The sequence below is a fragment of the Streptomyces sp. NPDC051219 genome (assembly GCF_040682335.1).
In the GTDB taxonomy this organism is placed as follows: domain Bacteria; phylum Actinomycetota; class Actinomycetes; order Streptomycetales; family Streptomycetaceae; genus Streptomyces.
In genome coordinates this window covers 1-54,766 of record NZ_JBFBAS010000038.1, presented here as the reverse complement: position 1 = coordinate 54,766, position 54,766 = coordinate 1, and the positions used below count along the sequence as shown (strand labels likewise).

The following is a 54,766-nucleotide window of genomic DNA, read 5'->3' as shown; positions in this document are numbered from 1 at the left end:
AACCTTCAGCATCGACATCCTCACTCCACCGATCAACCCTTAACTTCATGGCCTTGGCCTAAAGGCCGGGATTCCCTGCGAAGAACAAGGGATGGCGAAGGGCTCCCACGGCATGGGGGGAGTCGAAGGTCGCGATGCAGCAAGCCCGCGTCGCTTCCTTCTGCGCTCAGGCCGCAGAGCACCCGGGCTGGGGAACGTACGGACGCGTGAGGCTGTCCAGTCCCGTCATCGACGCGGTGCCGCTGACACGGGCTACCAACCAACTTTCCAAATTAATTTCTGCAAAAATACTTTTGGAAAGTCTCTGGTTCGCTCTACTGTCCCGTCATGGTCAGCGAAGAGCAGAAACGCGTACTCGATCCCGAGCAAGACGCAGCAGCCCTGAAGGCCCTCACGCACCCTCTGCGCATCCGGCTGCTCGGGATGCTGCGGCAGGACGGACCGGCCACCGCGAGTGAACTCGCGGTCAGCACCGGGGAGTCATCCGCTTCCACCAGCTATCACCTGCGGGTTCTGGCGAAGTACGCGTTCGTCGCCGAGGCCGAGCACCGTGACGGGCGGGAGCGCCGCTGGCAGGCCGTGCACTCCGTGACCTCCTGGAGCAACAAGGCAATGGAAGCCTCACCGGGCAGCCGCGCCTGGGTCAGCCTGTCGCGCAGGGCCCAGATCGAGCACCTGGAGGCATCTCTCGCCCGGCACGAGGCCGACATCGCCGACGGGAGGCTGGGCCAGGAGTGGGTGGAGCCGTCCGGAATCAACGACCTGATGCCCCGCCTGACCCCCGAATCGCTCACCGAACTCTGGGAGGTGCTCGACCGAAAGCTGGAGCAACTCACCACCCGTGACGCAGAAGATCCGCGCGCAGCGCAGGTCGTATTCCTCACCGTCGGGTTGCCCCTGGCACCGCGCGACCCCGGCGCCGAGGCGGACACCTCTGCCCCTGCAAGGACAGATGCCGAGGACGCGTCATGACCGAGCCGCTGGACATACGCACCGCACGCCGCCGCTACATCACGGTCTGCGTTCTGTTCTGGCTGCCATTGGGACTGACCATCGCTCCCCTGATCCTGCTGTTCACCGAGCGCGGCATGGCCATGGCGGCCATCGCGGGCTTCTTCGCCGCACACTCCCTCACCGCCGCCGCACTGGAACTACCGACCGGAGGACTGTCCGACGTCCTCGGACGCCGCGCTGTTCTGGCCGCCGCCGGCCTGCTGAACCTGACCGCCTTGGCCCTTGTAGGCCTGGGCACTGCTCCTTGGCTGCTCGGCCTCGGCATGGCCCTGATGGGCGCGGGCCGTGCCCTGTCCAGCGGACCGGCCGAAGCCTGGTACGTCGACACCGTCCACGCGGAATCCGGCCCCGACGCCGAACTCCGCACCGGCTTGGCCCACGGCTCCTCCGCGACATCCGCCGCGCTCGCCACGGGCACCCTGCTCGGCGGTGCCCTTCCCTGGCTGCTCGGACTCGGCCCTGACCTCGGCGCCCGACTCAGCGAGTCAACGTCCGAGCTGGTGCTGCCCCTTTCTGTTCCGATGCTGCTGGGCGCAGCGGTCGAGATCGCCTTCGTGCTGTATGTCCTGACCGCTCTGCGGGAGCCGCCCCGGCCGGCGGCCACCTTGCGCGATGTACTCCGAGGCATCCCGGCCACCGTCGTGGGCGGACTACGGCTGGGGGGCCGCGATGCTCTGGTCCGCCGGGTGTTCATCAGCGCAGGGGCCGTCGGCAGCGCCCTGGCCGCGATCGAACTGCTCACACCGGGCCGCGCCGCAGCTCTCACGGGCGCATCGGAGTCGGGGGCGGTGCTCTTCGCCGTACTCGCCTGCGCTGGATTCATCTGCGCGGGTATCGGCAGCCATCTCGCACCGCTGACCGCCCGGCTTGCGGGCAGTGGCGAGCGTGCGGTCATGGTGAGCCTCGGCGCGAGCGCGAGCGGCCTGCTTCTGCTCGGCGCCACCGCAGTGTTCACAGGAGTGGGTTCCATGGTCCTCGCGGCCATCGGATTCGGCCTGGTCTACCTTGGGCTCGGCGCGGCGGGGCCGAGTGAGAACGACCTCTTGCACCGCCGTGTCGCAAGTTCGGGCCGGGCCACCGCGCTGTCCGTCCAGTCTCTCGCTCTGCAACTGGTGGCAGCGCTCACCGGCTTGATCATTGGTGTCCTTCCGTCAGGCCCGCTGCCATGGCTGTCGGGAGGCACCGCGCTGCTGACAGGAGCCCTCCTGTGGATTCACCGCAGCGGGCCCACACCCCGACTCCGGCGGCCATGCCTCAGCCGCACACCGTGTCGCCCTCCCCGAGCACCTCCAGCTCCAACTCCCACCAGGAACATGTCGATCAGTAGCGCTGGGACCAACAACCCGGAGACCGCATAGCGGCAGTTTTCCGTTCAGGACAGCATGTTCGCGACCACACGGCTCGTTCGCGCGGCGCTCATCTGTCGACCGATTGATGAGCGAGATCGGTAAGCGGCGGGCGCTCGGCCGGATCAGCGCCGGATCATGCCCATAAAACGGTGTCAGAAAGTTGATTTACTCAAGAACTTGCGGAACACCCTTTTCTGTACGATCTGTCGGGTGCAGCCACCCCCCGGACGACGACACCGCCGATCTCCTCGCCCCCGTTCCGGCCGTACGGACCGGCGGCCTCGTGGCGACGACCGTTCCTCTGGACGGCCCTGTTCCGCCGCGACACGAAGGCGTAGGCGCCCCCCACTATGCGCCGGACCGCCCCGGAATGTGGCGGTCCCAATGGGCTCCTCGGCCCGCCCGCTCATGAGGTCCGCCGGTCCGGAATGAGCGGCGTCAGCCGCCGGCCACCGCGAGCCGGTTGGCCGGGCGGGCCAGGCCGTAGTGCTCGCGCAGGGTGCCGCCCGTGTACTCGGTGCGGAACAGGCCGCGCGCCTGGAGCAGCGGGACGACCTGGTCCACGAAGTGGTCGAGGCCGCCGGGGAGGTAGGGCGGCATGATGTTGAAGCCGTCGGCGGCCCTCTGGGTGAACCACTCCTGGAGCTGGTCCGCGATCTGCTCGGGGGTGCCGGCGAAGACCCGGTGGCCGCGGCCGCCGCCGAGGCGGGCGATGAGCTCGCGGATGGTGAGGTTCTCGCGGCGGGCCAGTTCGGCGACCAGGGTGAAGCGGGACTTGTTGCCGTTGATGTCCCGCTCCTCCGGCAGGTCGGGCAGCGGGCCGTCGAGCGGCAGGCCGGTGAGGTTGGTGCCCAGCATGCCGGAGAGCTGCTGGAGTCCGTACTCGGGCACCTGGAGCGCGGTGAGCTCGTCGTGCAGGGCGTGTGCCTCGGCCTCGGTGGACCCGATGACGGGGCAGATGCCGGGGAGGATCTTCAACTGGTCCGCGCTACGGCCGTACTTCGCGAGCCTGGACTTGAGGTCCTTGTAGAAGGTCTGGCCGTCCGCGAGCGTCTGCTGAGCGGTGAACACGGCTTCCGCGTACCGGGCGGCGAACTCCTTGCCGTCGTCGGAGGACCCGGCCTGGACCAGCAGCGGATAGCCCTGCGGAGGACGCTGGACGTTGAGCGGGCCCTGCACCCGGAAGTGCTCGCCGCGGTGGTCGATCGGCCGCACTTTGCCAACGTCGGCGTACACGCCGCGCTGCCGGTCGACGACCGGTGCGTCGTCCTGCCAGCTGTCCCAGAGCTTGGTGGCGACGTCGAGGAACTCGGCGGCGCGCTCGTAGCGCAGGGAGTGCTCGAGGTGCTGGTCGAGGCCGAAGTTACGGGCCTCCGCCTCGGTGCCCGAGGTCACGATGTTCCATCCGGCACGGCCGTTGCTGAGGTGGTCCAGCGAAGCGAACTTCCGGGCGACGTGGAACGGCTCGTTGAAGGTGGTGGAGACCGTCGCGATCAGGCCGATGTGCTCGGTCGCGGCGGCCAGCGCGGAAAGCAGGGTCAGCGGCTCGAATCCGCCCACCGCGTTGTAGCGGGCGTTGCCCCACAGGGTGAGGCCGTCGGCGAGGAAGAGGGAGTCGAGCTTGCCGCGCTCGGCGGTGCGCGCCAGCTCCTGGAAGTAGGCGAGGTCGGTGATCCGTTCGGGCTGGGTGCGCGGGTGGCGCCACGCGGCGTCGTGGTGGCCCGCGTTCATCAGGAAGGCGTTGAGATGGAACTGGCGTGGGGAGTCGGCAGACATGAGTGGTCCTCAGTTTCCGGTAGGAGTGCGCCAGGAGGTGAAGCGGCGTTCGAGGGCCACCAGAAGCTGGTTGAAGGCCACGCCGATGGCGGAGATGGTGATGATCCCGGCGTACATCTCCGGAATCGCGAAGTTGAACTGTGAGGCGTTGATGAGGTAGCCGAGCCCCGCTTTCGCGCCCACCATCTCGGCCGCGACCAGGACGAGGATGGCGACGGCACCGGCCAGCCGGATGCCGGTGAAGACGGTCGGCACGGAAGCCGGGAGGATCACCTTCTGGAAGATCCTCGGCGCGGGCATGTCCATCGACCTGGCCAGCCTGAGCAGGGTGGGATCGACGCTGCGGACCGCGCTGATGGTGTTGAGCAGGATCGGCCAGGTGCAGGCGTACAAAACGATCGTGATCTTCGAGGTCTCGCCGATGCCGAGCAGCAGGGTGAAGACGGGCAGCAGGGCGAGCGCGGCGGTGTTGCGGAACACCTCGAGCAGGGGCCCGAGCAGTCCGGCGAGCGGGCGGTACCAGCCGATCAGCAGTCCGAGCGGTATCGCGAGGGCGAGTGCCAGACCGAATCCTGCGAAGGAACGGCTCAGGCTCGCCCGGGCGTGTTCGGCCAGCTGCCCGTTGCCGGCCAGTTCCCACCAGACGACGGCGACTTCGGAGAAGGGAGGCAGGAAGGTCCGGTAGACGAGTCCGAGCCGGGGCGCCACCTCCCATACGGCGAGCAGCGCGGCGATCGCCGCGGTCCGGGTGAGTACGGTCAGCAGGATCCTGCCGGTCCGCCGGGTGGCGGCTCGCAGCACCGGGGCGGCTGCTGATCCGCCCGGCCGGGGCCCGCTCGGCCGGCCGGCCGCGCTCACCGCGACGGCCTCGGGGGCGACGACGGCGGTCTTCTCGGTGGTGATGCTCATGGGGATACGGCCTCCCTCTCCTGTTCCTGGGCCCGTGTGACCTCGTCCCGCAACAGGTTCCAGATCTGGTGGCGGTGGCGCGCGAACTCGGGGCTCGATCGCGCGTCGCTGTCGGCGGTCCTCGGACCCCGGTCGATGCGGACGACCTCTTTGATCCGGCCGGGCCGGGAGGTGACGACGGCGACCCGCCGGCCGAGGTGGACCGCCTCGTCGATGCCGTGGGTGATGAAGACGATGGTCTTGCCGGTGCGTTCCCAGATCCGCAGCAGCTCGTCCTGAAGGGATTCGCGCGTCTGGGCGTCGAGTGCGGCGAAGGGTTCGTCCATGAGGAGGACGTCCGGGTCGTAGGCGAGGCTGCGGGCGATGGCCACCCGCTGCCGCATCCCGCCGGAGAGTTCGTGCGGGTGGCGGTCCTCGAAGCCGCTCAGGCCGACGAGTTCGAGGTACTCCCTGGCCCGCTCGGCCCGCTTGCGGCGGGGAACGCCGGTGGCCTCCAGGCCGAACTCGACGTTGCCCTGCGCGGTGCGCCAGGGCAGCAACGCGTACTGCTGGAAGACGATGCCGCGGTCGAGACCGGGCCCGGTGACGGGCTTGCCGTCCAGCAGGATCTGTCCGCCGGTCGGCTCGGCGAGGCCGCCGAGAAGGTCGAGGAGGGTGGACTTGCCGCAGCCGCTGGGCCCGACGATGACGACGAACTCGCCTGCGGCGATGTCCAGGTCGATCCCCTCCAGGGCGACGACGTCCTGCTGCTGCCTGCCGCGTCCCGGGAAGGTCTTGCCCACTCCCCGGAAGCTGATCTTCGCAGTCACTGCCGTCAACTCCCCTGGCCGGCGCGGAAACCGTTGAACTCGTTGGTGTAGAGCGCGGACACCTTCACCTGGCCCTGCCTGATGTCGCCGCGCTCCGTCAGCCAGTCGGCCCAGACGGACAGCTCCTTGGGGTCGATCCGGCCGCCGGTTCCCGCGACACCGTAGGAGCGCCAGTACTTGAGTGCGGCGGGGCTCTCGTTCCGCTTGCGCTTGGCCACGATTTCGGTCATCCGGGCGACGACCTCCTCGCGCGGGGTGCTGCGTGACCACTCCAGCGCCTTCGCGACACCCGTGACGAAGGTGCGTACGGTCTGCGGGTTCTGCTCGATGAAGCGGTCGGTCAGCAGATACGTGCCGGCGCTGAAGGAACCGCGCAGATCGAAGTCGCTGAACAGCTTGCGCACTCCACCGGTCTCCAGTGCCTTGTCGCGCAGGATGCCGCCGAGAACGGCGACGTCTATCTGGCTTCGGCGCAGGGCCTGTTCGGTGTTGACCGGCGGGATGACGATCCGGTCGACCTTGGCGGCCTCGGTCCGCGTCAGTCCGTGCTTCTTGAGATAGATGTCGAGCATCGCTTCGTGGTGGGCGCCGAGGGTGTTCATCCCGACCTTCTTGCCGATGAGGTCGCGGGCCGCGCGGATGTCGCTCTTCTCCGCCACGTAGAAGCCGCTGTACGCGTCTTTGTCGGAGCCGTAGTAGCTGATGACGGCCTTGACGGAGGCCTGGCGGGCGGCGAGCTTGACCACGGCACCGTTGAAGGCGCCGCCGAAGTCGGTCTGACCGGAGGCGGCGGACCTGATGTCCTGCGGTCCGCTGATGGTGTCGCCGACCCATTCGAGCTTCAGGTCTTCCAGATGGCCGAGCGAGGCGGCGAGTTCGGGCGGCGTGACCTGGCCGGACGAGCCCTGGTAGCGGAGCACGTTGGTGTTCCGCGGGCCGCCATTGCCGCTTGCCGTGCCGCAGCCGGCGGCCAGCGCGGCCAGGCCGGAGAGCACGAGGAAGTTGCGTCGCGAAGTGGTGTGCACGGGATTTCCTTTGCTGACTGCGGGACCGGCCGCTAGCGGAGGGGTGTGGCGGACGCGCTGTCGGGGAGAGCCTGGATGAACTCGTCGACGACGTCGAACAGCCGGAGTTCGGCTTCGGGGCGCAGCTGCGCGCCACCGCCCGGCAGCCGTTCGACATGGCTGTCGAGGAGGAAAGAGCCGGCTACGACGTGCCGGGCGCCGAGCGCCGAGAGCACCGGGCGCAGTGCGTAGTCGATGGTGAGGACGTGCGCCGGGCTGCCGCCGGTGACCAGGGGCAGCACGGTCTTTCCGGCCAGTCCGGACTGCGGCAGCAGGTCGAGAAAGGCCTTGAGCAGGCCGGTGTAGGACGCCTTGAAAACGGGTGTGGCAACGATGAGCGCGTCCGCCGCGGCCACCGCGGCGGTGGCGGCGCGCAGGGCGGGGGTGTCCGAGTGTCCGGCGAGCAATTCGGCGGCGGGCAGCTCACGCACCTTCAGGTGGTCCGCGTCGAACCCGGTGACGGAGAGGCGTTGCACGGCGTGCTCTACCAGCAATTCGGTACGCGAATTCAGCGAAGGGCTTCCGGAGACAGCCAGGATGGAGGTCATGAGTCATTCCGTTTCGGGTACGGAGAGATACCTGAACAACCGGGCGGTCCGCGCACGGGGTATTCAGGGAAGGGCAGAGGAAGTCCCAGCCAGGGAATTCTCCAGTGGCTCGGCCACGGAAATGGCCTGTGCCTCGCGGGCAGCGGTCGCATCCGTCGCGGCGCACGGTGGGAACCAGAGGTTCAGCGCACCCCGCGCGCATCAGTACGCGGACGTGGGGCGGGAAAGGAGGTCAGCTGGGCGTGTTTCAGCGGCCGGCGGCACAAAGTGCGCTGGCGTGACGTCGAAGATCGACGTGCAGGCGCTCTACGAGAATGTCAGCTTGACTCACACCCGAGAGAATGGCAGCCGCTCTCGGCTCCGTCAATATTTGTGCGCACCGTCTCGCATCATGGATTTGTTACAGAATTCTTTCGCGGGATCATTTCACGGCCGCATCGACGATCCGGTCGACTGCCTGCGGCGTCATGGATCCGCAAGGGCGCCGAAGGCCCCGCCGGCATCGCCGCCGCCGCGCGGACGATGGCCCGTCCGGACGCACTCACCCGGCCCGGTGACACAACCGTGGCCACGCCGTGACAGCAAGGGGGAGCCGCTGCTGCACCATGGGCACAAGGAGGCCGATATGTCGTTCTACTACCACAAGCGCATCACCATCGTCCCGAAGCTGGTGCACCTGAATGTCAGCAGCCATGGCTGGTCAGTGACGTTCGGATCCCGCCGGGCCCATGTCACGCGGGACAGCCACGGACATCGCAGCGCTTCGGTGCGGCTGCCGGGCGGCTTCAGCTGGCGGCACCGTTCCCGCCGGCGCTGAACGCCTCAGCCATCGGACATCTCCGTCAGCTTGACGACGGTGTTCCAGTTGCGTGTGGTGGCGTCGATGCCCTTCAGCAGCGCGGGCCGGGCGAGCGCCTCGGCGAGTTTGGAGCGGCCGAGGCCCCCGGGGGTGTGCAGGTAGATGACCCGGTCGCCGAGCCGGAACTCCTCAGGAAGAAACACCGCCCGGTCCAGCGAGGCGAACCGCTCGGGGCCCGCCGGCGCCGACAAGAAGGTGGCGTGCAGCTGCTTGCCCTCCAGCGTGGCCGCGGGAAACGGACAGGCGTCTGCCACCGCGCGCAGATACTCTCCGCTGCGCACCAGGCAGGAGGCGCCGAAGCCGAAGTGGCCCTCGATGGATTTCTCCAGTCCGGCGGCCAGGGCGTCCGGGTCGTCGGACGGGCTGCTGAACACCGCGTTGCCGCTCTGCAGGTACGTCCGCACGTCCCCGTGCCCCAGCTCCGCCAGGAGCGTGCGCAGTTCCGCCATGGGGACCTTCTTGTGCCCGCCCACGTTGATGCCGCGCAGCAGTGCCACGTACGTCGTCATGAACAAACCATAGGACGGCCGCCGCGCCCCGTGGGGGCGGGCGCGGCGGCCGTCGGTCCGGTGCCGGAAGGTGCTACTCGATCACCTTCAGCAGCTTGTTGGGCGTGCCCGCGCTCGGGTTGGCGATCTTGTCCGCCGTGGCACCGGCGGTCAGCGCACCGGTCACCTGCGCCGGGGTCGCGTCCTGGTGGCTTCCGAGGTACACGGCGGCGGCGCCCACCACGTGCGGAGTCGCCATCGACGTACCGGAGATGGTCTTGGTGCCCTGGTCGCTGTCGTTCCAGGCGGACGTGATGTCGGAGCCGGGTGCGTAGATGTCCACGACCGAGCCGAAGTTGGAGAAGTCCGACTGCTTGTCGTCCTCGGTGCTGGAGGCCACGGTGATCGCCTCCTGAACCCGGGCAGGCGAGCCCTGCCCCGCGTCGCTCGACTCGTTGCCGGCCGCCACGCCGAAGGTCACACCCGAGGCGATGGCCTTGCGGACGGCCTCGTCGAGCGCCTCGTCGGCGCCTCCGCCCAGGCTCATGTTCGCGACCGACGGACCCTGGTGGTTCTTGGTCACCCAGTCGATGCCGGCGACGACCTGCTCGGTGGTACCCGAACCGCTGTCGTCGAGCACCCGGACCGCGACGATCTTCGCCTTCTTGGCGACTCCGTGCGACGCGCCGGCGATGGTGCCGGCGACATGCGTGCCGTGGCCGTTGCCGTCATCCGCGCTGTTGTCGTTGTCGACGGCGTCGAAGCCGTGTGCCGCCCGGCCCTCGAAGTCCTTGTGGCCGATCCGGACTCCGGTGTCGATGACGTACGCCGTGACACCCTCACCGGCGGCGTCGGGATAGGCGTACTTCTTGTCGCCCGCGGTGTCGGCCTGGTCGATGCGGTCGAGGCCCCAGGACGGCGGGTTGTCCTGGGTGGCGTTGATGGTGAACTTCTTGTTCTGGACGACCTTGCCGACGTGGGGGTCGGCGGCCAGCCGCTTCGCCTCGGTCGCGGAGAGACCGGAGGCGGAGAAGCCGTTGATGGCGGAGGAGTAGTTCCGCTTGAGCTCGCCGCCGTACTTCTTGGCGAGCCGGCTCTTGTCCGCCTTCTCGTCGAGGATGACGATGTAGCTTCCGCTGACCGCACCCTCCGCGCCGGCGCCGTACACGGTGCCCTCGGCGGGAGTCGCGGCTCCGGCGAGCGGGGAGATCAGGGCGGTGACGCCGGCTGCGGCCGCGACGGCCGATATCGCCGCGGTCAGCCGGATGTTGTTCGAGCGCTTGTGAGTTGCCATGAAGAGGGGTCTCCTCGTGTGCTGTGTGGGGGGTTCAAGCACTGCGGTGAGAGCCCCCGGAGACCGCAAGATTTCCAGGGGCTGGCTCGAAACCCTGACCGATTGACGCGAGCAGATCAAGGGCCTCCGGGAGACCACGACTTGTTCAACAAGGTTTCTCAATAGGAAGGCCTTCGGTCCTCCTCAGGATGCTCACAATTGCCCGGCCTCCTTTACGTGTAGGGGGCTTCCGTCCTCCTTGGTGGGGATGTCGCGACGCCATAAGGAGGAGACGGCGGTCCGACCGGTTCACCGGGCAGCAGGAGGAGACGCCCGGCCCCGGCGCCTAGCGTCGGAAGGGAGGAGGCGGCGCGGTGCCGCCACCGCTCACAGGGGGGCAGGCCCGTCATGGGGAAACAGGCAGGGGACACACCGCGGGGGATCGCCGCCCGGGCGGGCGGGTGGAGTGCCCGGCACCGCTGGGCGGCGGTCGGTATCTGGGTGCTGTTCGTCGTACTCGCCATGGGACTCGGCTCGGCGGCGGGCCGGGTCGACGTCAAGGACAGCGAGCAGTTGTCCGGCGAGGTCGGACAGGCCATGAAGATCATCGAGGATGCGGGGATCGAGGAACCGGCGGGCGAGACGGTCCTCGTGCAGGCGGCTGACTCGTCGACGAAGGCGACGGACCCGGAGTTCCGCGCCGCCGTCGCCGATGTGATGAAGGCGGTCGCGGACACGGGTGAGGCCACCGCCGTCACCTCTCCGTACGACACCAGGACCATTTCCCGGGACGGGCGTTCGGCGCTGGTGCAGTTCAACGTGCGCGGCGACCCGGAGACGGCGAGCGCGCGCATCGAGCCGGTGCTGAAGGCGGTGGCGAAGGTACAGGCCGAGCACAGGGGGGTGCTGATCGAGGAGATCGGCGGTGCCAGCATGAACAAGACCTTCGAGGACGCGTTCGGCGACGACTTCCAGAAGGCGGAGTTCTCTGCCGTCCCTGTCGCGTTCGGCATCCTCCTGATCGCCTTCGGCGCACTCGTCGCCGCGCTGCTGCCGGTCGCCCTGGCCCTCACCGCCATCATGGCGACGATGGGCCTGATGGCCGTCGTCAGCCACTCCATGCCGATGAGCGAGACCGCGAACTCCGTGATGCTGCTGGTGGGTCTGGCGGTCGGCGTCGACTACTGCCTCTTCTACCTGCGCCGCGAGCGCGAGGAGCGAGCCGCGGGCCACGACGGCCGGACCGCCATCGCCATCGCCGCCGCGACCAGCGGCCGCGCGATCCTGGTGTCCGGCATCACCGTGATCGTCGCGATGGGCGGCATGCTCTTCACCGGCCTCGCCGAGTTCGAGGCGATGGGCCTGGCCTCGTTGATGGTCGTCGCGGTGGCCATGGCCGGCTCGGTGACGGTCCTTCCGGCGCTGCTCTCGCTGCTGGGCGAGCGGGTGGAGAAGGGCCGTGTGCCGTTCCTCAACCGCATCAAGCGCGGCAGCAGCAACGGCAGCGGGGAAAGCCGCTTCTGGCGCGCCGTGCTCGGCGGCGTCCTGCGCCGGCCGAAGCTGTCGCTGGTGGTGGCCACCGGCGCGCTTACCGTGATCGCCCTGCCGGCACTCGGGATGCACACCCAGAACCTCACCCTGGACCAGGAGTTCGGCGACTCGCTGCCGATCGTGCGTACGTACGAACGGGTCAACGCGGCTTTCCCCGGCGGGGCCGACCCCGCTCAGGTCGTCGTCAGGGCCGAGGACATCAACGCGGCGCCGGTGCGGCAGGCCATCGCGGACTTCCGGAGCCAGGCAGTCCGTTCGGGTGCCTCGCAGGGCCCGGTCGACGTCGTTACGCACGACAAGCAGAACATCGCGGTCATAGACGTACCGCTGGTCGGCGGCTCCGACCAGGACAAGGCCGTCAAGAGCCTGAACCTGCTGCGCGACCAGGTGCGGCCGGACACCTTGGGCAGGGTCGACGGCGTCGAGGCACCGATCAGCGGCAACGTGGCCGGTTCAAAGGACTTCAACGACCAGATCGTCGGCGCCGTGACGCCGGTGTTCGCGTTCGTCGTCGTCTTCGCTTTCCTGCTGATGCTGCTTTCCTTCAGGTCGCTGACGATCGCGGTCACCTCGATCGTCCTCAACCTGCTGTCGGTGGGCGCGGCCTACGGCATCCTGACCGCCGTCTTCCAGTACGGCTGGGGAGCCTCGCTGGTCGGCGCCGAGGGGGTAGGTGCGATTATCTCCTGGCTGCCGCTGTTCCTGTTCGTCATCCTCTTCGGGCTCTCCATGGACTACCACGTGTTCGTGGTGTCGCGGATCCGGGAGGCGAAGCTCCAGGGCCGGACCACGCGCGACGCGATCACCCACGGTGTGGTGACGACCGCGGGAGTGGTCACCAGCGCGGCCGTGATCATGGTGGCGGTCTTCGCCATCTTCGGCACCCTGTCGATGCAGTCCATGAAGCAGATGGGCGTGGGCCTCGCGGCCGCCGTGCTCATCGACGCGACGATCATTCGCGGTGTGCTCCTGCCGGCCGCGATGGCGCTGCTCGGTGAGCGCAACTGGTACCTGCCCAGCTGGCTCAAGTGGCTGCCGGACCTGACGCACGACGAGGCGGTGGCACCGCCCGGGCCGGCCCCGGAGCCGGCCGGGGGCGTGCAGGACGGGGACGACAAGCACGAGCGGGTGCGCGTCTGACGCTCCGTGGGACGCGAACAACGAGGGGCAGGGCCCGGCAATGCCCCTCACGGGCCCTGCCCACCCCGGTTGCCGGCCCCGTTGCCCGCCACCCCTTACGTTCCTGTCCCGGCGCGGCCGGGCCGGCGCCGGGGCGCGACGGGATCTAGAACCCCGGCAGTTCGGCCTCGACAAGGTCCGCCGCGCGCTTCGTTCCGCCCTCGGCGGCCATGCCCAGCCGGATCTCCGCCGCCTTCGCGGCCACCTCCGGGTCGTCGACCAGGGCCAGCACCGCCTCGCGCAGCGTCTGCGCGGTGGCCTGCTCCATCGGTACATGGCGGGCGACCCCCAGGGCCTGGAGCATGTCGGCGTTCCCGAACTGGTCGACGGCTTGCGGCACCGCGACCATCGGGGTACCGGTGGCCAGCCCCTCCTGGCTGCCGCCTGCGCCCGCATGGGTGATGAACGCGTCGGCCTGCCGCAGGACGGCCAGCTGCGGCACCCAGTGGTGCACCTCGACATTGGCCGGCAGGTCACCGAGCTCCGACTCCTCGACGTACTTGCCGATCTGCAGGACGACATGCCAGCCGGGCAGATCCCCGAAGGCCTTGACGCACTCCCGGTAGAAGCCGGGCTGCTTGGTGAAGGTCGAGCCGAGGGAGACGAGCAGTACGCGCTCCGCACCCGCCGGCCGCTTCCAGTCGCCCTGCTCCGCGCGCTCGCCCTGGCAGGCACCGACGAAGGAGTAGACGGATTCGTCGACCCGGTCCGCGTGGGGCTGGAGAGCCCTGGGGATCAGCACGATGCTGCGGCGCGGCCGTCCGGCGAAGCGGTCCGGGTCGATGTGGCTCATGCCGTGCTCGTCCAGCCAGGCGCGGAAGCGCGCGTAGTACGCCTTGCCGCGCTCGGAAGCCTTGAGTTCGGCGAACATCGGCTCGGCCACCTCCTCCTCGTACCCCTCCCAGGCGACGAGGTTCGGCGAGAGCGAGACGGCCGGGACACCCCAGCGGTGGGCGAGTACGGGCGCCGGGTACGCGGTGATGTCGTGCAGGACGAGGCCGGGCTCGTCCCCTTCGTACGCCTCGATCAGCTGCGGCAGCACCTGCATCGCGTCGTTGAGGAAGGGCTCGATGTTGTCGATCGGCTCCGTACCCCACGCCTCCGGCTCGTCGTCGGTGGGGAGCGTGGAGGTGTACGTCACCGGCTCGGCGCCGGTGGCCGCGACCTTCGAGGCGAAGGACGCGGGGATGGCGTAGGTGACGCGATGCCCGCGGGCGACAAGTTCCCGGATCACTTCGATGCTCGGGTTCACGTGCCCGTGGGCGGCGATGGAGAACATGGCGATGTGGGCACGCTTGCGTGAGGTCATACCCGCCACGATAACGAGACGATACGTCTCGTGCAAGTTCGGCGCGCACCCTCGTCCCTCACCACCGCCTCACCCTTCCGGTACAGCACCTTCGAGCCCGACCGGCGGCACGCTCGTTCCAGAGCCCGGCGGCCCCGCAACTCGATTGCGCCACTCCTGGTTGCGCACCACCCCCGGTCGGCGCCTGGAAGCAGGTACCTCCAAGACAAGAGCGGCGGGCTGGGCCTGGCAGTGACAGGCAGCGCGCGAGAGAGAGGACTGAAGCACGCCGAGGCCGCAGCCGAGCGGTGAAAAGGCCGTCGCACGCTCCAGCCTCAGTGCCAGGCGGACGGCCTTCGGTGGCAATCGGCACCTGGTCTCCCTGCACGGCAGGAGCCGGCAGGGCAAGGACCCGAGGATCGACGACTGGAAGGGCGAGCTGACCGACTTCGCCGTCGCCAACGCGCGCGACCGGGCCCACAAAATCGACGAGTACCTCGCCCACCCGGAGGTCGCCGCCGCGATCGGGCAGGCGATCAGCCCGGGGGGACCGGCCCTCCAGCCGGCGGCCCCACAGAGCCGTCTCCTACACCGCCCCTCGCCTGACTGAGGCTCTGGCTCCGGCTCTGGGCTCACCGACATTCCCGACAGGCCTCACCGCTGATAGCGGGCGAGCACCCGGTTGCCGTCCTCGACAAGGCGTTTCTCCAGTTCGCCGCGGCCGATCGCACCGCTGTAGAACTCCTGAAGCGCGGGGGTTGCCACCTTGTCCTTCCACTCCGGATAGCCACGTACCGACTGCGCGGGCGCCGGACGCAGATGCCGCGCGAGCGCGGTGCCCGTGGCCCAGCCGTTCTCGGCCGTGTGCAGGGCAGGGTCCTTCAGTGCCTGCGTGCCGGTCGGCAGCATCCAGTCGCCCTGCGCGAGCTTCACCATGTTCCGTGGCTGGAGGAAGAAGTCGAGGAAAGCGACCGCCTCCTCCTTGTGCGGGCTGTCCTGGGCCACGGAGAGGGTCTGGGGGCTGACTCCCTGGGTAAGCCCGTCGCGGCCGGCCGGCGCGGGCAGCACCTGCCATTCGAAGCCCTCGGGTGCCTGCTGGACGATCTGCTGACGGTAGGAGAACCCCAGCGGGACCATCGCGTACTTGCCGCCGAAGAGTCCGGGCAGAGTGTCCGAGCCACCGCTGCCGAGCGTCGTACGGGACGCGCTCTCGTCGGTGTTCACCTGGTCGTGGATGGTGCCGGGCACCACCGCGTCGCCCTCGGCGAATCGGATCGTCACCTTGCCGTCCCCGTCCCGGTGGAAGAGCTGCCCGCCCGCCGAGAGACCGAGGTTGAGGGTGGCCGACACCGGATCCTTGAGCGGCCAGGCGACGCCGTACTTGCCGCGTCCGCTCAGCTTCTCGGTGATCTGCCGGAACTCCGCCCAGCTCCACGGCTTTTCGGGCGTCGGGATACGGGCCCCGGACGCCCGGAGGGCCTTGGCGTCCGCGATCAGGACCCGCGGCTCCTGGAGGAACGGCACGCCGTAGACCCCGTCACCGAAGGTCGCGGTCTCCCAGCTGTGCTGCGGGATGTCGCTCTTAAGCCGCTCCGGGAGCAGGCCGCGCAGATCCGCGAGGTAGCCGCCGTACGCGAAGTCGGCGAGGTCGTCGGAGGCGTCGTGGATGATGTCCGGCGCCTCGCCGCCCTCGAACGAGGTCAGCAGCTGGTCGTGGACGCTGTCCCAGCTGCCCTGGACGTATTCCACCTGGACGTCGGGGTGGGTCGCGTTCCACTCCTTCACCAGAGCCTTGTTGGCGTCGACCGACTCCTTCTGCCAGGCCAGTGACTGAAAGCGGAGCCTGACCTTCCCACCAAGGTCCGGTCCGTCGCCGGCGCAGCCGGTGAGCAGAGATGCGAGCACGGCCCCCACCGCGGCAAGGTCCCTCGCCCGCCGCATCAGCTCTTCACCGCCCCGGTCAGCATCCCGCCCGTGACGCGCTTCTGGATGACCGCGAAAATCACCAGGGAGGGCAGCGTCGCGAGAAAGGCGGCCGCCGCGAGCGGGCCGAGGTCGGCAACGCCCTCGGCGCCGAGGAAGTGGGTCAGGACGACCGGCAACGTCTGCTTCTCCGGGGTCTTGAGCAGGACGAGTGCGAAGAAGAACTCGTTCCATGCGGTGATGAAGGCGAACAGCGCGGTGGCGACGATGCCGGGAGCCAGCAGGGGTGCGGTGATCGAGACGAGCGTACGGACCTTGCCGGCGCCGTCCACGGCCGCGGCCTCCTCCAGCTCGGGCGGCACTGCCCGTACGTACCCCACGAGCATCCAGAGCGCGAACGGCAGCGACCACACCACGTACACCATCACCAGGCCCGCGAGGGAGTTGATCAGGTGGAGGTTCTTCAGGATCAGGAACAGCGGGATGATCACCAGGACGAACGGGAACGCCTGGCTGATCACCACCCAGCCGGTGGCCGCCGTGGAGAGCTTGTTGCGGTGCCGGGCCATGACGTACGCCATCGGTGTCGCGACCAGCACCGCGATGAGCGCGGCGCAGACAGCGGTGATCAGGCTGTTCAGCGCAGCCTGGAGCAGAGGCTGTTCGTCGAATGCCTGCCGGAAGCCCGCGAGGGTCGGGTCCTCGGGAATCCAGGTGGGATGCAGGCTGCCCAGCTCACGCGCGGGTTTGAAGGCCGTCGAGATCAGCCAGAGGAAGGGGAACGCGAGGAAGACCAGGTAGGCGAGGAGGGCCAGGTACTGGCCGGCCCGTGCGGACCTGCGGGTGCGGAGTGTCACGCGGTGTCGTCCCCCTTCAGCCGGCCCACCAGGTAGAAGGCGAGGATGACCGAGATCACGGCGACCATCACACAGCCCATGGCGGCCGCGTATCCGAACTGGCCGTAACGGAAGGCCTCTTCGTACGCGAAGAGCATCGGGAGCCGGGTGCGGCCGCCCGGCCCGCCGCTGGTCAGCACATAGACCAGGGCGAACGAGTTGAAGTTCCAGATGAAGTTGAGAGCGGTGATGGCGAGGGCGACCGGCTTGAGCGCGGGCCAGGTGACGGTACGGAAGCGGCGCCAGGCGCCGGCGCCGTCGATCGCCGCGGCCTCGTGCAGTTCGCTGGGGGTGTTCTGGAGTCCGGCGAGGAGGGCGACGGTGGTCTGGGGCATACCCGCCCAGATGCCGACGACGATCACTGCGGGCAGGGCGGTGGCGAGTCCGGTCAGCCAGGCCCGGCCGTCTCCGAGTCCGAGGTCGCGGATGGTTTCGTTGAGGATTCCCGCGTCGGGGTTGTAGACGAGCCGCCACATGATGCCGACGACCACTTCGGGCATCGCCCACGGAATGATCGCCAGCGCTCGGGCCAGCCAGCGCAAGCGGAGATTCTGGTTCAGCAGCAGAGCCAGACCGAGAGCCAGCAGGAACTGCGGGACCGTGACCCCTACCGCCCACAGCAGGCCGATACTGAACGAGTCCCAGAACAGCGTGTCGTGCAGCAGATCCTGGAAGTTCAGCAGCCCGACCCACTGGGTGGGGGCGGTGCGGCCCGACTGGGCGTCGGTGAACGCCAGCGCGATGCCGTAGAGCAGCGGGCCGACGCTGAGCACCAGGATCGGGATGAGCGCCGGCAGCACCAGAAACCAGGCGCCGTGGCCGGTGGGCGTGCCTGCGTCCGGGCGCCTGCCGGTATCGGGCGCCCGCTTGCCGGGCCGCTTCGTCGCGGTCGCCGATGTCACGGATTCTTCTCCTTCGGGCGGATCGCGCGGTCCTGACCGCCCCGGCGGCCCTCGTCATCGTGCTGAGGGGCTCATGGGACGTCAAGCGGCTGCACACCCGGATGCGAGACTTGGCGGATTCACGACGATCAGCGGGAACGGTCAGCAGGAGAGGCGATGGACGAGGCGCGGGCGCGGGAGGTACTGGCAGCGGCGGGTCTGGCACCCGGCGCCGAGCTGCTCGCGCTGGGCGAGAACGCGGTGTTCGGCTCCGGCGGCCTGGTGGTCAAGGTGGGCCGCGACGCGTCCCTGTTGGAGCGGGCGGAGCGCGAACTGGCTGTCGCGGGCTGGCTGGCCGAGGCGGACGTCCCCGCCGTACGGGCGGCCGAGCCCACACCCCGGCTGGCGAACGGCCATCCGGTCACCCTCTGGCACCGGCTCCCGGACGCCGCACGCCCCGCCGGGCCACGCGACCTGGCCCTCCTCCTGCGCACGGTCCACGCCCTCCCGCCGCCGCCGTTCGACCTCCCCCGCCGTGACCTTCTGGATGGAGTCGAGCGCTGGCTGCGGCTCGCGGGCGACGCGATCGATCCCGCGGACGCGGCGTATCTGCGCGAGCGCCGGGACGGTTTCGCCACAGCGGCGGCCGGGCTGACGCCCCGGCTCCAGGTGGGCCCGATCCACGGCGACGCGCTGCCCCGCAATGTGCACATCGGACCGCGCGGCCCCGTCCTGGTCGACCTGGAGACCTTCTCGTCCGATCTGCGCGAACACGACCTGGTGGTGATGGCCCTCTCCCTCGACCGCTACGGCCTGCCGGCCGAGGCGTACCGGGCTTTCACCGAGGAGTACGGCTGGGACGTACGCGCGTGGGACGGCTGCGCGGTGCTCCGAGGGGCCCGGGAGACCGCGAGCTGCGCCTGGGTGGCCCAGCACGCACCCGCAAACCCGAAGGCACTGGAGGAGTTCAGGCGGAGGGTCGCCTCTCTGCGCGACAACGACCCCGTGGTCCGCTGGTACCCGTTCTGACGCGGGCTCAGCCGGCCGCGCGTACCACCGCGACCTCGCGCAGTGGCCAGGACCCGTCCACCACAGCGTCCGGCGTTCCCTTCCCGCGCAGGAAGCTCTGGAAGTTCGCCGCCCACTGCGCATACCACGTGATCTGCTGCGCGTGCAGGTCGGCAAGGCCCAGCGCGCCGACCTTGGGGTGCCGTTCGGCTATCGCGTACGCCACCCGGACCGCCGCCAAGGCGTCCGCTCCCGCCTCGTGAGCCGTGTCGAGGACGATGCCGTACTCCGTGCAGACCGCCTCCAGCGTGCGCTTGCCCCTGCGGTAGCGGTCGACGGCCCGGTCGATCGTGTACGGGTCGATGACGGGGCCGGCCGGTGCGCCGCCCAGCCGGTCGGAGAGCGACGGCAGCCCGTACCGCCGGAGTTCCGCCGTGAGCAGGGTCAGGTCGAAGGCGGCGTTGTACGCGACGACCGGCACCCCTGTGCGCCAGTGGTCGGCCAGTGCGGAGGCGACCGAGTCGGCGACCTCGTCAGCGGGTCTGCCGTGCGACGAGACATGCTCGTTGGTGATGCCGTGGACCGCGACCGCTTCCTCGGGAATGGGAACACCCGGGTCGGCCAGCCACTCCCGGTGGGCTGTCGGCTCGCCGTCCTTCACCTCGACGACCGCGGCCGTCACGATCCGCGCCTCCCCCGGGTCGGTCCCCGTCGTCTCCAGATCGAAGCCGATCAGCGTCTCGCGGTGCCAGCCCATCGCGGCCCTCCCTCATGGTGCGTCCCCCTGTTGAGAAACACCCTCGCATCCGCCACTGACAATCAGGACACCGCCCTCAGCTCGCGGTCTCAGGACACAGGACGGGAGTCGGCCCACACGGATTCGAATTCCTCCCGGTATGTCGCGAACAGCCCATGGTCCGCGTCCAGGTCGTGGCCGGGCTTGACCACATTGCGGCGGCCGCCCCGCAGCACGAGGACAGGCGCCTCCATGCCGCGCGCCCGCCGCAGATACGACTGAACGACGGCGATGCTCCCCGTTCCGCCCGAGCCCCCGTTGCCGTCGACGAGGTAGGCGGTGAACCGTGGGGTCTCGTCGAAGACATGGATCTCGAAGGCGTCCGGGTCGCGCAGCCGGGACCTCACCCGCCGCATATGGAGGATGTTCATCTCCACGGACCGGCTCAGCTCGCCCTTCTTGAGGCCGAGCTCGCGCTCCCGCCGCTTCACCGCACTGCTGGCCGGATTGAGGAAGAGCAGCCGCACCCGGCAGCCGGACTCGGCCAGCCTGACCAGCCGGCGGCCGGAGAAGTTCTGGACCAGCAGGTTCAGGCCTATGCCGATCGCGTCCAGCCGGCGCGCGCCGCCGAAGAGGTCCTCGGCCGGGATCTGGCGTTGCAGCCGCACCCGGTCGGGGTGGACGGAGACGACATCGGCATAGCGGTCGCCGACCAGATCCTCCACCGCGTCGATGGGGAGCCGGTCGGCGGACGGCACTCCTGCGCCGCTGCCCAGGATCTCCAGCAGCCGGGCGGAGGCCCGCTCGGCCTGGGCGAGCACCGTCTCGGACAGCGCGCGGTTGCGCGAGACGACGTTCCGGGTGACCTCCAGTTCGTCCAGCGCCAGTTCGACGTCGCGCCGGTCGTCGAAGTACGGCTCGAAACACGGCCAGTGCTGGACCATGAGCTCGCGCAGCTGCGGGAGGGTCAGGAAGCTCAGCACGTTGTCGTCCGCCGGGTCCAGCAGGTACCCCTTGCGGCGGCTGACCTCACGTACCGCCACCGCGCGCTGGACCCACTCCTGGCCCGCCGGCCCCGCCGCCGCAACGACCCACTCGTCCTCGCCGTGGACAGGTTCGTAGATGGGCCGGAGCACCGCCGCGACGACGGCACGCAGCCGCTGTTCGACGAGATTCAGCCAGATGTAGGCCCGGCCTGCCCGCTGGGCACGTGTCCGCACCTCGCTCCAGGCGTCGGTTCCCCAGTCCAGCTCCGGTCCGATCTGTGATCCGCTCTCCACCGGCCTTGCCACGGACACCGCTCCGGGCGGGACGTCTGTGGGGCCGCCCTCGTGACCTCCGTCACCAGGGGGCAGCTCCAGCCCTCCCGAGCTCACCCGCGCACCGCCTTCTGCTCCTGGACGCCCGCCTCCAACGATCAAGGAAGGGTACTCCCCGAGCGGGAGGCGGTGCAGCCGGATGGACAGGCCGCTTATCCAACTCCCCTATTGATAGTTGCCGTTCTGGCCCACCAGGGCCGGCGGAGTGAGCGGATTCATAGCGGTCACGTCACGCGGGCTGAGCTGGAAGCCCTGCCAGTGGACCGGCATCGGCTGCTGGTCCTCGTCCCGCGCGATGTGGTGGAAGCCGATGTTGACCCAAGTGATGGGGTGTTTCAGCGCCTGCCCGTTGACCCACTTTTCGACGCTCCTGCCCGCACGCGCACCGCAGTTGCGCAGGTTGTTGCTCGCGAACTGCTCGCACTTGTTGTACTCGGTGAAGTAGACGTCGTGCCGGGTGAAGCCGCGGCCCGGGTACTTGGTGGTGGCGCCGGGCACGATCTCGTACGACCGCGGGTGGCCGTCCTTGTTCCTGCCGGTCGCGCTGACCATGCGCCACCAGCGCATCGCCTCGGCATCACCGGCGAGTTCCCTGGTGACCGGGGTCCTCGTGGTCTTCGTCTTCGGTGTACCGCCGTTCGGCACCGGAGTGACGGCGGAGTCGTACTGCTCGACCCTGTTCGCGGACGAACCGTCGAGGCCGAAGTTCAGCCGCCAGAAGACGTTGTGGCTGTGGCTGGTGGCGGAGTCCTTGGCTCCCTTGCCGATCGGCCATCCGCGCCCGTCACCCGCGTCGTAGTCGTCGTACGAGAGGCTCCCGGTGGCGCCGACGTTGGCGGATATGGTGCCGTCGTCGGCGAACCGCCACTCGGTGATGTACTCGTACCAGCCCACCTGGTTGACCGTGTAGACCAGCAGGTCCTTCCCCTGCGCCGCCCACGCCCTGTTCGCCTGCTCCCCCGCCATCCGGTAGGCGTGGCCGCGCGACCGGGTGGTGGTGCACAGCCCCTTGACGTTGGCCCGGGAGGGCTCGAAGGCGTCCGGGATCTTCACCGTCTTGATGGTGCCGCCCGGGCACTCGCCCGGCGTCAGCTCCTGGAGCCCCAGCCCGAAGCCCTGGCCGGTGAGGTCGTCCCACTCCCACTTGCCGTCGTCGTAGGGGACGTGGATCTGGGCGAGTTTGGCGGTGGTCAGGACCCGGATCGGCTTGGCCTCGCCCTTGGGCTGGTACGAGACCTTGTCGAGGACCAGTCCGGCCTCGTTCTCGTAGTGCCAGCACATCCGCCAGGTCGTACCGCCGGAGAGCTTCTGCTCGATCCTGTAAGCGGCGCTGCAGTCGGCGGTCGGTGCCGGTGCCTTCGCCGCCGAGGGGGTCTTGAGGCCGCCGGGCCCCTTGGGGGCCGCGGCGGCCGGTCCGGTCGCCGCCGTGGCCCCGCCGGTCAGCGCGGCGACGGCGAGCGCGACCGCGACTCTTTTGCTGTGCATGAAGTTCATGGCTCCTTGTGCAGAGGAGAATCGGCAGGGCCTAGCGCAGCCGGCCGACGATCCGGTCGCTCAGGTCGACGATCAGGGTCCGGGTGTCGATCCACGGACCGTTCTTCACCTTGGTGAAGAGGCGGACACAGCGGTGCTTGCCGCAGTCGGCGAGCTCGGGCGGGCCGGGGTTCCCGGCGTTCGCCCGATAGACGCCGCCGCTCAGAGTGAGCTGATGGGGTGAGGTGAGCGCCCTGCTGGTGGCGTCCTTGTAGTCCTTCTTCAGCCCGTCGCCGAGCGGACTGGCCAGCAGCAGCCGGGCGGCTTCGAACGCCTCCTCCCGGCTGGGCGGCGGCTGCACTTCGCGCTGGATGTCGGTCTGCTCGACCTTGCCGGTGGAGAGGTTGACGGTCCGGGTGACGAGGGTGTCGTACGTGTAGTCGTAGTACGAGACCTCCGCGCGGCGCGGCGCGCCGGCGTCGTCGGCCTCGTCCGGTGGGAGCTCCGCCAGATTGGTGGTGATCCGCTGCGGGCCCCGGTCCCCCGCCACGTCCGTACTGCTCATCCGCAGGCCGCGGTCCAGCGCGATCCGCTCGGCGCGCGTCAGTTCGGCGTCGGTGAGCGGGTCACGGCCGGTGCCGGTCTCCCCCTCGGCCGGCGCCTCCTCCGCGACGCCCGGCGCGACGGCCCCCCGGCCCGCCTGCCCACCCTGCTGCCCGTCCGCCGGGCCGGCGGCGGTACGTCCGGCGCCGCGCCCGTCCGACGGTCCGTCCGCGGCTCCCGCCGCACCCGGCAGAGTGACTCCGGCCATGACGGCCGTGCCGGTCACCGCGATGGCCGCAGACGCCACTACTTTGCCCAGGTGGCGGCGTACTGTTCTGTGCACATCGTCCCCTTACGTGCATACCGAGTATGCGTGGTCACCCGGTAGGACGGGTCCAAGTCACGCCTGGTTGCCCCTCTTTGGGGGAAGATCTGATCGAAGAGAGACCCCCAGCACCCGGATCAGAAGTGGAAGAGTCTTATCTATGCAGGTCTGGCCGGGACAGGCGTATCCCCTCGGTGCCACGTACGACGGCGCCGGCACCAACTTCGCGGTCTTCTCCGAGGCCGCCAGACGGATCGAGTTGTGCCTGCTGCACGACGACGGATCGGAAACGGCGGTGGAGCTGCGCGAGACGGACGCCTTCGTCCGGCACGCCTACCTGCCCGGCATCATGCCGGGACAGCGGTACGGCTTCCGGGTGCACGGTCCGTACGAACCGGGGAAGGGGCACCGCTGCAACTCGGCGAAGCTGCTGCTCGATCCGTACGCGCGTGCGATCAGCGGGCGGGTCGACTGGAACGAGTCCGTGTACGGCTACCACTTCGGCAAGCCCGACTCCCGCAACGACATGGACTCGGCGCCGCACACGATGAGCTCGGTCGTGGTCAATCCGTACTTCGACTGGGGCAACGACCGGCCCCCGCGGACCGAGTACCACCACACCGTGCTCTACGAGGCCCATGTGAAGGGCCTGACCATGCTGCACCCGGCCCTGCCCGAGGAGCTGCGCGGGACCTACGCGGCGCTCGCGCACCCGGCCCTGATCGAGCATCTGACAGAACTGGGAGTGACGGCGCTGGAGTTGATGCCAGTGCACCAGTTCATCAACGACCACCGGCTGGCCGACGACGGGCTCAGCAACTACTGGGGCTACAACACGATCGGCTTCTTCGCCCCGCACAACTCCTACGCGTCGTGGGGTGACCGCGGCCAGCAGGTGCTGGAGTTCAAGTCGGCCGTACGGGCCCTGCACGAGGCGGGCATCGAGGTCATCCTCGACGTGGTGTACAACCACACCGCCGAGGGCAACCACCTCGGCCCCACGCTCTCGTTCCGCGGTCTCGACAATGCTTCGTACTACCGGCTCGGCAACGACCCCCGCTACTACACGGACACCACGGGCACCGGGAACTCGCTGCTGATGCGCAGCCCGCACGTCCTCCAGCTGATCATGGACTCACTGCGCTACTGGGTCACCGAGATGCATGTGGACGGCTTCCGCTTCGACCTGGCCGCCACCCTGGCCAGGCAGTTCCACGAGGTGGACCGGCTCTCCTCGTTCTTCGACCTGGTGCAGCAGGACCCCGTGGTCAGCCAGGTAAAACTGATCGCCGAGCCCTGGGACGTCGGTGAGGGCGGCTACCAGGTCGGCAACTTCCCGCCGCTGTGGACCGAGTGGAACGGCAAGTACCGCGACACCGTCCGGGACCTGTGGCGGGGTGAGCCGCGGACGCTGGCCGAGTTCGCCGGGAGGCTGACCGGCTCCTCCGACCTCTACCAGGACGACGGGCGGCGCCCGCTCGCCTCGATCAATTTCACCACCTGCCACGACGGCTTCACCCTCCACGACCTGGTCTCGTACAACGAGAAGCACAACGAGGCCAACCGGGAGGGCAACCGGGACGGCGAGAGCCACAACCGGTCCTGGAACTGCGGGGCCGAAGGAGCCACCGACGATCCGGAGGTTCTGGAACTCCGGGCCCGCCAGATGAGGAACTTCATCGCGACGCTCATGCTCTCGCAGGGAGTACCGATGCTCAGCCACGGGGACGAGTTCGCGCGCACCCAGGGCGGCAACAACAACGCGTACTGCCAGGACAACGAGGTGTCCTGGGTGAAGTGGCCGGAGGAGGGCGAGGAGCCGGGGGCGCTGCTGGCCTTTACCCGGGCGATGGTGTGGCTGCGGCGCGACCACCCGGTCTTCCGGCGCCGCCGGTTCTTCCACGGACGGCCGGTGGAGGGCACCCACGACGAGCTGTCCGACATCGCGTGGTTCACCCCGGAGGGTGAGGAGATGAAGCAGCGCGACTGGCAGGCCCAGCACGCGAAGGCGCTGTCCGTCTTCCTCAACGGCCAGGCGATCTCCGAGCCGGGCCCCCGGGGTGAGCGGATCACCGACGACTCGTTCCTGCTGATGTTCAACGCCGGCGCCGACCCGATCGACTTCGCGGTGCCGGTCAATCACGGACGGCAGTGGCAGGTGGTGGTCGACACCGCCCGGCCGGACGGCGTACCGCCCGGGACGGGTCCCGAGGTGGCCGCCGGCGAGCGGGTCACCCTTGTCGGACGGAGTCTGACGGTGCTCCAGCGGCCGGGTTAGCCGGCGGGACGGCGGCCGGCTCCGGCCCGTGCGCCCCACGGGCCGGCCGCACACGGATGAACAGGGCGAGGCACAGGCACAGCGCCGCCGACGCGACCGCCACCGACGGTGGCCGGCAGCGCCCCCATTGCGAGACCCACGACGGCGCTCATGACGCCCATCGCGGCATAGACAAGCCCCGCCTGCTCCGGTCGGCCCAGCCGGTCGGTGAGCGCGGTGACACCGGCCTGGCTCGCGCCGAACATCGCGCCCTGAAGGGCGAGGGCGGCACACAACGCGTACACCACGCCCGGCGGACGTCTCCGGCGCCGCCGGCCGCCCGGCGTGGCGCCCGGCGTGGCGGCCGGGCGCACCACCTGGGCTGTCGGATGCAGTGCGAAGCAGGTGCCGAACACCGCGATCAGCACCGCCGCCCCGCCCAGGGCCACGGCCGGATGAGCCACCACGGCCGCGACGCCGACACAGGCAGGGCCGAGGACGAAGGAGACCTCGGCGACCGTGCTGCTGGTCTCCGCGACCAGCAGCACGCTGCCGAACTGACACATCGCCATGGGGAGCCGTCCCAGGAACGAGACCACGGGGAGGAGTGGTCCCGTCAGGGCTGTCACCTTGCGGTATGTGTCCAGCGTTGCGGCCATTCGGCGAAGTTAACGCAACGCGCTCGACTGGATGCATGAGGTAATGACACAGAAGCCGTCAGGGCGGGTACGTACGTTCGCATGACACCCACCGCCACGTACCGGCTGCAGCTCCAGCCGGAGTTCCCGTTCTCGGCCGCCGCAGAGGCGGTGCCGTACCTGGCCTCGCTCGGAGTTTCGCACCTGCATCTGTCCCCGGTACTGGAAGCAGTGCCGGGCTCGTCCCACGGCTACGACGTCGTGGACCACACCCGGGTCCGCGAGGAACTGGGGGGCGAGGAAGGGCTGCGAGCGCTCTCGCGCACCGCCCGCGGCCACGGGCTCGGCCTGGTCCTGGACATCGTGCCCAACCACATGGCCGTCCCCGTCCCCGCGAGGCTCAACAGGCCGCTGTGGGAGGTGCTGCGCCAGGGTCCGCACTCCCCGTACGCCGACTGGTTCGACATCGACTGGGAGGCGGGCGGCGGCCAGGTCATGCTGCCCGTACTGGCCGCCCGAATCGGCGAGGAGCTGGACAAGCTGTACGTCGACGGTGGCGTGCTGCGCTACGCGGACCACGAGTTCCCGCTGCGCAGCGGCACCGCGAACCTCCCCCTGCCCGACCTGCTCGACGCCCAGTGGTACCGGCTCGCCTGGTGGCGGCTGGCCAGGACCGAGCTCAACTACCGGCGTTTCTTCACCATTTCGGACCTGATCGGAGTCCGGGTGGAGGATCCCGCGGTGTTCCGGGCCACCCATGCCAAGATCCTCGAGCTGCTGCGGGACGGCGTGGCCGACGGCTTGCGCATCGACCACCCGGACGGGCTCGCCGACCCCGAGACGTATCTGCGCAGACTGAACGAGGAGAGCGGCGGGCGCTGGACGGTCGTCGAGAAGATCCTGAGCGGGCCCGAGCGGCTGCCGGCGGGCTGGCCGGTGGCCGGGACCACCGGTTACGACGCGCTGCGCCACATCGACGGGCTGTTCACGGACCCCGAAGGACTCGCCGGACTCGTCGCCCTGTTCCGGGACTTCGCCGCCCCGGCCGGCGACCGCGGCGGCTACTGGGAGGCGACCGCGCGGCGGGCCGCGTACCGGGTGGTGACCCACGAGCTGGCCGCCGAGGTCGGCTTCCTCACCCGTGCCGCCGCCCGGATCTGCGCGGCCGATCCGGCGCTGCGCGACCACGCGCCCTGGGCGCTGCGCACCGCCGTCCGCGAACTGCTGGTCCGGGTCCCGGTCTACCGCCCCTACACGACCGCCGGCAGCCCCTCCCCCGACACCGGGGAGGCCGCGCTGAGCGAGGAGTCGGCCCGCCGTGCCCGGGAGGCCTTCCCGGTGCCGGAGGAGGCCGGCGCGGTCGACGTCGTACGGGACCTGGCGCTCGGCAGGAGGGGCACAGGGCCCGATCAAACCGCCTTCTGCGCGCGTTTCGCCCAGACCTCCTCGGCGCTGCGCGCGAAGTCCCTGGAGGACACGGCCTTCTACCGCTACACGCCGCTGGTGTCAGCCGCCGAAGTGGGTGGCGAGCCGGGGAATCCGACGGTGACCCCGCAGGAGTTCCACGCCTTCTGCTCCCACCTCGCGCGCGACTGGCCGGCCACCGGGACGGTCCTGTCCACGCACGACACCAAGCGCAGCGCCGACGTCCGGGCGCGGATCGCCGTACTGTCCGAATGCCCGGACCGCTGGAGCGAGTTCCTGGCCAAGGTCACGCAGGAGGCGGCGCGCGTGGAGGGTGGGCGCGCCCCCGATCCGCAACTGGCGTGGGTGGCCTGGCAGACCGCTGTCGGATTCGGCTCCCCGGACCGGGACAGGCTGGTGGCGGCGCTGCTGAAGGCAGCGAGGGAAGCCGCGCTGCACACCAGCTGGACCGAGGCGGACCCGGTGTACGAGCGGGCGGTCGCCGCGTTCGTCGAAGCGGGGCCGGCCGGTCCGCCGAGCGACTCGGTCGCCCGGTTCGCGCGTGAGCTCGACCCGTACGTACGGGCCAACGTGCTCGGCACGACACTCCTGCAGCTCACGATGCCGGGGGTGCCCGATCTGTACCAGGGCAGTGAGCGGGAGTACCTCGCGCTCGTCGACCCGGACAACCGGCGGCCGGTGCACTTCCCCGACCCGCTCCCGGAGCGGCTGGACCTGTCGCGGCCGGACCTGTCCGACGAGAAGCCGGCGCTGACGGCCACGGCCCTGCGGCTGCGCCGCCGCCACCCCGAGCTCTTCGGCGAGTCGGCGACGTACGCGCCGCTGCTCGCAGAGGGGCCTGCGGCGGACCACTGCCTGGCCTTCTGCCGCTCCGGCGAGGTCGTCACGGCCGTCACCCGGCTCTCGCTGCGTCTGGCTGAGGCGGGCGGCTGGCGCGACACCGTACTGGAGCTGCCGACCGGCCGGTGGTCGGATCTACTGGCCCCTGAACGGGAGTTCGAGGGCGTCATCGCGCTTGCCGGGCTGTTCGAGGAGCGGCCGGTGGCGCTGCTCGGGCGGATCTAGCGGCTGCGTCCCGGCCGACGCGGTGCAGGGCGGGCTCGCCGTCGCCGGAAGAGCGCGGCGGTGAGCCGGTCAGCGCGCGGCCAGCCGGAACGCCATCCGCCCGAAGCTGACCAGGTCGCCGTCCCGGACCACCGCGGCGCCCGTCACCCGGCGCCCGTTGACGGTGGTGCCGTTGGTCGAGCCAAGGTCGCGCAGCACCCACAGCCCGCCCTGCAGGCTGAGCTCGGCGTGCACCCGGGAGACCGTGTCATGGCTGAGCCGCAGCCCGTTGGCGGGGTCGCGGCCGATCCGGAGCGGGTAGGGGGTGGGCTGCGGGAACAGCAGTTTGGGCAGCCGCTCGGCCTGCCAGGCCCGGCGCAGCCGTTCCGAGAACGCCGAGGCCGAGCCGACCCAGCCGAACAGCCGTCGCGCCCAGGGGCCTTCGGACTGGAGGTCGGCGGTAAGGGCTGCCAGCTCATCGGACCGGCGGGCGACGAGGGCGAGTTCCATACGCCGCATGAACGTGTCGTGAGACAGCTTGCCCTGCGCCGCGCCCTCCCTGAGTACGCCCAGCACGCGGTCCCGCTCGGCGTCCGAGAGCCGGGCCGGGTACGTGTGGAATTCGTAGGAGGACGTCACAGAGGTGATTGTCCGGCCGACGGGCCGGAGTGTCCAGAAGAACCGGCCCGACCCGGCTGAGCTGACCTGCGCCGACGACGGGAGGACACCGTCCAAGATCATTGCTAGGGTCTGCGGACTCACCGTCCTCCGGGGGAAGCCGATGACCGCGACACCGCACGATGTGACCGTCCGCCCGCTCGCCGGACCGGAGGAACTCGGCCTGTTCCTCGGGCTTTCCTACGTGCTCGACCACGAACTCGCCGAGGACCTCGAAATGGGCCGCCGCCGCCCGGAGTGGATGTGGGTGGCCCTGCGCGAGGGCCGGGTACTGGCCCGACTGGCCTGGTGGACCACAACGGACGGTGGATCTCCGCTGGCCCTGGACTTCTTCGACCTCGATGACACGCTGGACGATCCCGAACGCACCGACATCGGCCTGCTGTTGCTCAAGACCGCTACGGCCGAGGTGGTGCCGGCCGGAGCCACGCCGCCGGAGTACGGCCGGTTCGTCCCCGCGGGCTGGCGCGAGGACCCGGCGGACACCCGCGTCGTCGAGGGCCGTATGAACGTCCTCGAACGGTCCGGCGCCCGGCTGTTCGTCGAACGGCTGCGGCTGGAATGGCGACCTGGCACACCTGTCCCGGAAGCGACGGGGAGGCTCCGGTTCCGCCCGGCCGACGACCGCGAGGAGCTGATCGGCCTGATGACGCTCGTCCTGGAGGGCACGCTCGACGCGCACAGCCTTCAGGAACTGGCCACGATGACGGCCCGGGAGTCGGCGACGCTGATGTACGAGCAGGAGTTCCTCGCGTACAAGAGCCCGCACGACTGGTGGACGATCGCGGAAACACCCGACGGCACACCGGTCGGCTTCGTCATCCCGGCCCGCAACAACTACAACCCGGTCATCGCGTACATCGGCGTCCTGCCGGCCCACCGCGGCCACGGCTACATCGACGACCTCCTCGCCGAGGGCACGCGTGTGCTGGCCGCCCACGACGTACCGCGGATCCGCGCGGCGACGGACCTGGCGAACGTCCCGATGGCCAAGGCCTTCGCACGGGCCGGGTACGTCAACTTCGAGCGCGCGCTCAACATGGTCTGGGGCTGACGCCACGCTCGAAATGGCGTGGACGCGGCAAGCCGGACGCGTCTACTGTGCCCGTAGCGATCGAGAGGAAGGAGGCGAGAGCCGTGCACACCGTCATCATCTGTCCGCGCTCCCGCCCTGTCCGCCGGGCGACACCGGTCTGAACAGTGCGACCACCCGGCCGGGAGCGCACCACTTCCCGGAGGATTCATGACCGCTCTGGTCATCCGCGCTCTCACCGAGAGCGATGCTCATCTCTTCAACTCCCTGCAGGACCCCGGCCTCGTCGGCCGGGTGCTCAACGGTGTCTCGTACCGCACCCTCGCCGAGGGCGGCGAGTACCGGCCGGACTGGACGTGGGTCGCCCTGCGCGACGGCCGTGTCGTCGCGCGCGCCGCCTGGTGGGCGGGGCCCGACGACGCCGAGCCGGTGATGCTCAACTGGTTCGACTTCGCCGAGGGCGAGGACGAGGCCGGCGTGGAACTGCTGCGCACCAGCCCGCTGTACGCCGAGTACGAACTGACCGTACCGCCGCACTGGCGGGGGCAGCCGGCCGTGCGCGCGGCCGCCGAGGCCCGATTCGCGGCCGTCACGGCGGCCGGAATGAAGCCCCTGGTCGAGCGCTTCCGGTACGAGTGGAGTCCGGCCCTCGGGCTGCCGGAGCGCCCCGGGCGGCTCGTGTTCCGCCCGGAGCCGGACGACGGGGTGATCTTCGAGGTCCTGCGCCGCATCCACTCCGCCACGCTGGACGCGCACGCCCTGCGGGCCATCGCCGGCCCGGGCGGCCTGGACGCCGCCGCCCAGGAGGAGCTGGACTTCTTCCTCTGGTGCCCCTCGCCCCGCGAGTGGTGGCAGTCGGCGTACACCCCGGAAGGGGAGCTGGTGGGCCTCCACGTCCCGGCCCGCAACCACCAGGGTCCGTGCATCGGATTCATCGGGGTCGTACCGGAGCAGCGCGGCCACGGGTACGCGTACGACCTGCTGGCCGAGTCCACGCATGTTCTGGCCGCGGAGGGCGCCGAGACAGTCGCGGCGGCCACCGACCGGAGCAACCACCCGATGGCGGCCACCTTCGCCAAAGCGGGCTATCCCGTGATTCAGGAGCGGATCCACTTCATCTGACGCACCATGGTGCACGGATGTCGGCGACGAGGGGATCCGTCCGTGCATTTCGAGGTGTGGGCACCGCAGGCAGACCGGGTCACGCTCCAGGTGCAGAGCACCGCTCAGCCGATGGAGCGCGACCCGGGGCGTGCCGGGTGGTGGACGGCCGAGGCGCCGGCGGCCGACGGCGCCCGGTACGGCTTCCTGCTCGACGACGGCCCGCTCCTGCCCGATCCGCGCTCCCGGCGCCAGCCGGACGGCCCGGACGGCCCGAGCGCGGTCGTCGAGCACGACCGGTTCGCCTGGACGAGCGATTCGCCGGGCCGCCGGCTGCCGACCGCGGTGCTGTACGAGATGCACGTCGGCACGTACACCCCGGAAGGCACCTTCGACGCGGCCGCCGCCCGGCTGGGGCACCTCGTGGACCTGGGGGTCACCCATGTGGAGCTGATGCCCGTCTGCCCGTTTCCCGGCACGCACGGATGGGGGTACGAGGGCGTTTCGTTGTGGGCGGTGCACGAGCCGTACGGCGGTCCGGAGGGACTCAAGCGCTTTGTCGACAAGGCCCACGCACACGGCCTCGGGGTCGTGCTCGATGTCGTCCACAACCATCTGGGCCCGTCGGGCAACCATCTCCCCGCCTTCGGGCCGTATTTCACCGACACGCATCACACCCCGTGGGGCTCCGCGGTGAATCTGGACGCCCCGGGGTCCGACGAGGTGCGGGCGTATCTCCTCGGCAGCGCGCTGGCCTGGCTGCGCGACTACCGCATCGACGGTCTGCGGCTGGACGCCGTGCACGCGCTGGCGGACACCCGCGCGCTGACCTTCCTGGAGGAGCTGTCCACCGCCGTGGACGAGCTGGCGGCCGAACGGGGGCGGCCACTGTTCCTGATCGCGGAGTCCGACCTGTGCGATCCACGTACGACGGCTCCACGTGAAACCGGTGGTCTGGGCCTGCACGCCCAGTGGAACGACGACTTCCACCATGCCCTGCACACCGCGCTCACCAGCGAATCACAGGGCTACTACGCGGACTTCGCCCGTTGGCCGCTGGCCGCCCTCGCCAAGACCCTGACGCATGTCTTCTTCCACGACGGTACGTACTCCGCCTTCCGGGGCCGGACGCACGGCCGGCCCGTCAACCGCGTCCGCACCCCCGCCCACCGCTTCCTCGGCTACGCCCAGACGCACGACCAGATCGGCAACCGGGCGCTGGGGGACCGTCTCGGCGCCACCCTCTCCCCCGGCCTGCTGGCGTGCGCGGCCGCCCTGGTGCTGACAGGCCCCTTCGTGCCCATGCTCTTCATGGGCGAGGAGTGGGGGGCCGGCACGCCCTGGCAGTTCTTCACCGACCACACGGACCCGGAACTCGCCGAGGCCGTACGCAACGGCAGGCGCCGGGAGTTCGCGGCGCACGGCTGGGCGGAGGAGAAGATCCCGGACCCGCAGGACCCGGCCACGCGCGACCGGTCCTGCCTGGACTGGACGGAGCCCGCGCGTCCGGCGCACGCCCGGCTGCTCGCCTGGCACCGGGCCCTGATCGCGCTCCGGCGCGGGCAGCCGGACCTCGCCGATCCGGATCTCGCGGCAGTGCGGGTGGCGTTCGACGAGCGGGCCCGCTGGCTGACGTTCCGCCGCGGAGACATCCGTATCGCCGTCAATCTCGCCGGGGAACCGGCGCGGATCCCGCTCGGCGGCAACGGCACCCGAGTCCTGGCCGCGTGGGAGCCGGTACGGCCGCCCGGCCCGGACGGGGTGCTCCATCTGCCCGGTGAGTCGTGCGTGGTGCTCGGCCCGGCGTGACTACTCCACGAGGGCCAGTTCGCGCGCGGCGGTGTTGAAGCGGCGCCCGCCCTGCTCGGTGACCGTCACGATGTCCTCGATCCGCACACCGAAGCGGCCGGGCAGATAGACGCCGGGCTCGATCGAGAAGCACATGCCGGGCACCAGCGGCCGCTCCTCGCCCTCGACCATGTACGGAGGCTCGTGCGTGGTCACCCCGATCCCGTGCCCGGTGCGGTGGATGAACCGGTCGCCGTAGCCGGCCTCGGTGATGGCGGCCCGTGCCACCCGGTCCACCTCCTGGCAGGCGATCCCCGGCTTCACCGACTCGAACGCCGCCTGCTGCGCCTGCCGTACGACGTCATGGACGCGCCGCTCCTCGGGATCCGGGTCGCCGACATGCACCGTACGCGAGATGTCGGAACCGTAACCGTGCATGAGGCCACCGAAGTCGAGGACGACCATGTCGCCGTTCGCGATGACGCGGTCGCCTGCCTCGTGGTGCGGATCGGCGCCGTTCGGTCCTGAGCCGACGAGCGTGAAGTCGACCTGGGAATGGCCGGACTCCAGCAGCAGCGCGGCCAGATCGGCGGCCACGTCGGTCTCCTTGCGGCCGCAGAAGCGGACCTTCAAGATCCGCTCGTACACGCCGTCGGCCGCCGCTCCGGCCGCCTCCAGCCGGACGAGTTCGTGTTCGTCCTTCACCGCACGCAGCATGGGCAGCGCGTCGGTCAGCGAGACGAACGAAATGCCCGGCAGCTCCTTCTGCAGGCCCAGCAGATGCATCGCCCAGGCGTTGTCGCTGATGCCGAAGCGGCCGTCGCCGTCGAGCAGGGGCGCGGTCAGGTGGTACGGATCCGTGCCGTCGGTCCAGTCGCGCAAGGTGAGCCCACGGGCCCCGGCGGCCCGCTCCGCGTCCGGTGCCTCCAGCGTCGGCACCACGAGTACGGGCTCCTGACCGGCCGCCAGCACCAGCAGCGTCAGGCGTTCGGTGACGGCGGGCGGCCGGTAGCCGGTGAGATGAACGAGGTCGGGTCCCGGCGCGACGAGCAGCCCGGCGAGCCCGGCATCGGCGGCGGCTCCGGCCGCCCGGTCCATCCTGGCCCGGTAGTCGGCGGCGGTGAAAGGTGCGGGCGTGCCGGCCATGGGCACCTCCTTTCGACGCCCCCATCCTGCCGGTCCACCGGCGGAGCCGCTACTGATCCTCCACCAGCCGCTCCAGCAGCTCCTGGAAGTCCTCCCCGACCACGATCCGCAGCCCGTCCCCGTCCTCGTCGCGGTCGCTGAGCTGGATCAACTCCCCATTGCGCCACCAGTAGACGTACGGGCTGATCGCCCCGGGAGTGTCCTGGTACCCGGCGGCGGCGAACCCCGCCATACCGCTCAGGGCCTGGATCACCCCCACGTCACGGATGGCGTGGAACGCCAGCTGGTGCCGGAACGGCATGGCGACCAGCGCGCCGTCGGCCCCGAGCCGCCGGCCGGTGACCCGCTGGACGAGGTCGTCGAGAACCAGGACGCGGCTCGCGGTGTAGAAGGAGTCCCCGACGAGCACGTCGAAGCGCATTCCCTCGCTGTTCTTGACCACCTCGTGGCCCTCGACCGGCAGCTCCCGGAGATTCTCCAGGGCTCGGGCCCGCAGTTCCCGGACCTCACCGATCGGCTCCAGCGCCTCGTCGGTCAGCATCATGACGCTCTCGGGGAGGTCGAGGGCGATGATCTCGTGCAGCCCGGGGGCGAGCGGACGGGCATAGTCGAAGGCGTGCGGGTTGAACCCCTCCGAGCCGATCACGCGCGGGTAGAGCTGGGCGCGGATCTGTTCGGCCGGCAGGGTGTCCAGCGCGGAGGGCGCGTCCATGGTGCGCAGCACCATGCCGACGTGCTCCCGTGCCACCTCGGCCCACACTCGCGGACCCCGGTCGTCGTTGTGACAGACCGCGGCCAGATTCCCCAGCCCGAACTGCCGCCCCGCGCTGTCCTTGACCATGTCGGCGTAGACGGTGACCTCGAGGCCGCGCTCGGCGAACGCCTCACGCACATGACCGCGGAACCGGGCGCCCTCGTCGGAGGAGAAGTAGGAGAACTCCGGGTCCCGCGGCGCGTCGCTGCGGTCCCGCTTCGGCCCTCGCCGGAATATCCCCACTTCACGCCTTCCTCGAGCCCGTGACCTGCGGTGCGCCGATCCTACCGATGCCGGGGCCGGGCGGCCTCGGCTTTTGGATCTTGCCGGGGCAGCGCTAGAGGCCCTCGGCTGATCGGCTATGCTGTACGTGCACGATGAACGGGCGCTTCGGCGCCCGTCTTGGTGGGTGTAGCTCAGTTGGTAGAGCACCTGGTTGTGGTCCAGGTGGCCGCGGGTTCAAGTCCCGTCACTCACCCTGTGAAAAGCCCTCGGGGGTACGAGATTCGTCTCGTACCCCCGAGGGCTTTCAGGCGTCAGCCCTCGTCGGGGGTCAGCCGCAGGGAGATGCTGTTGATGCAGTAGCGCTGATCGGTGGGGGTCGCGTAGCCCTCGCCCTCGAAGACGTGACCCAGATGCGAGCCGCAGGTGGCGCACCGCACCTCCGTACGGAGCATGCCGTGCGAGCGGTCCTCGATCAGCTCGACCGCGTCCGTGTCCTTCGGGTCGTAGAAGGACGGCCAGCCGCAGTGCGACTCGAACTTCGTGTCGGACCGGAACAGCTCGGACCCGCACGCCCGGCAGGAGTACACGCCTGCCGTCTTGGTGTCCGTGTACTCACCGACGAACGCGGGCTCGGTGCCGGCCTCGCGCAGTACGGCGTACTCCGCGGGTGACAGCTCCTCGCGCCACTGCTCGTCCGGCTTCGCGATGTCGTACGACATGGGTGGCGGCTCCTCAGTTCGACAGGCGGGCGACGATCTCGGGTCCGAGGTCGGTGACATCGCCCGCGCCCATGGTGAGAACAAGGTCGCCCGGCTTCGCCATTCCCGCGACGAGTCCGGGGACCGCCGCCTTGTCGTGCTCGGCCGTCACATCGGCGCCGGCCGCCAGCGCCGCGTCGATGATCAGCGTGCTGGTGATGCCGGGGATCGGGTCCTCACGGGCCGGGTAGATGTCGAGGACCACAGAGGCGTCGGCCAGCGCCAGTGCCTGGCCCATCTCGGTGCCCAGTTCCTGAGTGCGGGAGAACAGGTGCGGCTGGAAGACGACCAGGATTCGCGCCCCCTCGGCAGCGCCGCGGATCGCCTCAAGGTCGGCCGTCATCTCGGTGGGGTGGTGAGCGTACGAGTCGATGACCTGGACGCCGTTCGCCTCGCCCTTGAGCTGGAGGCGGCGCTTGACCCCGGTGTACTTGCCGAGCGCCGAGGCGAGGTTGTGGGCCGGGATGCCGAGGGCGACACCGGCGGCGAGGGCGGCCACCGCGTTGTGGGCGTAGTGGCGGCCGGGGACCGAGACCATGAACGTGAGGAACTTGCCGTCGAGCAGGACCGTCACCTCGCTGGTGAGGCCGCGCGGAGTGACCTTGTGGATGCGCACGTCCGCGGACTCCGACTCGCCGTACGTCACGACCTTGATCGTGGACAGGTCGCGGACCCGGGACGTGAGCTCGACGGCGCCGGCCTGGTCGGCGGCGACGACGAGCGTGCCACCGGGGACGATCCGGCCGACGAAGGTCTCGAAGGAGTCGTAGATCTCGTCCATCGACGCGTAGTTGGCGTGGTGGTCCAGCTCGGCGTTGAGGACGATGGCGACCTCGGGGGCGTACTTGTGGAAGCTGCGGTCGCTCTCGTCGGCCTCGGCGACGAAGATCTCGCCGCCGCCGTGGTGGGCGTTGGAGCCCGGCGCGTCGAGGTCGCCGCCGATGGCGTACGACGGGTCGAGGCCCAGCGCGGAGAGCGATACGGCCAGCATCGAGGTGGTGGTCGTCTTGCCGTGCGTTCCGGCGACGGCGATCGGGCGCAGCCCGTCCATCAGGGAGGCCAGGGCGTCGGACCGGTGGACGACCGGGATGCCGAGATCGGCGGCGCGGGCCAGTTCGGGGTTGTCCGCGCGGATGGCACTGGAGACGACCACGCACGACGCGTCGTCCGCGAGGTGCCCGGCGGCGTGTCCGATGTGGACCGTGGCGCCCTGGGCCCGCAGCGCCCCGGCGGTGGCGGACTCCCGGGCGTCGCTGCCCGCCACCCGCGCGCCGCGCTGGGCGAGGATCTTCGCGATGCCCGACATTCCGGCGCCGCCGATGCCGATGAAGTGCGGTCGGTCCATGGCGGAAGGAAGGCCGGATGCCATGCGTGTGTCTCCCGGGGTGTCTGCTGTCGTACGGATGTGGCTGCTGGGCGGAGGCCAGCCTATTCGGTGTGCGCGAAGAGCTTGAGCACCGGTACTCCGACCTTGTGGCGGGCCCGTGAGGCCCAGTCCCGGTGGAAGAACTCCTCGACGAAGTGCGGCGCGGTCAGGACGATCACCTCGTCGGCCCCCGTTTCCTCCACCACGGACTTCAGCTTGTCCAGCGGGTGCTTCTCGACGACCTGGCCGACGGCCTCGTTGCCCGAGGCGCGCAGCGCCTCGACCGAGTGGGCGAGTGCCTTCTCGGCCGGGAGTCTCGCGTCCGTGCCTTCCGGCTCCTCGCCCTCCCGGATGGCATCGGGCAGCTCGCCGAGTGCCACGTCGTCGATGGCCCGCAGCAGCCGGTCCTGGTCGCCGCGGGGCTGCATGAGTACGACGAAAGAGACCTGGTCGTCGCCGTGCAGTGTGGTGACGAACTCCACGTCGACGGGCGTCAGGGGCTTCTCGATCATCAATACGCTCGTGAACACGACGGGCGCCCTTTCCTTGATGGGTCGCGGCCGACCCCTGCGGAAACCATCCTGCCCCGTGCGCGCACGGGGCCTGCGCATTTAAGTGTGCCCATTGACAATATGCGGAACGGCAAGTTCCGCCGCTTGTCAGATCCGACGGTAGCGAGTGAAGAGGAACCCGTCCTCTTCCAGCAGGGACGTCGGCGCGAAGCGCTCCGGCACGGCGACCGCGGGCCCGCCCGCGATGCGCTGGGCATCCCCCGCGGTGAGCAGCGGCGCGATCGTCAGGCAGATCTCGTCCAGCACCCCGTCCGCCACGAACTGGCCGAGCAGCCGGGGCCCGCCCTCGGTCAGCTGCCGGGTCAGCCCGCGGTCCGCCAGCGCGCGCAGCGCGCGCGCCGGATCGACGGCGGCCCCCTCACCCGCGACCAGCACCTGTGCGCCCGCCTGCTCGGCGGCCCGGATGCGGTCGGCGGGGGCCCCCACGCCGGTCAGGATCAGAGTCGGGACCAAGGGCGAGGAGAAGAGCGGCAGGCCGAAGTCGAGCTGCAGGCTCGCGCTGACCACGGCGATCGCGGGTGCGGGCCCCTGGCCGGCCGCCTTCCGGCGGGCGGCGAAGGCCTCGCGGGCGCGGGCCGGCCGGTACCCCTCGAGACGAACCGTTTCGGCACCGACCACCACGACGTCGGCCAGACCCCTGAGGGTCCCGAAGATCCGCATGTCCGTCTCGCAGGAGATCGGCTGTGAACGCCCGCCGTGCTGGGCCGCGCCGTCCAGCGTGGACACCATGTTGGCCCGCAGCCAGGGCGCGTCTCCTGCCGGATACGCATAGGCCTCGGCCAGCTCGTCGAGATCCCACTCGCGGCCGGCCGCTCCGGCCGTCTCGGATGTCTGGTCGGTCACAGGGAACAGGCGTCGCATGCCGTGCAGTGTGGCACGGGCCGTAGAGTGAAGAGCTGTGTCGTCCTCCCTCACCCCGTCCGGCCAGAGCCCGATAACCGAAGCGGGCCCGCTGTCCCTGTGCGCCCGCGCGCCGCACGTCCCCGCCGACCGGCTGGTCGCCGAGATGGTGCCGCCGCCGCGGTTCGACTCGGTGCGTTTCGCCACGTACGTGCCGGACCCGAACCAGCCCAGCCAGGCCGAGGCGGTCACGGTGCTGAGCGCGTTCGCGACCGGACTGGGCGGTGCGCATGCCACGGGCTCCGGCAAGCGCCGGTGGTTCGCGAAGAAGCCCGCCGCACCGGCCGGCCCGCGCGGCGTGTACCTCGACGGCGGCTACGGCGTCGGCAAGACCCACCTGCTCGCCTCGCTGTGGCACGCCACCCCGGCCGCCGCGGAGTACAAGGCCTTCGGCACCTTCGTCGAGCTGACGAACCTGGTCGGCGCGCTCGGCTTCCAGCAGACCGTGCGCACCCTGAGCGGGCACCGGCTGCTGTGCATCGACGAGTTCGAGCTCGACGATCCCGGCGACACCGTCCTGGTCTCCACTCTGCTGGGCAAGCTCGTGGACGCCGGCGTGGCGCTGGCCGCGACGTCCAACACCCTCCCCGGCAAGCTCGGCGAGGGCCGCTTCGCGGCCGCCGACTTCCTCCGGGAGATCCAGGGACTGTCCAGCCACTTCCGGCCGCTGCGGATCGACGGCGAGGACTACCGGCACCGCGGGCTGCCCGAGGCTCCGCCTCCGTACTCCGACGAGCAGGTCACCAAGGCGGCGTACGCCACCGAGCGGGCCTCGCTCGACGACTTCCCCGGGTTGCTGGACCACCTCTCGAAGGTCCACCCGAGCCGGTACGGGGCGCTGACCGACGGCGTCCGTGCCGTCTGCCTCACCGATGTCCAGCCGGTTCCGGACCAGTCGACGGCGCTGCGCCTGGTGGTGCTCGCGGACCGGCTGTACGACCGGGAGGTGCCGGTGCTCGCTTCCGGACTGCCGTTCGACCGGCTGTTCAGCGACGAGATGCTGAACGGCGGGTACCGCAAGAAGTACTTCCGGGCGATCTCCCGGCTCACCGCTCTGGCCCGGGACGCGAAGGGCTTGGTGGCCCAGTAGGCCGCGGCCGGCCGGGACCGGACGCCCGAGCTGGGCCGACCCGGTCGCGTCACGGGCGCGCTGGTCCTCACGGTTCACGTGTCATATGAACGCGTGATACACACGTGCGGGTCACATCTCCTGTCCGCCAGCAGGGAGTTGCCTCATGACCGCAACACGACGTCAAGTCCTGGCCGGTGCCGGCGCAACGGTCGCCGGGATCGCCTTCACCGGCTCGCTCTCGGAACTGTTCGCGGGCACGGCTGCCGCGCGGGGACGGGGCGGGAGCGGCTACGGGCCGCTCGTGCCCGACCCGGACCGCCTGCTCGATCTGCCACGGGGCTTTCGCTACAAGGTCCTGTCGAGAGAAGGCGAGCCGCTCCGCTCGGGCGAGGGCGGGGTGCCCAGCAACTTCGACGGTATGGCCGCCTTCGCGGGGCGCCACGGCCGCGGCCACGCCCGCGTACATCTGGTGCGCAACCACGAGAACCGCCCCACCGCCCGAATCCGTGTACCGGCCGTGGCAGGCCTGACGTACGACCCGAACGGCATGGGCGGCTGTACGGCCATCGCGCTCGACTCCCGCAACAACGTCCTCGGCGAACGGGTGGCCATCGCCGGTACGGCCGTGAACTGCGCGGGCGGCCCCAGCCCCTGGGGAACCTGGCTGACCTGCGAGGAAACCGAGGACCAGGCCGGCACCAACGGCTACACCAAGGACCACGGCTTCATCTTCGAGGTCGACCCCGTGGATCCGCACCGCACAGGCGCCGTGCCGCTCACCGCGATGGGCCGCTTCCAGCACGAGGCGATCGCCGTGGATCCCCGAAGCGGCATCGTGTACGAGACCGAGGACGCCTTCCAGAAACCCTTCGGCTTGTTCTACCGGTTCCTGCCGGCCAAGCCGCTGGGCGGCAGGGGCTCGCTGCGCGCGGGAGGCTCACTGCAGGCGATGCGCGTACCCGGCGTGCCGGACCTCTCGGCGATCCAGCAGACCGGCGCGAGCTTTGGCGGGGTGGAGTGGGTCCCGGTCCCCGACCCGCTGGCGAAGGAGACCCCGATCCGGCTGCAGGACTTCGGCCGGCAGGGCATCACACACGCCCAGAAGCTGGAGGGCTGCTACTGGGGCGACAGGTCGGTGTACTTCGTCTCCAGTTTCGCGCGCAGCAGGGAGGGCTCGGCCGCCGACCACTTCGGCCAGGTGTGGAAGTACGAGCCGCACCGGCGCCGCCTGACCCTGGTCGTCGCCTTCGGCCCGAGTACGGACATCCAGCTGCCCGGCGAATCCCCGGACAACATCTGCCTCGCGCCGAGCGGGGGCCTGATGGTGTGCGAGGACGGTGACGGAGCGCAGCACGTCTACGGGCTGACCAGACGCGGCGAGGTGTACCCGATGGCCCGGGGCGCCCAGAACATCGGCACCCCCCAGGCCCCGGAGTGGGGCGAATTCGCCGGAGTCGCCTTCTCGCCGGACGGCGGCACGATGTACGTGAACTGCTACACCCCCGGCACCACGTTCGCCGTCACGGGCCCCTGGCGATAACGGTGCCAGCGCTCGCGGTTCCCGGCGATCCGTCGCACGATCGAGGGAACTGACCGGACGGCCGGAAGGGTGCGCGGTGGCCAAGAAGGACACGAAGAAGAGCAAGGCCGCGAAGGGCGCCAAAACCCCGGCGAGCAAGCAGCGGCGACGTGCCGATCTCCGTGGGCTGCTGCGCATCCCCGGCGAGGAGCCGGTCGATCTCTCCTCGTACGACGCGGCGGACACACCGGCGAGCCCTGCCGACAAGATCGACGCACTCGCCGACACCATCCAGATGGGTGAACGCCTCGGCGAACTGCAGGAGCGTCTCTTCGCGGCGAGCACGGCGGGCGACCGGCGCCGGCTGCTTCTGGTGCTCCAGGGCATGGACACCAGCGGCAAGGGCGGCACGGTCAAGCACGTCATCGGGCAGTTCAACCCGTCCGGCTGCCGGATCATGGCGTTCAAGTCGCCGACGGCGAAGGAGCTGAAGCACTCCTTCCTGTGGCGGATCAAGAAGGCGCTGCCGCTGCCGGGCGAGATCGGCATCTTCGACCGCTCGCATTACGAGGACGTCCTGATCGCCCGCGTGCGTGAGCTGGTGCCGCTCGATGCGGTCGAGCGCCGTTACGAGAAGATCAACCGCTTCGAGAGGTCCCTCGCCGACGACGGCGTGACCGTGGTGAAGGTCTTCCTGCACATCAGCGCGGAGGAGCAGCGGAACCGGCTGCTGGAACGGCTCGACAACCCGGACAAGCACTGGAAATTCAGCCCGACCGACATCGAGGAGCGGAGGCTCTGGCCCGCGTACATGCGTGCGTACGAACTGGCGATGGAGCGCTGCTCGACGGACGCGGCGCCGTGGTACCTGGTCCCCGCGGACCGCAAGTGGTATCGCAACTGGGCGATCAGCAAACTGCTGCTGGAGCATCTCCAGGCCATGGGTCCGCAGTACCCGAAGGGCGACTTCGACGTGGAGGAGTGCCGCAGGCGGCTGCTGGAGGAACCCTGACCCGGGCAGATGCAGCTGCGGATGCATGGCCACGTGTGGCGCACGCTGCTGACGGTCCGCATCTGCCGGGCCTGGAAGGGGAGTTGCTCCCGAGGTCCCAGGGCGTCTACTCGATGACGAGCTCGACCGGGATGTTGCCGTGGGTGGCCTTGGAGTAGGGGCAGTAGGCGTGGGTCTTCTCAAGGAGGTCACGGCCCGCGTCGCCCTGCAGGTGGTCGGGCAGCTCGACCCGCATGGTCACCGCGAGGCCGAAGCCTCCGTCGCTGTCCTTGCCGATGCTGACCTCGGCGGTCACCGAGGCATCCTTGACGTCGATCTTCTCCTGGCGGCCGATGGCACCCATCGCGCTGGCGAAGCAGGCGGCGTAGCCGGCCGCGAAGAGCTGCTCGGGGTTGGTTCCCTGCCCGTTGCCGCCGAGCGCCTGCGGGAAGGCGAGTGGCAGGTCGATCTGGCCGTCCGAGCTGACGGTGCGGCCCTCGCGGCCGTTGGCGGTGGCGACCGCGGTGTACAGCGCGTCCATGAGTTGCATCCCTCTTTGTCCGTGGAGAAACCGTGGTCACAACTGAAGCACACAATTCAATTGGACACAACTTAATGAGCCGCGGTGTACTCTCGCCGCATGGAGAAGACGACGCTGTTCACCGTGCCGGACGAGGACTTCCTCCGGCTCGACCACCAGATCTGCTTCTCGCTGCACGCAGCCGCCCGCGCCTTCAACGGCGTCTACCGGGCCGCGCTGAAGGACCTGTCCCTGACCTATCCGCAGTACCTCGTGATGATGGTGCTGTGGGAGCACGGCGAGCTGCCGGTCAAGCGGATCGGCGAGCATCTGCGGCTGGACTCGGGCACGCTGTCGCCCCTGCTCAAGCGGCTGGAGACGACGGGCTACGTGGAGCGCAGGCGCAGCCATGAGGACGAGCGGTCCGTCACGGCCCGCCTCACCCCCGCGGGCGTCGCGCTCCGTGAGAGGGCACTGGGCGTACCTCGAAAGATCGCCGCGGCCACCGATATGTCACCGGATCAGATCCGCGAGCTGCGCGCCCGCCTCGATGACCTGACCGCCACGCTTCAGGCGGCCGGCCTGGCGGCCGCCGAGCCCGACGTCGGCCCGGCCGGCTGCGCGACCACCGACGGCTGAGCGGGGCCAGGGGCCGGCGTCACATGTCCCGCGCCCCGGGGCGGGGCCTCTCCGAGCCGTCGGGGTCAAGAGCCCGCGATCCAGCACTCGGCCCAATGCCGCTGCGCGTTCTCGATATACGGGAATGAGGCGATGCGCTTCGCTTGCTCGCGGATTTTGCCATGCCCTCGGGGCGGGAGGCGACGGAGAGGCCGATGCCGACCTGGTGGTAACCGGCGTCATCCTCCGGATTCCCGGTGCGGCGCCACAGCATTCAGCAGGCACTCGCGGTCGTCCGCGCCGATCAGTCCGTCCGGCAGGCAGTCGTCGTCCAGCAGCGTGAGCAGCACGGACGCGTGTTCGGCGAACGCGGCCCTGCACTGTTCGCGTTCGGGGTGGCGCCGTCCGAGACACCCGGGTATCTGCGGCCAGTCGGCATCGGTGCAACCCAGAAGGGCGGGGTGGTCGCCTCCTGCTGGCCCTGCCTGCGGATGTTCACGAAGAAACTCGCCGACGGCGGCCTCTCCGACCGCCGTGTCCACCACGCACATACTTTTCTGCCCCCGCCCCACACGCCCCACCCGCCCGGCAACCAACCCATCCCAGGCAGCCCACGACCCACGACACCACCCGGCCAAGATAGCTAGGAGGCGGCGTGCAGCTCAGCCAGCAGGTCCCACAGGGTCACTCCGCCGTCCGAGCTTGCCGTGACGGCGACCGGGCGCCCCTGGAACTCCGCACACGCCACGGACCTCACGGACTTGCGGTGCTCCCGCAGAACGCCGAGTTCCCGGCGTCCGGCGACGTCCCATACTCGCGCGCTGCCGTCCGTGCCGCCCGCGACGGCGACGAGGAACGCCGTGCGCGGCCACCGGGGTACGCGTGGCCCGGAGAGGATGCGGTGCACGGCATCGTGCCTGATGTTTTCAGGGACGGGAAGCTTTCCGATCCTTCGTGAGATCTCCCGCAGGCTGGGCTCGCCGGCTTCGAGGTGCAACATCCGCAGCGCAGTGCGGAATGCCTCCTCCGGACCTGTGGCGCCACCAACCTCCACCAGCATCCCCTCTCAGCCGGTTCTCGCAGGCACGGGCATGAGTCTGTCAGGGAGCGTCAGGGACTGTGAGGCTCTTTCAGGGCTGCTCGGGACCGTTTCGCCGACCGCTGTATCGGGGCAGAACCTTCCTCCCGCGAGGGTTCGCTCCCGGTAGCGCGAAACCCAGAGCCCGGCCTCTGGGTGACCAGTTCCCCTCCAGGCACTTGGAAGGCGTCATGGCTCTATCCGACAAGACCCCGGCAGTCGCCGACGGCGAACGGAACGTCCGTGCCCGCAACCGGGCCGAAGTGGCGGTGTTCGTCGCCGTACTCGTGACCCTCGTCACGCCCGGCGCGTTCGGTCATGCAGAACCCGGCGTACTGGCCGACGCGGTCACCTTGGCCACGCTCTGTGTCACTTGGCGCCGAGGCACCGGAACAGGACCCGGAACAGGAACGGGCTGAGCGATGGGTCAGCGCGCCCATGAGCGGCTCAGAGGTGCGCGACGGTGAGCACGCCGTCGCGCGTCGCGGCGATGTGGGTGCCGAAAGGGCGGCCGACCCGGTTCAGCGTCGCCCGCAGCCACGCGCCGTCTTCGGCCGACGCGTGCTGGAGGCGCATCCGCCGCGACTGCAGGGGTGTGATCCGCGCGGCCGCCAGTGTGCCGGTGTCCGGTTCCACCGAGACGAAGTACAGCAGCCGCAGGTCGTCCCGGTACTGCTCATAGCCGGTGATGCCTTCGTAGTCGTCGATGAAGTCGCCGCAGCCGTACAGGATGAGCTTGCCGCGGTACACCTCCAAGGGGCGCGGATGGTGCGAGGAGTGTCCGTGCACGACGTCGACCCCACCGTCGATGAGCGCGTGCGCGAAGCGGACCTGGTCGCGCGGGATGCCGTAACCCCAGTTCGATCCCCAGTGGACGGATACCACCGCCACGTCTGCGGGCTGCTTCGCCTGCCGTACGCGGTGGGCGATCTCCGCTGCCGCGGCCTGGGACGGCTGGGGTACGAAGTCCACACCTGGCAGGTCCTCATCCGCGGCCCAGCTCCGCGGAATACCGCTGGACGGCATTCCGCAGGAGAAGACGAGGACCCGGCCGCCGCCGGCGACGGTGACGGCCGCGGGCCGCCGCGCCTCGGTGGTGTTCCGGCCGGCGCCCACTGCCCGCAGGCCCGCCGCGGTCAGGGTGTCGAGCGTTTCCGCCAGTCCCCGGCGGCCGAAGTCCAGCACGTGGTTGTTGGCCAGGACACAGGCGTCGGGCCGGGCGGTGGTGAGGCAGGGGACGTTGGCCGGGTGCATCCGGTAGTGCACCGCCTTCCCCGGCGCGAAGTCGTCGCTCCGGGTGATGCTCGTTTCCAGGTTCACCACCCGGGCGTCGGGCGCGGCCTCCTCGAGTGCCCGAAGGGCATCGCCCCACGGCCAGGAGTAGCCGACGGGACGGGGGATGGGGCCGTTCGCCGCCTCCGCCAGCTCGATGTACGTCCGGGCGTCGCCGAGGTACGTCTCCCGCAGCACCGGGTCACCGGGGTGGGGAAGAATCTGGTCGACGCCACGGCCGAGCATCACGTCGCCGCAGAGGGACAGCGTCACCACGTCGCCGCGCACGCTTCCACGCTAGTCCTCGGCCGCCGTCGGTGCGCAGCTCCCGGCCGGGGAGCGGGCTCATGACACCGGCTGCCCGGCCACGTCTTCCGCGGGTGCCGGTACTCGGCCGGCGCGGCGGGGCCGCCTACAGGCCGGTACACGTCCGGCGGACCGGGCGGCGCCGCGGCCGCAGGGCGGTGCGGTTCGCGGCGCCGACCAGCGAAGCGAGGACCGACTGAAGCAGACGTCGGCCGCCGCGTCAGCCCGTCTGGCCGAGGCCGTCGTTCCCTGCATCGGCGTCACCGTTGTCCCCGGCGTCACCGTTGTCCCCGGCGTCGCCACCGTTCCCGGCATCGGCGTCACCGTTGCCGCCCGCGCCGATCTCCGCGCCGACCGCGGCCAGTGCGGTGGTCACCGGCTGGAAGAACGTCTCACCGCCGGAGGTGCAGTCTCCACTGCCCCCGGAAGTGAGACCGATCGCGCTCCCGTCGGGCGTGAAGAGGGCACCTCCGCTGTCGCCCGGCTCCGCGCAGACACTGGTCTGGATGAGCCCGCTCACCGTGCCTTCCGGGTAGTTCACCGTGGCATTGAGCCCGGTCACCGCGCCCTCCCTCAGACCGGTGGTGCTGCCCATGCGGAAGACCTGCTGACCGACGGCCGCGTCGGCCGCCTGCGTGATCTGTACGTTCTGGCCGCCGCCGACGTCGACCACGCTCGGTGCGTCGGTGGCCGGGTCGTCGTACGTGACGAGTGCGAAGTCGCCGTCACCCGGGAACGTCGCCGCCTGCACCGTACCGATGGGCGCGCCGTTCGGGTCCTGCGACCACTGCTCGGCGGCCACACCGCAGTGCCCCGCCGTCAGGAAGCCCGGCTGCCCGTCGTCGGTGGTCACGTTGAATCCGAGGGAACAGCGCGCGCCGCCCCCGAAGATGGCGTCGCCGCCCTCGATGAAAGGCTTGAACTCGCCTGCGGACTTCTGGATCCGGGCCAGGCCCGTGCCCAGCGATTCCACGGTGCCCTCCAGTCTGTCCCACCGCTCACCGGTCACGGTGCGGTCCGCCGTGACCAGGATCTGGTTGGTCCTCGGATCGAAGGCCCACGCCGTGCCCGGGATGGTGGCCTGCCTGGTCAGCGTCCTTGTGGCGGACTTCAGTTCGCCGGTGCTGTTCTGCACGCTCCTGGCCACCGCGCCGGCCTTCTTGACCTGGACGTTCACATTGTTGTTGTCGCCCACGACGTTGACGACGACCTGTTGCTTGTCGGCGTCGTAGTACGCCCCTCCATATGCCTCGTCGCCCAGCTGCGAGGCCAGTTGTGCGACGAGCTCAGCCGCCGATGCTGCGCTCACCGCCCTGGGGGCGGGCCCCTTCGAGGCCTCGGACCCGGACTGCGAAGCATTGGCGTGGGGCAGCAGCACAGCGGCCGCGGCGATGCCCACGGCGCCGGCTCCTGCGAGAACGGCCTTTCGCTTCGGTATGCGCCTGTGACTCAACTCGTCGCCTCCTGCGGGGGTACGGAGCCCGGTTGCCGACGGAAACCGGGGGGACGCGTCCGACCACTGATACGCGTGGGACGGAAGTTGTGTTCACCGGCCTCTGCAGAAGAAGCTCTTCGATCGGGTTGGCCAACCGCCGTTAAAGTGACCGCAGTTGTGGTGCGGGGCGGACCGGGAGCGGGCGGGCATGCGGGACGACGAGGTCGCGGAGGATCCGGCGCCCGGGCGCCGGTTCGGGCAGTTCACCGTACTGACGGAGCTGGCCGGCGGAGGCATGGGGCGGATCTATCTGGCGCGCTCGCCGGGCGGCCGAACCGTCGCCGTCAAAACACTGCTGGCCGACGGCACGAGCGGCACCGTCGCCGAGGCGGACCGCAGGCGATTCGCTCGCGAAGTGGCCCTGGCCCAACGGGTACGGGGCGTCTACACCGCGAGCGTGGTCGATGCCGACGCGACCGCGCCGATGCCCTGGATGGCCACGGAGTACGTCGCGGCGCCGTCGTTGCGGGATCTGGTGGAAAGCTGCGGGACGCTTGATGTGGCCGCGCTCCACTGGGTCGCCGCCGGGATCGCGGAAGCACTGGTCAGTGTGCACCGGGCCGGCCTGGTTCACCGGGACGTGAAGCCGTCCAACGTACTGCTGCCGGTCGAGGGTCCGCGAGTGATCGACTTCGGTATCTCGCAAGCGAGCGACGTCACGCGGACTCAGGCGACGCTGGGCACGGTCGCGTTCGCGGCTCCCGAACAGGCGCGCGGCGAGCCGACCACTCCGGCCTCCGACGTCTTCTCTCTCGGCGCGACCCTCTTCCATCTCGCGGTCGGGCGGGCGCCGTACCGGGACGGCGGTGCCGGGCCGGCCCTGGAGCAGCTGGTGCGGGCGGCGACGGGCGACCTCGATCTCTCCGGGCTGCCGCCCGAGGCCGAGGCGCTGGTGCTGCCCTGTCTGGCCCTCGACCCCGCGGACCGGCCCACCCCGGCGCAGATCCTGGAAAGTTGCGCCGCGCGGCTGGGCAGCCGGCCCGAGGCTCGCGGTGGCCAGGACTGGCTGGACCCCACGTGGCTCGCGGCGATCGAGCGGTACCGCAGACGCCGGGACCGCGAGGTCGAGGAGGCCGGCCGCCGACGGACGGACCCGGAAGCCGCGACCGGGCTGCTGACACGGGCCCTACGGACGTCGGTCCTGCCGGCCCTGGCACCGGCCGGAGTACGGCGGCGGGTGGGATGGATCTCGGCGGCGCTGGTGATGGTGGCGGCGGTCGGCCTGCTGGTGATCCGGCCCTGGGAGGGCGACGGCGGAACGGTGGGACTGCCGGACGCGCCGGTGGGCTTCCACCAGGTGGAGAGCACACAGCAGGGCGTGTGCGGCGGCCGGCCGTCACCTACCCTGCAGCCGGATGCCGGCCGGTCCTACACCGCCGACGACCGCCAGGAGTGCGCGACCGTCTCCCCCACCGGCGGGATGACCGTACGCAAGCTGGACGGCGTCCGGGTGTACATGGACACCGAGACCGGCCAGGGCTGGGTGGTCGAAGTCACCTTCAGCAGCGCGGACTCGGCGCTGTTCAGCAAGCTGACGGGGCAGGTCGCGGGCTGGACCCCGCCCAGGAACCAGATCGCCATAGTCCAGGGAGACCGGCTGCTGGCCAGTCCGGCCGTCCTCTCACGCATCAACAGCCGAACGGTCACGATCGCGACCAAGCTCAGCGAGTCCCAGGCCCGCTTCCTGGCCGGCGCGCTGGGCGCCCGCTGACGCCCGCTGGCGTCCGGTGACGCCCCGCGGACCGGATGCGCGGACCGCCCGCGGTGTTGGCGTCGGCCATGTGGTGAGGACTTCGGCTCCGCGGGGTGCCGCAAGTCCGCGTTCCTCACATGATCGTATATTTTCCGCGAGTGACCATTTTTGTACGAAGATTGGTGGCGGCTGTCACTCTTGGTGCCGCACTCGCCGGCTGCGGGGACTCCCGCTCCACAACCGGCCTCTCGGCGGCTCGGAGCGCACCCGCCTCCCCGGCCGCGAAGGCGTCCGCCGCCGCGACGGCTCCCGGCGCCCGGGCACCGGGGCCGCCGCCCACCACGGCCGCCGGCCCCGCCGGTCTGACACCGGTCTTCGAGCGCGCTCGGTCGACTGCCGGGGAGAAGACCGTCGCGCTCACCTTCGACGCCGACATGACGGCGGATCAGGGCCCGCGCGCGGCACGCGGCGAGCGCTTCGACAATCCGGCGCTCATCTCCTCACTGCGCCGGCTCAAGGTGCCGTCGACGGTTTTCATGACCGGCCGGTGGGCCGAGGAGTACCCGGACCAGGCGAGGTCCATCGGGACCGATCCGCTGTTCGAGATCGCGAACCACTCGTACAGCCACCACGCGTTCAAGTCGCCCTGCTACGGCCTGCCCGCCCTCGACGACAAGGCGGCCCGCTCCGATGTGGAGCGGGCCTTCGCCGCGTTCCGGAAGGCGGGGGCGCGCAACACCGTGCCGTATTTCCGCTTCCCCGGCGGCTGCTACGACGACCGGGCGCTGCGCGCGCTCGCCCCGGCCGGGGTGACGGCGGTGCAGTGGGACGTCGTCAGCGGCGACGCGTTCGCGACCGACGCGGACGCGGTGGCGGAGCAGGTGCTCGCCGGCGTCCGGCCCGGTTCGGTGGTGGTGATGCACTGCACGCGCAGCGCAGCGCCGGTCACCGGCGAGGCGGTAGAGCAGATCGTGCCGGAGCTGCGCAGGCGCGGCTACCGCTTCGTGAAGGTCTCCGAACTCATCGAGAGGTGATCACCTCAGGAAAGTGATCACCCGGAGCAGGCGGCGCGCTGCGCCTCCTGCCATTCACAGACCGGGCACAGCACGATGCCCGGCGTCGCCACGTTGTACTCGGTGGGCTTCCCGCACTGCACGCAGTCGGCGTACGGCGGGCCGCCGGGCACGACCGCGGGCGCGCGGCCGGCCGGCGTCTCGCAGTACTGCTGGTTCCCGTCCATACGTACGAGCGTACTCAGGGCCGCGGCGCCCGGGTGACCCGCGGACGTCCTCAGTTGGCGGTGGCCTTCTCGGGCCTGGCCTCGCTCGGCCGTACGATCACGAAGCCCTCGCCCTGAAGCATCAACTGGACCGCCTCGCCGGAGCCGCCGCGCAGCATCGAGCCAACGCTCTGCGAGCGGTGCAGGCCGGTGTTCAGCTGGGCGCTCCAGCCGACGACCGCGTCGGTGTCGACATACACCGGGGCCTGCGGGCTGACGGGGATGACCAGCGGGGCGCCCTCGCAGATCACGCCGAGCCGGCCATGGCCGGTGAACAGGCTGTTGAAGAGTCCGCCGCCGGTCATGCCGGCGCCCTTCACCGTCTTGATCTCGTACGACAGCGTGGAGTCGAAACACAGCACGTTGCGGCCGTTGATGGTCAGCGCGTCGCCCTGGTCGAGGTCGACGATGAAGCAGTTGGCGGCCTCGTGCGCGAACCATGCCTCGCCCTGGCCGCGGACCGCCATCAGCGGCAGGCCCTCGCCGGTGACGGCGCGCTTGAGCATGCCGCCTATGCCCTGGCCCCTGCGCTCGAACTGGAGGTTGCCGCGGAAGGCGATCATCGATCCCTGTCGCGCGAGCATCTCCCCGTTCACCGCGTACCTGATCGACTTGGCGTTCTGCAGGGTCATCCCGGGCGCGGTGGCGGGCTGGACCATGTTCTCGGAGGCAAAAAGATCGCTCTTCATACGGCGCATCCTCACCCGGAGCCATCGGCTCCGACAACAATGTTCACGTCACGGCCTGGCAAACTGAGCCGGGTGAACAGCCAGAACGACGCCCTCCCCGACAGCCCCTTCCGGCATGAGCGGACCCAGCGCGACGCGGCACCCCAGTTCGTGCTGCCGCTGGTGGTCCGCATCGAGCGGGCCGAGCCCCCGGCGCGTACCGACGCGCTGGAGACCGCGGCCCGCGCGGTACTCGTCCTGCTCTCCGACGAACGGTCGATCGGCGAGGGAGAATGGGCCGGGGCGGTGCGGGACTGGCAGGACGCCCGTATCCGCAAGGTCGTACGGCGGGCGCGCGGCGCGGAATGGCGGCGGGCCGAGACGCTGCCAGGCATTACGGTCACAGGCAAGTCGGCCCAGGTACGGGTGTTTCCACCGGTTCCGCTGGACGGCTGGCCGAAGGAGCTGGCCAAGTTGCAGGTCTCGGGCACCGATCTCGACGATCCCGGACCGCCGGTCGGTCCCGACCCCGCCGCGCCGGTGCTGTGGCTGAACCCGGACCTCTCGATGTCGGCCGGCAAGGCGATGGCTCAGGCGGGCCACGGAGCCCAACTCGTCTGGTGGGAGCTGCCGGAGGCGGAGCGGGCGGTGTGGCGCGGGGCCGGCTTCCCGCTCTCCGTACGGACCCCCGGGCCCGAGTTGTGGCGCGAGCTCACCACGGGCGGGCTGCCGGTGGTCCGGGATGCCGGATTCACGGAGATCGCTCCGGGTTCGTGCACGGTGGTCGCCGACCATCCCGCACTGCGCGGTTGAAACACCCGCCCCTCGAGGGACTTTGCCCTCCCTTTGAACAGACCTGCCGCCGGAGCCGTACCTCCCCATACTTGCAAGTAGGTTGAAGGACTGGTCAGCCGGCGGTTTGGTTCGACGGTGTAAGGCACCTGCCCGGGAGAAACAATTGCGACGCATCAACGGAACAGCCCTCATCATCGCGGCCCTGGTCGCGACACTCGGCGCACTCGCCTTCCCGGTGTGGTCCTACGCGGACCGCTCCGGAACGGGGCAGGCCAATCTCAACGCGGCGACGGTGGCGACCCAATGGGGACCGCTGTCCGCCACCGACCGGGACTTTCTGGTCAAGGTGCGGCTCGCAGGACTGTGGGAGCTGCCGGCGGGACAGCAGGCGATCGAGCGCGCACCCAGTGAGGCCATCAAGGCCACCGGCGACCACCTCGTCGTCGGACACACCGATCTTGACAAGCGGGCCCGCCTGGTGGCCTCCAAGCTGAGCGTCGAACTGCCGAACGTGCCCAACGAACAACAGCAGGGCTGGCTGCAGGAACTCTCCGCCGCGAGCGGCAAGACGTACGAGCGGAAGTTCGTGCAGCTGCTGCGCAACGCCCATGGCAAGGTCTTCAGCCTGGTCGCCCAGGTCCGGCACACCACACGCAACACCCTCATACGGCAGCTGGCCACCGACGCCAACCAGACGGTCCTGGACCACATCACCATGCTGGAGAGCACGGGGCTCGTGGACTTCGACGCCCTCGCCAACGAGGCGGCCGCGGGCGCCACCGCCAGCCCGACCGGTCCCCCGCCCCCGTCGTCGGTGCCGGCCCCGCCGCTCCCGGTCGTGCCGACGGGGACGGACCAGAAGTTCACCTCGCGGCCGTCGGCACAGCCGACGGAGGAGCTGGAGAACGGCTCCGTGATCAACACCAACCGGCCCGAGCCGCAGGGCCATCGAGTGGAATAGCGGGCTCCGCTCCGGAACCTCAAATGAAGCTCTGAACGTCCCCTCCTCTGGGTTCGCCACGCTCCGCCGGGGTCATTACCCCTGCACCCGTCGAACGTACGGACCGGAGGAGGGGAACATGGAGCCCACAACACACCTGGGGATCGGCATCGGCTGGCGGCCGGAAATCGCCGACGCGGTGGAGCGGCTGCCCGGTGTCGACTGGGTCGAGGCAGTGGCCGAGAACCTCTGCCCCGGCCATCTGCCCGAGTCGCTGCTCCGGCTGCGCGAACGCGGCACCCTCGTCGTCCCGCACGGCGTCTCGCTGGGCCTCGGCGGGGCGGAGCGCCCCGACCCCGGACGCCTCGCGGATCTGGCCGCACGCGCCGAGGCCCTCGGTTCGCCGCTGGTCTCGGAGCACATCGCGTTCGTACGGGCGGGCGGCCCGCTCACGGCCTCTCCCCGTCTGGAGGCGGGGCACCTGCTGCCGGTACCGCGCACTTGGGACGCCCTCGCCGTGCTGTGCGAGAACGTCCGCATCGCGCAGGACTCGCTGCCCGTGCCGCTGGCCGTCGAGAACATCGCCGCGCTCATCTCCTGGCCGGACGAGGAGATGACGGAGGGCCAGTTCCTGGCGGAGCTGGTCGCGCGGACCGGGGTGAGGCTGCTGATCGATGTCGCCAACCTCCACACGAACCTGGTCAACCGCGGCGAGGACCCGGCCGCCGCGCTCGACGAGCTTCCGGTCGAGGCGATCGCGTACGTCCATGTCGCCGGCGGCATCGAGCGGAACGGGGTCTGGCACGACACGCACGCGCACCCGGTGACCCGTCCGGTCCTGGACATCCTGGCGGAACTGCGCGCGCGGACCGACCCTCCCGGCGTGCTGCTGGAACGGGACGACGACTTCCCGTTGGAAGGAGAGCTGGCGGCGGAACTGACCACGATCCGCACGACGCTCACGGCCGCGCCCGCGGCCGCGATCCCGCACCCCGTCCAGGTCCCGCCGCTCCCTCCCACGACGACCACGGCCGGACCTCCGGCCGCGGACGCCGGGAGCGGCTCCGCGGACGACCGGGTAGGACCCGCGCGGCAGCGTCTCGCCGTCGCCCAGACGGCGTTGCTGTCCGCGCTCGTCGCCGGCACCCCCGCCCCGGAGCGCTTCGACGCCCGGCGCCTGCGCGTACAGAGCCGTGCGCTCGCCGCCAAGCGGGCGGACGCCGTCGCCAAGGTGGCCCCCGAGCTGCCGCGGATCCTCGGCGACGGCTACCGCCGCGCCTTCCTCGCGTATGCCACGACCCGCCCCATGTCGGACGGATACCGGCGTGACGCCCTCGACTTCGCCGAGCACCTGCTGATCGCCGGGCGGCCCGAGGACGTGGCCGTACGCCGCCGGCTGACCGACTGGTGGCGCGAGCGTGCCGCCCCCCAGCCGCCCACCCGCGCCACCCGCTTCGTACGGGCGGCCCGGGCCGCCCTGGTCAGGAGGTGACCTCGTCAACTTCTCGGCCGTAGACGACCGAGCTTGTTGGCTCGGTCGTCTACACCTTGTCGCGCTCCCGACTGCCCACTACGGCAGGACGGTCACGGGTCGCATCTACCAGCGGAAGGAGGTGTTCAGGTC

51 protein-coding genes and 1 tRNA gene are annotated in these 54,766 nt (G+C 70.3%); 21 read left to right on the top strand and 31 right to left on the bottom strand.

Features of this window, described 5'->3' with window-relative positions:
- The first annotated feature begins 327 nt into the window (after nucleotides 1–327).
- Both AB0M62_RS29620 and AB0M62_RS29615 read left to right on the top strand, forming a co-directional pair.
- A complete protein-coding gene (locus AB0M62_RS29620) occupies nucleotides 328–972 on the top strand; it encodes a helix-turn-helix domain-containing protein (RefSeq protein WP_366077390.1) in 645 nt (214 codons plus the stop codon).
- A complete protein-coding gene (locus AB0M62_RS29615; RefSeq protein ID WP_366077389.1) occupies nucleotides 969–2,372 on the top strand; it encodes an MFS transporter in 1,404 nt (467 codons plus the stop codon). The genes AB0M62_RS29620 and AB0M62_RS29615 overlap by 4 nt, the downstream gene beginning before the upstream one ends.
- A gap of 429 nt (nucleotides 2,373–2,801) precedes the next feature.
- Here AB0M62_RS29615 and AB0M62_RS29610 read toward each other — a convergent pair whose 3' ends face one another.
- The 6 genes from AB0M62_RS29610 to AB0M62_RS29585 form a co-directional block, all read right to left on the bottom strand.
- Nucleotides 2,802–4,139 carry an LLM class flavin-dependent oxidoreductase gene (locus AB0M62_RS29610; protein ID WP_366077388.1) on the bottom strand — a complete coding sequence of 446 codons (1,338 nt, stop codon included), beginning with the start codon at nucleotides 4,137–4,139 and terminating at the stop codon, nucleotides 2,802–2,804.
- Between the two features lie 9 nt (nucleotides 4,140–4,148).
- Nucleotides 4,149–5,048 (bottom strand): ABC transporter permease, encoded by a 900-nt coding sequence (locus AB0M62_RS29605; protein WP_366077386.1) that lies wholly within the window; start codon nucleotides 5,046–5,048, stop codon nucleotides 4,149–4,151.
- Nucleotides 5,045–5,857, bottom strand: a complete 813-nt coding sequence (locus AB0M62_RS29600; RefSeq protein ID WP_366077385.1) for an ABC transporter ATP-binding protein — start codon at nucleotides 5,855–5,857, stop codon at nucleotides 5,045–5,047. Before AB0M62_RS29600 ends, AB0M62_RS29605 begins: the two co-directional genes overlap by 4 nt.
- A 5-nt stretch (nucleotides 5,858–5,862) precedes the next feature.
- Nucleotides 5,863–6,882 (bottom strand): ABC transporter substrate-binding protein, encoded by a 1,020-nt coding sequence (locus AB0M62_RS29595; RefSeq protein ID WP_366077384.1) that lies wholly within the window; start codon nucleotides 6,880–6,882, stop codon nucleotides 5,863–5,865.
- A 32-nt stretch (nucleotides 6,883–6,914) separates the two neighbouring features.
- Complete coding sequence (gene ssuE, locus AB0M62_RS29590; protein ID WP_366077382.1) at nucleotides 6,915–7,469, bottom strand: NADPH-dependent FMN reductase; 555 nt, start codon at nucleotides 7,467–7,469, stop codon at nucleotides 6,915–6,917.
- Nucleotides 7,470–7,716: 247 nt separating this feature from the next.
- On the bottom strand, nucleotides 7,717–7,770 hold the full coding sequence (locus AB0M62_RS29585) for a hypothetical protein (protein WP_366077391.1): 54 nt from the start codon (nucleotides 7,768–7,770) through the stop codon (nucleotides 7,717–7,719).
- Here AB0M62_RS29585 and AB0M62_RS29580 point away from each other — a divergent pair.
- Nucleotides 7,747–8,286, top strand: a complete 540-nt coding sequence (locus AB0M62_RS29580) for a DUF4236 domain-containing protein (protein WP_366077381.1) — start codon at nucleotides 7,747–7,749, stop codon at nucleotides 8,284–8,286. The genes AB0M62_RS29585 and AB0M62_RS29580 overlap by 24 nt on opposite strands.
- 5 nt (nucleotides 8,287–8,291) lie before the next feature.
- Here AB0M62_RS29580 and AB0M62_RS29575 read toward each other — a convergent pair whose 3' ends face one another.
- Together AB0M62_RS29575 and AB0M62_RS29570 are read right to left on the bottom strand one after the other, a co-directional pair.
- On the bottom strand, nucleotides 8,292–8,837 hold the full coding sequence (locus tag AB0M62_RS29575) for a DUF1697 domain-containing protein (RefSeq protein ID WP_366077380.1): 546 nt from the start codon (nucleotides 8,835–8,837) through the stop codon (nucleotides 8,292–8,294).
- A 73-nt stretch (nucleotides 8,838–8,910) separates the two neighbouring features.
- On the bottom strand, nucleotides 8,911–10,110 hold the full coding sequence (locus AB0M62_RS29570; RefSeq protein ID WP_366077379.1) for a S8 family peptidase: 1,200 nt from the start codon (nucleotides 10,108–10,110) through the stop codon (nucleotides 8,911–8,913).
- Between the two features lie 387 nt (nucleotides 10,111–10,497).
- Here AB0M62_RS29570 and AB0M62_RS29565 point away from each other — a divergent pair, with 387 nt between their 5' ends.
- A complete protein-coding gene (locus AB0M62_RS29565; protein ID WP_366077378.1) occupies nucleotides 10,498–12,780 on the top strand; it encodes an MMPL family transporter in 2,283 nt (760 codons plus the stop codon).
- A gap of 145 nt (nucleotides 12,781–12,925) precedes the next feature.
- Here the strand turns inward: AB0M62_RS29565 and mgt are convergent, their stop codons facing one another.
- From mgt to AB0M62_RS29545, 4 genes are all read right to left on the bottom strand, one after another.
- Entirely contained in the window at nucleotides 12,926–14,128 is a 1,203-nt protein-coding gene (gene mgt, locus AB0M62_RS29560) for a macrolide-inactivating glycosyltransferase (protein WP_366077377.1), read from the bottom strand.
- Nucleotides 14,129–14,761: 633 nt separating this feature from the next.
- A complete protein-coding gene (locus AB0M62_RS29555; RefSeq protein WP_366077376.1) occupies nucleotides 14,762–16,048 on the bottom strand; it encodes an extracellular solute-binding protein in 1,287 nt (428 codons plus the stop codon).
- Nucleotides 16,048–16,887, bottom strand: a complete 840-nt coding sequence (locus AB0M62_RS29550; protein WP_366077375.1) for a carbohydrate ABC transporter permease — start codon at nucleotides 16,885–16,887, stop codon at nucleotides 16,048–16,050. The genes AB0M62_RS29555 and AB0M62_RS29550 overlap by 1 nt, the downstream gene beginning before the upstream one ends.
- Nucleotides 16,884–17,828: a sugar ABC transporter permease gene (locus AB0M62_RS29545; RefSeq protein ID WP_366077374.1), complete on the bottom strand. Its 945-nt coding sequence runs from the start codon at nucleotides 17,826–17,828 to the stop codon at nucleotides 16,884–16,886. The genes AB0M62_RS29550 and AB0M62_RS29545 overlap by 4 nt, the downstream gene beginning before the upstream one ends.
- Before the next feature lie 156 nt (nucleotides 17,829–17,984).
- Here AB0M62_RS29545 and AB0M62_RS29540 point away from each other — a divergent pair, with 156 nt between their 5' ends.
- Nucleotides 17,985–18,836, top strand: a complete 852-nt coding sequence (locus AB0M62_RS29540) for an aminoglycoside phosphotransferase family protein (protein ID WP_366077373.1) — start codon at nucleotides 17,985–17,987, stop codon at nucleotides 18,834–18,836.
- A gap of 7 nt (nucleotides 18,837–18,843) precedes the next feature.
- On the opposite strand, the gene AB0M62_RS29535 is transcribed toward AB0M62_RS29540, so the two are convergent.
- The 4 genes from AB0M62_RS29535 to AB0M62_RS29520 all read right to left on the bottom strand — a co-directional run bounded on the left by AB0M62_RS29535 (nucleotide 18,844) and on the right by AB0M62_RS29520 (nucleotide 23,229).
- Nucleotides 18,844–19,572 carry a 3'-5' exonuclease gene (locus AB0M62_RS29535; RefSeq protein ID WP_366077372.1) on the bottom strand — a complete coding sequence of 243 codons (729 nt, stop codon included), beginning with the start codon at nucleotides 19,570–19,572 and terminating at the stop codon, nucleotides 18,844–18,846.
- 89 nt (nucleotides 19,573–19,661) lie between these two features.
- The gene (locus AB0M62_RS29530) at nucleotides 19,662–20,927 is read right to left on the bottom strand and encodes an SAV2148 family HEPN domain-containing protein (protein ID WP_366077371.1); all 1,266 of its coding nucleotides are present in this window, start codon (nucleotides 20,925–20,927) and stop codon (nucleotides 19,662–19,664) included.
- Between the two features lie 108 nt (nucleotides 20,928–21,035).
- On the bottom strand, nucleotides 21,036–22,364 hold the full coding sequence (locus AB0M62_RS29525; RefSeq protein ID WP_366077370.1) for a copper amine oxidase: 1,329 nt from the start codon (nucleotides 22,362–22,364) through the stop codon (nucleotides 21,036–21,038).
- A gap of 31 nt (nucleotides 22,365–22,395) precedes the next feature.
- Entirely contained in the window at nucleotides 22,396–23,229 is an 834-nt protein-coding gene (locus AB0M62_RS29520) for a Tat pathway signal sequence domain protein (protein WP_366077369.1), read from the bottom strand.
- 142 nt (nucleotides 23,230–23,371) lie between these two features.
- Between AB0M62_RS29520 and glgX the strand changes: the two genes are divergently transcribed.
- Nucleotides 23,372–25,489: a glycogen debranching protein GlgX gene (glgX, locus tag AB0M62_RS29515; protein WP_366077367.1), complete on the top strand. Its 2,118-nt coding sequence runs from the start codon at nucleotides 23,372–23,374 to the stop codon at nucleotides 25,487–25,489.
- On the opposite strand, the gene AB0M62_RS29510 is transcribed toward glgX, so the two are convergent.
- On the bottom strand, nucleotides 25,486–26,127 hold the full coding sequence (locus AB0M62_RS29510; protein WP_366077366.1) for a hypothetical protein: 642 nt from the start codon (nucleotides 26,125–26,127) through the stop codon (nucleotides 25,486–25,488). The two genes, glgX and AB0M62_RS29510, sit on opposite strands and share 4 nt — an antisense overlap.
- An 81-nt stretch (nucleotides 26,128–26,208) precedes the next feature.
- On the opposite strand from AB0M62_RS29510, the gene treY reads away from it, so the two are divergent.
- Nucleotides 26,209–28,596 (top strand): malto-oligosyltrehalose synthase, encoded by a 2,388-nt coding sequence (gene treY, locus AB0M62_RS29505; protein ID WP_366077365.1) that lies wholly within the window; start codon nucleotides 26,209–26,211, stop codon nucleotides 28,594–28,596.
- 69 nt (nucleotides 28,597–28,665) lie between these two features.
- Here the strand turns inward: treY and AB0M62_RS29500 are convergent, their stop codons facing one another.
- Nucleotides 28,666–29,214 (bottom strand): DUF1707 and FHA domain-containing protein, encoded by a 549-nt coding sequence (locus AB0M62_RS29500; RefSeq protein ID WP_366077364.1) that lies wholly within the window; start codon nucleotides 29,212–29,214, stop codon nucleotides 28,666–28,668.
- Nucleotides 29,215–29,356: 142 nt separating this feature from the next.
- On the opposite strand from AB0M62_RS29500, the gene AB0M62_RS29495 reads away from it, so the two are divergent.
- From AB0M62_RS29495 to treZ, 3 genes are all read left to right on the top strand, one after another.
- Nucleotides 29,357–30,307, top strand: coding sequence for a GNAT family N-acetyltransferase (locus tag AB0M62_RS29495; RefSeq protein ID WP_366077363.1), 951 nt, complete (start codon nucleotides 29,357–29,359; stop codon nucleotides 30,305–30,307).
- A gap of 189 nt (nucleotides 30,308–30,496) precedes the next feature.
- The gene (locus AB0M62_RS29490; RefSeq protein ID WP_366077362.1) at nucleotides 30,497–31,408 is read left to right on the top strand and encodes a GNAT family N-acetyltransferase; all 912 of its coding nucleotides are present in this window, start codon (nucleotides 30,497–30,499) and stop codon (nucleotides 31,406–31,408) included.
- A 42-nt stretch (nucleotides 31,409–31,450) separates the two neighbouring features.
- Complete coding sequence (gene treZ, locus AB0M62_RS29485; protein WP_366077361.1) at nucleotides 31,451–33,196, top strand: malto-oligosyltrehalose trehalohydrolase; 1,746 nt, start codon at nucleotides 31,451–31,453, stop codon at nucleotides 33,194–33,196.
- Here treZ and AB0M62_RS29480 read toward each other — a convergent pair whose 3' ends face one another.
- Nucleotides 33,197–34,321 (bottom strand): aminopeptidase P family protein, encoded by a 1,125-nt coding sequence (locus AB0M62_RS29480; RefSeq protein WP_366077360.1) that lies wholly within the window; start codon nucleotides 34,319–34,321, stop codon nucleotides 33,197–33,199.
- A 49-nt stretch (nucleotides 34,322–34,370) separates the two neighbouring features.
- Nucleotides 34,371–35,318, bottom strand: coding sequence for a hypothetical protein (locus AB0M62_RS29475; protein ID WP_366077359.1), 948 nt, complete (start codon nucleotides 35,316–35,318; stop codon nucleotides 34,371–34,373).
- A gap of 162 nt (nucleotides 35,319–35,480) precedes the next feature.
- On the opposite strand from AB0M62_RS29475, the gene AB0M62_RS29470 reads away from it, so the two are divergent.
- Nucleotides 35,481–35,553 (top strand) — tRNA-His (locus AB0M62_RS29470).
- A 58-nt stretch (nucleotides 35,554–35,611) separates the two neighbouring features.
- On the opposite strand, the gene msrB is transcribed toward AB0M62_RS29470, so the two are convergent.
- The 4 genes from msrB to AB0M62_RS29450 all read right to left on the bottom strand — a co-directional run bounded on the left by msrB (nucleotide 35,612) and on the right by AB0M62_RS29450 (nucleotide 38,857).
- Complete coding sequence (gene msrB, locus AB0M62_RS29465) at nucleotides 35,612–36,019, bottom strand: peptide-methionine (R)-S-oxide reductase MsrB (protein ID WP_366077358.1); 408 nt, start codon at nucleotides 36,017–36,019, stop codon at nucleotides 35,612–35,614.
- A gap of 13 nt (nucleotides 36,020–36,032) precedes the next feature.
- Nucleotides 36,033–37,427 carry a UDP-N-acetylmuramate--L-alanine ligase gene (gene murC / locus AB0M62_RS29460; RefSeq protein WP_366077357.1) on the bottom strand — a complete coding sequence of 465 codons (1,395 nt, stop codon included), beginning with the start codon at nucleotides 37,425–37,427 and terminating at the stop codon, nucleotides 36,033–36,035.
- A gap of 59 nt (nucleotides 37,428–37,486) precedes the next feature.
- Nucleotides 37,487–37,954 (bottom strand): indole-3-glycerol phosphate synthase, encoded by a 468-nt coding sequence (locus AB0M62_RS29455; protein WP_366077356.1) that lies wholly within the window; start codon nucleotides 37,952–37,954, stop codon nucleotides 37,487–37,489.
- A 129-nt stretch (nucleotides 37,955–38,083) separates the two neighbouring features.
- Nucleotides 38,084–38,857 (bottom strand): pyrimidine reductase family protein, encoded by a 774-nt coding sequence (locus AB0M62_RS29450; protein WP_366077355.1) that lies wholly within the window; start codon nucleotides 38,855–38,857, stop codon nucleotides 38,084–38,086.
- A 37-nt stretch (nucleotides 38,858–38,894) separates the two neighbouring features.
- On the opposite strand from AB0M62_RS29450, the gene zapE reads away from it, so the two are divergent.
- The 3 genes from zapE (at nucleotide 38,895) to AB0M62_RS29435 (ending at nucleotide 42,499) form a co-directional block, all read left to right on the top strand.
- Complete coding sequence (gene zapE, locus AB0M62_RS29445; protein ID WP_366077354.1) at nucleotides 38,895–39,986, top strand: cell division protein ZapE; 1,092 nt, start codon at nucleotides 38,895–38,897, stop codon at nucleotides 39,984–39,986.
- Nucleotides 39,987–40,131: 145 nt separating this feature from the next.
- Nucleotides 40,132–41,508 (top strand): alkaline phosphatase PhoX, encoded by a 1,377-nt coding sequence (locus tag AB0M62_RS29440; protein WP_366077353.1) that lies wholly within the window; start codon nucleotides 40,132–40,134, stop codon nucleotides 41,506–41,508.
- 76 nt (nucleotides 41,509–41,584) lie between these two features.
- Nucleotides 41,585–42,499, top strand: a complete 915-nt coding sequence (locus AB0M62_RS29435) for a PPK2 family polyphosphate kinase (RefSeq protein ID WP_366077352.1) — start codon at nucleotides 41,585–41,587, stop codon at nucleotides 42,497–42,499.
- Nucleotides 42,500–42,605: 106 nt separating this feature from the next.
- Here AB0M62_RS29435 and AB0M62_RS29430 read toward each other — a convergent pair whose 3' ends face one another.
- Entirely contained in the window at nucleotides 42,606–43,019 is a 414-nt protein-coding gene (locus AB0M62_RS29430; protein ID WP_366077351.1) for an organic hydroperoxide resistance protein, read from the bottom strand.
- A gap of 99 nt (nucleotides 43,020–43,118) precedes the next feature.
- On the opposite strand from AB0M62_RS29430, the gene AB0M62_RS29425 reads away from it, so the two are divergent.
- Nucleotides 43,119–43,637: a MarR family transcriptional regulator gene (locus tag AB0M62_RS29425; RefSeq protein WP_366077350.1), complete on the top strand. Its 519-nt coding sequence runs from the start codon at nucleotides 43,119–43,121 to the stop codon at nucleotides 43,635–43,637.
- A gap of 218 nt (nucleotides 43,638–43,855) precedes the next feature.
- Here AB0M62_RS29425 and AB0M62_RS29420 read toward each other — a convergent pair whose 3' ends face one another.
- Both AB0M62_RS29420 and AB0M62_RS29415 read right to left on the bottom strand, forming a co-directional pair.
- Nucleotides 43,856–44,161 (bottom strand): hypothetical protein, encoded by a 306-nt coding sequence (locus tag AB0M62_RS29420; RefSeq protein ID WP_366077349.1) that lies wholly within the window; start codon nucleotides 44,159–44,161, stop codon nucleotides 43,856–43,858.
- Nucleotides 44,162–44,259: 98 nt separating this feature from the next.
- Entirely contained in the window at nucleotides 44,260–44,670 is a 411-nt protein-coding gene (locus AB0M62_RS29415) for a hypothetical protein (protein WP_366077348.1), read from the bottom strand.
- A gap of 215 nt (nucleotides 44,671–44,885) precedes the next feature.
- On the opposite strand from AB0M62_RS29415, the gene AB0M62_RS29410 reads away from it, so the two are divergent.
- The gene (locus AB0M62_RS29410) at nucleotides 44,886–45,113 is read left to right on the top strand and encodes a hypothetical protein (RefSeq protein ID WP_366077347.1); all 228 of its coding nucleotides are present in this window, start codon (nucleotides 44,886–44,888) and stop codon (nucleotides 45,111–45,113) included.
- Between the two features lie 28 nt (nucleotides 45,114–45,141).
- Here the strand turns inward: AB0M62_RS29410 and AB0M62_RS29405 are convergent, their stop codons facing one another.
- Together AB0M62_RS29405 and AB0M62_RS29400 are read right to left on the bottom strand one after the other, a co-directional pair.
- Nucleotides 45,142–46,254 (bottom strand): CapA family protein, encoded by a 1,113-nt coding sequence (locus AB0M62_RS29405; RefSeq protein ID WP_366077346.1) that lies wholly within the window; start codon nucleotides 46,252–46,254, stop codon nucleotides 45,142–45,144.
- Nucleotides 46,255–46,492: 238 nt separating this feature from the next.
- On the bottom strand, nucleotides 46,493–47,725 hold the full coding sequence (locus tag AB0M62_RS29400; RefSeq protein WP_366077345.1) for a S1 family peptidase: 1,233 nt from the start codon (nucleotides 47,723–47,725) through the stop codon (nucleotides 46,493–46,495).
- Nucleotides 47,726–47,915: 190 nt separating this feature from the next.
- On the opposite strand from AB0M62_RS29400, the gene AB0M62_RS29395 reads away from it, so the two are divergent.
- Together AB0M62_RS29395 and AB0M62_RS29390 are read left to right on the top strand one after the other, a co-directional pair.
- The gene (locus tag AB0M62_RS29395) at nucleotides 47,916–49,478 is read left to right on the top strand and encodes a protein kinase (RefSeq protein WP_366077344.1); all 1,563 of its coding nucleotides are present in this window, start codon (nucleotides 47,916–47,918) and stop codon (nucleotides 49,476–49,478) included.
- Nucleotides 49,479–49,618: 140 nt separating this feature from the next.
- Nucleotides 49,619–50,494 (top strand): polysaccharide deacetylase family protein, encoded by an 876-nt coding sequence (locus AB0M62_RS29390; RefSeq protein ID WP_366077343.1) that lies wholly within the window; start codon nucleotides 49,619–49,621, stop codon nucleotides 50,492–50,494.
- A 17-nt stretch (nucleotides 50,495–50,511) separates the two neighbouring features.
- On the opposite strand, the gene AB0M62_RS29385 is transcribed toward AB0M62_RS29390, so the two are convergent.
- Nucleotides 50,512–50,700 (bottom strand): hypothetical protein, encoded by a 189-nt coding sequence (locus AB0M62_RS29385; protein ID WP_366077342.1) that lies wholly within the window; start codon nucleotides 50,698–50,700, stop codon nucleotides 50,512–50,514.
- A gap of 50 nt (nucleotides 50,701–50,750) precedes the next feature.
- Nucleotides 50,751–51,428, bottom strand: a complete 678-nt coding sequence (locus tag AB0M62_RS29380; protein ID WP_366077341.1) for an AIM24 family protein — start codon at nucleotides 51,426–51,428, stop codon at nucleotides 50,751–50,753.
- 72 nt (nucleotides 51,429–51,500) lie between these two features.
- Between AB0M62_RS29380 and AB0M62_RS29375 the strand changes: the two genes are divergently transcribed.
- The 3 genes from AB0M62_RS29375 to AB0M62_RS29365 all read left to right on the top strand — a co-directional run bounded on the left by AB0M62_RS29375 (nucleotide 51,501) and on the right by AB0M62_RS29365 (nucleotide 54,634).
- A complete protein-coding gene (locus AB0M62_RS29375; protein WP_366077340.1) occupies nucleotides 51,501–52,220 on the top strand; it encodes a peptidyl-tRNA hydrolase in 720 nt (239 codons plus the stop codon).
- A 145-nt stretch (nucleotides 52,221–52,365) separates the two neighbouring features.
- A complete protein-coding gene (locus tag AB0M62_RS29370; RefSeq protein ID WP_366077339.1) occupies nucleotides 52,366–53,163 on the top strand; it encodes a DUF4142 domain-containing protein in 798 nt (265 codons plus the stop codon).
- 118 nt (nucleotides 53,164–53,281) lie between these two features.
- Nucleotides 53,282–54,634 carry a DUF692 domain-containing protein gene (locus AB0M62_RS29365; protein ID WP_366077337.1) on the top strand — a complete coding sequence of 451 codons (1,353 nt, stop codon included), beginning with the start codon at nucleotides 53,282–53,284 and terminating at the stop codon, nucleotides 54,632–54,634.
- Nucleotides 54,635–54,766: the final 132 nt, after the last annotated feature.

What these genes read in the sequence shown, in the direction of transcription:
- AB0M62_RS29620 (WP_366077390.1), top strand. Translation starts at nt 328, where the DNA reads ATGGTCAGCGAAGAGCAGAAACGCGTACTCGATCCCGAGCAAGACGCA.
- AB0M62_RS29615 (WP_366077389.1), top strand. Translation starts at nt 969, where the DNA reads ATGACCGAGCCGCTGGACATACGCACCGCACGCCGCCGCTACATCACG.
- AB0M62_RS29610 (WP_366077388.1), bottom strand. Translation starts at nt 4,139, where the DNA reads ATGTCTGCCGACTCCCCACGCCAGTTCCATCTCAACGCCTTCCTGATG.
- AB0M62_RS29605 (WP_366077386.1), bottom strand. Translation starts at nt 5,048, where the DNA reads ATGAGCATCACCACCGAGAAGACCGCCGTCGTCGCCCCCGAGGCCGTC.
- ssuE (WP_366077382.1), bottom strand. Translation starts at nt 7,469, where the DNA reads ATGACCTCCATCCTGGCTGTCTCCGGAAGCCCTTCGCTGAATTCGCGT.
- AB0M62_RS29575 (WP_366077380.1), bottom strand. Translation starts at nt 8,837, where the DNA reads ATGACGACGTACGTGGCACTGCTGCGCGGCATCAACGTGGGCGGGCAC.
- AB0M62_RS29570 (WP_366077379.1), bottom strand. Translation starts at nt 10,110, where the DNA reads ATGGCAACTCACAAGCGCTCGAACAACATCCGGCTGACCGCGGCGATA.
- AB0M62_RS29565 (WP_366077378.1), top strand. Translation starts at nt 10,498, where the DNA reads ATGGGGAAACAGGCAGGGGACACACCGCGGGGGATCGCCGCCCGGGCG.
- mgt (WP_366077377.1), bottom strand. Translation starts at nt 14,128, where the DNA reads ATGACCTCACGCAAGCGTGCCCACATCGCCATGTTCTCCATCGCCGCC.
- AB0M62_RS29555 (WP_366077376.1), bottom strand. Translation starts at nt 16,048, where the DNA reads ATGCGGCGGGCGAGGGACCTTGCCGCGGTGGGGGCCGTGCTCGCATCT.
- AB0M62_RS29540 (WP_366077373.1), top strand. Translation starts at nt 17,985, where the DNA reads ATGGACGAGGCGCGGGCGCGGGAGGTACTGGCAGCGGCGGGTCTGGCA.
- AB0M62_RS29535 (WP_366077372.1), bottom strand. Translation starts at nt 19,572, where the DNA reads ATGGGCTGGCACCGCGAGACGCTGATCGGCTTCGATCTGGAGACGACG.
- AB0M62_RS29525 (WP_366077370.1), bottom strand. Translation starts at nt 22,364, where the DNA reads ATGAACTTCATGCACAGCAAAAGAGTCGCGGTCGCGCTCGCCGTCGCC.
- glgX (WP_366077367.1), top strand. Translation starts at nt 23,372, where the DNA reads ATGCAGGTCTGGCCGGGACAGGCGTATCCCCTCGGTGCCACGTACGAC.
- AB0M62_RS29510 (WP_366077366.1), bottom strand. Translation starts at nt 26,127, where the DNA reads ATGGCCGCAACGCTGGACACATACCGCAAGGTGACAGCCCTGACGGGA.
- treY (WP_366077365.1), top strand. Translation starts at nt 26,209, where the DNA reads ATGACACCCACCGCCACGTACCGGCTGCAGCTCCAGCCGGAGTTCCCG.
- AB0M62_RS29495 (WP_366077363.1), top strand. Translation starts at nt 29,357, where the DNA reads ATGACCGCGACACCGCACGATGTGACCGTCCGCCCGCTCGCCGGACCG.
- AB0M62_RS29490 (WP_366077362.1), top strand. Translation starts at nt 30,497, where the DNA reads ATGACCGCTCTGGTCATCCGCGCTCTCACCGAGAGCGATGCTCATCTC.
- AB0M62_RS29480 (WP_366077360.1), bottom strand. Translation starts at nt 34,321, where the DNA reads ATGGCCGGCACGCCCGCACCTTTCACCGCCGCCGACTACCGGGCCAGG.
- msrB (WP_366077358.1), bottom strand. Translation starts at nt 36,019, where the DNA reads ATGTCGTACGACATCGCGAAGCCGGACGAGCAGTGGCGCGAGGAGCTG.
- murC (WP_366077357.1), bottom strand. Translation starts at nt 37,427, where the DNA reads ATGGCATCCGGCCTTCCTTCCGCCATGGACCGACCGCACTTCATCGGC.
- AB0M62_RS29450 (WP_366077355.1), bottom strand. Translation starts at nt 38,857, where the DNA reads ATGCGACGCCTGTTCCCTGTGACCGACCAGACATCCGAGACGGCCGGA.
- AB0M62_RS29440 (WP_366077353.1), top strand. Translation starts at nt 40,132, where the DNA reads ATGACCGCAACACGACGTCAAGTCCTGGCCGGTGCCGGCGCAACGGTC.
- AB0M62_RS29430 (WP_366077351.1), bottom strand. Translation starts at nt 43,019, where the DNA reads ATGGACGCGCTGTACACCGCGGTCGCCACCGCCAACGGCCGCGAGGGC.
- AB0M62_RS29425 (WP_366077350.1), top strand. Translation starts at nt 43,119, where the DNA reads ATGGAGAAGACGACGCTGTTCACCGTGCCGGACGAGGACTTCCTCCGG.
- AB0M62_RS29410 (WP_366077347.1), top strand. Translation starts at nt 44,886, where the DNA reads ATGGCTCTATCCGACAAGACCCCGGCAGTCGCCGACGGCGAACGGAAC.
- AB0M62_RS29395 (WP_366077344.1), top strand. Translation starts at nt 47,916, where the DNA reads ATGCGGGACGACGAGGTCGCGGAGGATCCGGCGCCCGGGCGCCGGTTC.
- AB0M62_RS29385 (WP_366077342.1), bottom strand. Translation starts at nt 50,700, where the DNA reads ATGGACGGGAACCAGCAGTACTGCGAGACGCCGGCCGGCCGCGCGCCC.
- AB0M62_RS29380 (WP_366077341.1), bottom strand. Translation starts at nt 51,428, where the DNA reads ATGAAGAGCGATCTTTTTGCCTCCGAGAACATGGTCCAGCCCGCCACC.
- AB0M62_RS29365 (WP_366077337.1), top strand. Translation starts at nt 53,282, where the DNA reads ATGGAGCCCACAACACACCTGGGGATCGGCATCGGCTGGCGGCCGGAA.